The organism is Caballeronia hypogeia, from assembly GCF_001544875.2.
GTDB lineage: Bacteria > Pseudomonadota > Gammaproteobacteria > Burkholderiales > Burkholderiaceae > Caballeronia > Caballeronia hypogeia.
The window spans coordinates 57,393-113,701 of the sequence record NZ_FCOA02000025.1; the positions used below are offsets into that span (position 1 = coordinate 57,393).

Annotated in this window: 56 protein-coding genes (2 of these 56 cut by a window edge); 37 read left to right on the forward strand and 19 right to left on the reverse strand. The window is 64.1% G+C overall.

The window, feature by feature from the left end; all coding sequences use genetic code 11:
- From AWB79_RS28195 to AWB79_RS28205, 3 genes are all read left to right on the forward strand, one after another.
- On the forward strand, positions 1-216 hold the 3' portion of the coding sequence (locus tag AWB79_RS28195; RefSeq protein ID WP_061170745.1) for a PP0621 family protein. It extends 138 nt beyond the left edge of the window; the window shows 216 of its 354 coding nt (coding positions 139-354); its start codon lies off the left edge, out of view; its stop codon occupies positions 214-216.
- Positions 213-818: a 1,6-anhydro-N-acetylmuramyl-L-alanine amidase AmpD gene (gene ampD, locus AWB79_RS28200; RefSeq protein ID WP_061170746.1), complete on the forward strand. Its 606-nt coding sequence runs from the start codon at positions 213-215 to the stop codon at positions 816-818. Before AWB79_RS28195 ends, ampD begins: the two co-directional genes overlap by 4 nt.
- 578 nt (positions 819-1,396) lie before the next feature.
- A complete protein-coding gene (locus tag AWB79_RS28205) occupies positions 1,397-4,411 on the forward strand; it encodes a ribonucleoside-diphosphate reductase subunit alpha (RefSeq protein WP_061170747.1) in 3,015 nt (1,004 codons plus the stop codon).
- 123 nt (positions 4,412-4,534) lie between these two features.
- Here AWB79_RS28205 and AWB79_RS28210 read toward each other — a convergent pair whose 3' ends face one another.
- Positions 4,535-5,932: an MFS transporter gene (locus AWB79_RS28210; RefSeq protein ID WP_061170748.1), complete on the reverse strand. Its 1,398-nt coding sequence runs from the start codon at positions 5,930-5,932 to the stop codon at positions 4,535-4,537.
- Between AWB79_RS28210 and AWB79_RS40860 the strand changes: the two genes are divergently transcribed.
- The 5 genes from AWB79_RS40860 to AWB79_RS38540 all read left to right on the forward strand — a co-directional run bounded on the left by AWB79_RS40860 (position 5,874) and on the right by AWB79_RS38540 (position 9,362).
- Entirely contained in the window at positions 5,874-6,008 is a 135-nt protein-coding gene (locus AWB79_RS40860) for a hypothetical protein (RefSeq protein WP_269768010.1), read from the forward strand. The genes AWB79_RS28210 and AWB79_RS40860 overlap by 59 nt on opposite strands.
- 47 nt (positions 6,009-6,055) lie before the next feature.
- Positions 6,056-6,268 (forward strand): DUF3820 family protein, encoded by a 213-nt coding sequence (locus AWB79_RS28215; RefSeq protein WP_061170749.1) that lies wholly within the window; start codon positions 6,056-6,058, stop codon positions 6,266-6,268.
- A gap of 707 nt (positions 6,269-6,975) precedes the next feature.
- The gene (locus tag AWB79_RS28225) at positions 6,976-8,229 is read left to right on the forward strand and encodes a ribonucleotide-diphosphate reductase subunit beta (RefSeq protein ID WP_061170751.1); all 1,254 of its coding nucleotides are present in this window, start codon (positions 6,976-6,978) and stop codon (positions 8,227-8,229) included.
- Positions 8,230-8,332: 103 nt separating this feature from the next.
- Positions 8,333-8,662, forward strand: coding sequence for a hypothetical protein (locus AWB79_RS40635; protein ID WP_074169443.1), 330 nt, complete (start codon positions 8,333-8,335; stop codon positions 8,660-8,662).
- A 31-nt stretch (positions 8,663-8,693) separates the two neighbouring features.
- Positions 8,694-9,362 (forward strand): histone H1-like DNA-binding protein, encoded by a 669-nt coding sequence (locus AWB79_RS38540; RefSeq protein WP_074169444.1) that lies wholly within the window; start codon positions 8,694-8,696, stop codon positions 9,360-9,362.
- Between the two features lie 257 nt (positions 9,363-9,619).
- Here AWB79_RS38540 and AWB79_RS28235 read toward each other — a convergent pair whose 3' ends face one another.
- The 10 genes from AWB79_RS28235 to AWB79_RS28280 all read right to left on the reverse strand — a co-directional run bounded on the left by AWB79_RS28235 (position 9,620) and on the right by AWB79_RS28280 (position 17,942).
- Positions 9,620-10,099, reverse strand: a complete 480-nt coding sequence (locus AWB79_RS28235) for an outer membrane lipoprotein (RefSeq protein WP_008342914.1) — start codon at positions 10,097-10,099, stop codon at positions 9,620-9,622.
- Positions 10,100-10,112: 13 nt separating this feature from the next.
- The gene (locus tag AWB79_RS28240) at positions 10,113-11,054 is read right to left on the reverse strand and encodes a carbohydrate kinase family protein (RefSeq protein WP_061170753.1); all 942 of its coding nucleotides are present in this window, start codon (positions 11,052-11,054) and stop codon (positions 10,113-10,115) included.
- 131 nt (positions 11,055-11,185) lie between these two features.
- Positions 11,186-11,686, reverse strand: coding sequence for a thiol peroxidase (gene tpx, locus AWB79_RS28245; RefSeq protein WP_061170754.1), 501 nt, complete (start codon positions 11,684-11,686; stop codon positions 11,186-11,188).
- 128 nt (positions 11,687-11,814) lie between these two features.
- A complete protein-coding gene (locus AWB79_RS28250) occupies positions 11,815-13,212 on the reverse strand; it encodes a zinc-ribbon and DUF3426 domain-containing protein (RefSeq protein ID WP_061170755.1) in 1,398 nt (465 codons plus the stop codon).
- 49 nt (positions 13,213-13,261) lie between these two features.
- Positions 13,262-14,164, reverse strand: a complete 903-nt coding sequence (gene prmA, locus AWB79_RS28255) for a 50S ribosomal protein L11 methyltransferase (protein WP_061170756.1) — start codon at positions 14,162-14,164, stop codon at positions 13,262-13,264.
- 22 nt (positions 14,165-14,186) lie between these two features.
- Complete coding sequence (gene accC / locus AWB79_RS28260) at positions 14,187-15,554, reverse strand: acetyl-CoA carboxylase biotin carboxylase subunit (RefSeq protein ID WP_061170757.1); 1,368 nt, start codon at positions 15,552-15,554, stop codon at positions 14,187-14,189.
- A gap of 154 nt (positions 15,555-15,708) precedes the next feature.
- Positions 15,709-16,179, reverse strand: coding sequence for an acetyl-CoA carboxylase biotin carboxyl carrier protein (gene accB / locus AWB79_RS28265; protein WP_061170758.1), 471 nt, complete (start codon positions 16,177-16,179; stop codon positions 15,709-15,711).
- Between the two features lie 73 nt (positions 16,180-16,252).
- Positions 16,253-16,429, reverse strand: coding sequence for a hypothetical protein (locus AWB79_RS28270; protein ID WP_157695872.1), 177 nt, complete (start codon positions 16,427-16,429; stop codon positions 16,253-16,255).
- A gap of 298 nt (positions 16,430-16,727) precedes the next feature.
- Positions 16,728-17,276, reverse strand: a complete 549-nt coding sequence (locus AWB79_RS28275) for a TlpA family protein disulfide reductase (RefSeq protein ID WP_061170760.1) — start codon at positions 17,274-17,276, stop codon at positions 16,728-16,730.
- A gap of 18 nt (positions 17,277-17,294) precedes the next feature.
- A complete protein-coding gene (locus AWB79_RS28280; protein WP_061170761.1) occupies positions 17,295-17,942 on the reverse strand; it encodes a hypothetical protein in 648 nt (215 codons plus the stop codon).
- 194 nt (positions 17,943-18,136) lie between these two features.
- On the opposite strand from AWB79_RS28280, the gene mpl reads away from it, so the two are divergent.
- The 16 genes from mpl (at position 18,137) to pyrF (ending at position 35,175) form a co-directional block, all read left to right on the forward strand.
- Positions 18,137-19,531, forward strand: a complete 1,395-nt coding sequence (gene mpl, locus AWB79_RS28285; protein ID WP_061170762.1) for a UDP-N-acetylmuramate:L-alanyl-gamma-D-glutamyl-meso-diaminopimelate ligase — start codon at positions 18,137-18,139, stop codon at positions 19,529-19,531.
- A complete protein-coding gene (locus tag AWB79_RS28290) occupies positions 19,528-20,127 on the forward strand; it encodes a YqiA/YcfP family alpha/beta fold hydrolase (protein WP_061170763.1) in 600 nt (199 codons plus the stop codon). The genes mpl and AWB79_RS28290 overlap by 4 nt, the downstream gene beginning before the upstream one ends.
- Before the next feature lie 80 nt (positions 20,128-20,207).
- Positions 20,208-22,277, forward strand: coding sequence for a ribonuclease catalytic domain-containing protein (locus tag AWB79_RS28295; RefSeq protein ID WP_061170764.1), 2,070 nt, complete (start codon positions 20,208-20,210; stop codon positions 22,275-22,277).
- On the forward strand, positions 22,274-23,116 hold the full coding sequence (aroE, locus tag AWB79_RS28300; protein WP_061170765.1) for a shikimate dehydrogenase: 843 nt from the start codon (positions 22,274-22,276) through the stop codon (positions 23,114-23,116). Before AWB79_RS28295 ends, aroE begins: the two co-directional genes overlap by 4 nt.
- On the forward strand, positions 23,116-23,877 hold the full coding sequence (gene mtgA / locus AWB79_RS28305; protein ID WP_232471052.1) for a monofunctional biosynthetic peptidoglycan transglycosylase: 762 nt from the start codon (positions 23,116-23,118) through the stop codon (positions 23,875-23,877). Before aroE ends, mtgA begins: the two co-directional genes overlap by 1 nt.
- 353 nt (positions 23,878-24,230) lie before the next feature.
- Positions 24,231-25,175, forward strand: a complete 945-nt coding sequence (locus tag AWB79_RS28310; RefSeq protein ID WP_061170766.1) for an IclR family transcriptional regulator — start codon at positions 24,231-24,233, stop codon at positions 25,173-25,175.
- Entirely contained in the window at positions 25,172-26,158 is a 987-nt protein-coding gene (locus AWB79_RS28315; RefSeq protein ID WP_061170767.1) for a 2-dehydro-3-deoxygalactonokinase, read from the forward strand. Before AWB79_RS28310 ends, AWB79_RS28315 begins: the two co-directional genes overlap by 4 nt.
- A 16-nt stretch (positions 26,159-26,174) precedes the next feature.
- Positions 26,175-26,852: a 2-dehydro-3-deoxy-6-phosphogalactonate aldolase gene (locus AWB79_RS28320; protein ID WP_061170768.1), complete on the forward strand. Its 678-nt coding sequence runs from the start codon at positions 26,175-26,177 to the stop codon at positions 26,850-26,852.
- On the forward strand, positions 26,849-27,625 hold the full coding sequence (locus AWB79_RS28325) for an SDR family oxidoreductase (protein ID WP_061170769.1): 777 nt from the start codon (positions 26,849-26,851) through the stop codon (positions 27,623-27,625). Before AWB79_RS28320 ends, AWB79_RS28325 begins: the two co-directional genes overlap by 4 nt.
- Before the next feature lie 132 nt (positions 27,626-27,757).
- Positions 27,758-28,765 (forward strand): arabinose ABC transporter substrate-binding protein, encoded by a 1,008-nt coding sequence (locus tag AWB79_RS28330; RefSeq protein WP_061170770.1) that lies wholly within the window; start codon positions 27,758-27,760, stop codon positions 28,763-28,765.
- Positions 28,766-28,829: 64 nt separating this feature from the next.
- Positions 28,830-30,344 (forward strand): L-arabinose ABC transporter ATP-binding protein AraG, encoded by a 1,515-nt coding sequence (gene araG / locus AWB79_RS28335; RefSeq protein ID WP_061170771.1) that lies wholly within the window; start codon positions 28,830-28,832, stop codon positions 30,342-30,344.
- A gap of 18 nt (positions 30,345-30,362) precedes the next feature.
- Positions 30,363-31,379, forward strand: coding sequence for an L-arabinose ABC transporter permease AraH (gene araH / locus AWB79_RS28340; RefSeq protein ID WP_061170772.1), 1,017 nt, complete (start codon positions 30,363-30,365; stop codon positions 31,377-31,379).
- A 67-nt stretch (positions 31,380-31,446) separates the two neighbouring features.
- The gene (locus tag AWB79_RS28345; protein WP_061170773.1) at positions 31,447-32,232 is read left to right on the forward strand and encodes an SDR family NAD(P)-dependent oxidoreductase; all 786 of its coding nucleotides are present in this window, start codon (positions 31,447-31,449) and stop codon (positions 32,230-32,232) included.
- Positions 32,229-33,098 carry an SMP-30/gluconolactonase/LRE family protein gene (locus AWB79_RS28350; RefSeq protein WP_374728570.1) on the forward strand — a complete coding sequence of 290 codons (870 nt, stop codon included), beginning with the start codon at positions 32,229-32,231 and terminating at the stop codon, positions 33,096-33,098. The genes AWB79_RS28345 and AWB79_RS28350 overlap by 4 nt, the downstream gene beginning before the upstream one ends.
- Before the next feature lie 90 nt (positions 33,099-33,188).
- Positions 33,189-34,292: an aldose 1-epimerase gene (locus tag AWB79_RS28355; protein WP_061170775.1), complete on the forward strand. Its 1,104-nt coding sequence runs from the start codon at positions 33,189-33,191 to the stop codon at positions 34,290-34,292.
- Between the two features lie 70 nt (positions 34,293-34,362).
- Positions 34,363-35,175, forward strand: coding sequence for an orotidine-5'-phosphate decarboxylase (gene pyrF / locus AWB79_RS28360; RefSeq protein ID WP_061170776.1), 813 nt, complete (start codon positions 34,363-34,365; stop codon positions 35,173-35,175).
- Between the two features lie 16 nt (positions 35,176-35,191).
- On the opposite strand, the gene pncC is transcribed toward pyrF, so the two are convergent.
- From pncC to thiL, 3 genes are read right to left on the reverse strand one after another with little or no spacing between them, the layout of a single operon-like run.
- Entirely contained in the window at positions 35,192-35,692 is a 501-nt protein-coding gene (gene pncC, locus AWB79_RS28365; RefSeq protein ID WP_061170777.1) for a nicotinamide-nucleotide amidase, read from the reverse strand.
- A 43-nt stretch (positions 35,693-35,735) separates the two neighbouring features.
- Positions 35,736-36,290 (reverse strand): phosphatidylglycerophosphatase A family protein, encoded by a 555-nt coding sequence (locus tag AWB79_RS28370; protein ID WP_198399114.1) that lies wholly within the window; start codon positions 36,288-36,290, stop codon positions 35,736-35,738.
- Positions 36,280-37,269: a thiamine-phosphate kinase gene (gene thiL, locus AWB79_RS28375; protein ID WP_061170778.1), complete on the reverse strand. Its 990-nt coding sequence runs from the start codon at positions 37,267-37,269 to the stop codon at positions 36,280-36,282. Before thiL ends, AWB79_RS28370 begins: the two co-directional genes overlap by 11 nt.
- 254 nt (positions 37,270-37,523) lie before the next feature.
- Between thiL and AWB79_RS28380 the strand changes: the two genes are divergently transcribed.
- The 3 genes from AWB79_RS28380 (at position 37,524) to AWB79_RS28390 (ending at position 41,308) form a co-directional block, all read left to right on the forward strand.
- Positions 37,524-39,821: an NADP-dependent malic enzyme gene (locus AWB79_RS28380; RefSeq protein ID WP_061170779.1), complete on the forward strand. Its 2,298-nt coding sequence runs from the start codon at positions 37,524-37,526 to the stop codon at positions 39,819-39,821.
- A gap of 424 nt (positions 39,822-40,245) precedes the next feature.
- On the forward strand, positions 40,246-40,728 hold the full coding sequence (locus tag AWB79_RS28385) for a ribonuclease (RefSeq protein WP_061170808.1): 483 nt from the start codon (positions 40,246-40,248) through the stop codon (positions 40,726-40,728).
- Positions 40,729-40,744: 16 nt separating this feature from the next.
- The gene (locus AWB79_RS28390; RefSeq protein WP_061170780.1) at positions 40,745-41,308 is read left to right on the forward strand and encodes a barstar family protein; all 564 of its coding nucleotides are present in this window, start codon (positions 40,745-40,747) and stop codon (positions 41,306-41,308) included.
- 98 nt (positions 41,309-41,406) lie between these two features.
- Here the strand turns inward: AWB79_RS28390 and AWB79_RS28395 are convergent, their stop codons facing one another.
- On the reverse strand, positions 41,407-42,144 hold the full coding sequence (locus AWB79_RS28395; protein WP_061170781.1) for a 16S rRNA (uracil(1498)-N(3))-methyltransferase: 738 nt from the start codon (positions 42,142-42,144) through the stop codon (positions 41,407-41,409).
- Between the two features lie 63 nt (positions 42,145-42,207).
- Positions 42,208-42,621, reverse strand: coding sequence for a VOC family protein (locus AWB79_RS28400; RefSeq protein WP_061170809.1), 414 nt, complete (start codon positions 42,619-42,621; stop codon positions 42,208-42,210).
- Positions 42,622-43,119: 498 nt separating this feature from the next.
- Between AWB79_RS28400 and tkt the strand changes: the two genes are divergently transcribed.
- Both tkt and gap read left to right on the forward strand, forming a co-directional pair.
- Positions 43,120-45,171: a transketolase gene (gene tkt, locus AWB79_RS28405; RefSeq protein ID WP_061170782.1), complete on the forward strand. Its 2,052-nt coding sequence runs from the start codon at positions 43,120-43,122 to the stop codon at positions 45,169-45,171.
- Positions 45,172-45,220: 49 nt separating this feature from the next.
- Positions 45,221-46,231: a type I glyceraldehyde-3-phosphate dehydrogenase gene (gap, locus tag AWB79_RS28410; protein ID WP_061170783.1), complete on the forward strand. Its 1,011-nt coding sequence runs from the start codon at positions 45,221-45,223 to the stop codon at positions 46,229-46,231.
- A gap of 74 nt (positions 46,232-46,305) precedes the next feature.
- Here gap and AWB79_RS28415 read toward each other — a convergent pair whose 3' ends face one another.
- Both AWB79_RS28415 and AWB79_RS28420 read right to left on the reverse strand, forming a co-directional pair.
- Positions 46,306-46,695, reverse strand: coding sequence for a hypothetical protein (locus AWB79_RS28415; RefSeq protein WP_061170784.1), 390 nt, complete (start codon positions 46,693-46,695; stop codon positions 46,306-46,308).
- 111 nt (positions 46,696-46,806) lie between these two features.
- The gene (locus tag AWB79_RS28420) at positions 46,807-47,499 is read right to left on the reverse strand and encodes a FadR/GntR family transcriptional regulator (protein WP_061170785.1); all 693 of its coding nucleotides are present in this window, start codon (positions 47,497-47,499) and stop codon (positions 46,807-46,809) included.
- A gap of 240 nt (positions 47,500-47,739) precedes the next feature.
- On the opposite strand from AWB79_RS28420, the gene AWB79_RS28425 reads away from it, so the two are divergent.
- The 3 genes from AWB79_RS28425 to AWB79_RS28435 are packed head-to-tail and all read left to right on the forward strand — an operon-like array spanning position 47,740 to position 50,617.
- Positions 47,740-49,059, forward strand: a complete 1,320-nt coding sequence (locus tag AWB79_RS28425; protein ID WP_061170786.1) for a C4-dicarboxylate transporter DctA — start codon at positions 47,740-47,742, stop codon at positions 49,057-49,059.
- Between the two features lie 41 nt (positions 49,060-49,100).
- A complete protein-coding gene (gene alc, locus AWB79_RS28430; RefSeq protein WP_061170787.1) occupies positions 49,101-50,111 on the forward strand; it encodes an allantoicase in 1,011 nt (336 codons plus the stop codon).
- Complete coding sequence (locus AWB79_RS28435) at positions 50,108-50,617, forward strand: ureidoglycolate lyase (RefSeq protein ID WP_061170788.1); 510 nt, start codon at positions 50,108-50,110, stop codon at positions 50,615-50,617. Before alc ends, AWB79_RS28435 begins: the two co-directional genes overlap by 4 nt.
- A gap of 136 nt (positions 50,618-50,753) precedes the next feature.
- Here the strand turns inward: AWB79_RS28435 and fur are convergent, their stop codons facing one another.
- Entirely contained in the window at positions 50,754-51,182 is a 429-nt protein-coding gene (gene fur, locus AWB79_RS28440) for a ferric iron uptake transcriptional regulator (RefSeq protein WP_014192256.1), read from the reverse strand.
- A 176-nt stretch (positions 51,183-51,358) separates the two neighbouring features.
- Here fur and AWB79_RS28445 point away from each other — a divergent pair, with 176 nt between their 5' ends.
- The 5 genes from AWB79_RS28445 to leuS all read left to right on the forward strand — a co-directional run.
- Positions 51,359-52,159 (forward strand): outer membrane protein assembly factor BamE, encoded by an 801-nt coding sequence (locus AWB79_RS28445; RefSeq protein ID WP_061170789.1) that lies wholly within the window; start codon positions 51,359-51,361, stop codon positions 52,157-52,159.
- A gap of 144 nt (positions 52,160-52,303) precedes the next feature.
- A complete protein-coding gene (gene dapB, locus AWB79_RS28450; protein WP_061170790.1) occupies positions 52,304-53,101 on the forward strand; it encodes a 4-hydroxy-tetrahydrodipicolinate reductase in 798 nt (265 codons plus the stop codon).
- Between the two features lie 5 nt (positions 53,102-53,106).
- Positions 53,107-53,772 carry a MotA/TolQ/ExbB proton channel family protein gene (locus AWB79_RS28455; RefSeq protein WP_061170791.1) on the forward strand — a complete coding sequence of 222 codons (666 nt, stop codon included), beginning with the start codon at positions 53,107-53,109 and terminating at the stop codon, positions 53,770-53,772.
- Between the two features lie 12 nt (positions 53,773-53,784).
- The gene (locus AWB79_RS28460; protein WP_061170792.1) at positions 53,785-54,219 is read left to right on the forward strand and encodes an ExbD/TolR family protein; all 435 of its coding nucleotides are present in this window, start codon (positions 53,785-53,787) and stop codon (positions 54,217-54,219) included.
- Positions 54,220-54,512: 293 nt separating this feature from the next.
- Positions 54,513-56,309, forward strand: partial view of a leucine--tRNA ligase gene (gene leuS, locus AWB79_RS28465; protein WP_061170793.1) — the 5' portion only. 798 nt of this gene lie beyond the right edge of the window; 1,797 of the gene's 2,595 nt are visible here — the first part of the coding sequence; it begins with the start codon at positions 54,513-54,515; its stop codon lies off the right edge, out of view.

Here is a 56,309-nt window from a genome sequence, read left to right on the forward strand (position 1 = left end):
GGCACGTTCGGCGCACGCCGCGCGCGTACCAACGGCAACGGCAACGGCGCGGCGACGGGCAACCCGCCGCAACTCGCCGATCCGCTCATCCGCTGCGCGCAATGCGGCGTGCACACGCCGCGCAGCGAGTCGATCATCGTGGCGGGCGAACGCTTCTGCTGCGCCGATCACGCGCGCCATTACGCGAGCCGCCCGGCTGGCCGCGACGCGCGATGAACAACGTGCACATCCCGTCGAAGCGCGAGCCGCATATTGACACAGAAGGCTGGCTCACGAACGCCACGCGCCTGCCGTCGCCGAACTTCGAGGCGCGCCCCGGCGACGCAGTGCCGACGCTCATCGTCGTGCACAACATCAGCCTGCCGCCCGACGACTTCACCACGAACGCGATCGCCGACTTCTTCCTCAACCGGCTCGATCACGACGCGCATCCGTACTTCGATCATCTGCGCGGCATGCGCGTCTCGGCGCACTTCGTGATTCGCCGCGACGGCTGTGTCGAGCAATTCGTTTCCTGCGATGAACGCGCGTGGCACGCGGGCGTCTCGTCGTTCTGCGGACGCGAGCGCTGCAACGATTTCTCCATCGGCATCGAGCTCGAAGGCAGCGACCGCATGCCTTTCGAAGACGCGCAATACCAAGCGCTCGTAACGCTCGCGCGCATCATCGTGCAGCGTTATCCGATCGATGCGATCGCCGGTCACTCGGACATCGCGCCCGGCCGCAAGACCGATCCCGGTCCTCACTTCGACTGGCCGCGCCTGCGTCATGACAGCGCGTTGCCTCCGTCGTTCTTCCCCTTTCAGTCCAACATCTGAGCGTCGCGTAAGGTCTTTCTCGCTGCGGCGCAACAGCGTCGCGCGCGAGGCCTTGCCGCGCTTCGGAGTAGCAAAAGTCAACCCCGTAATCGCAGACTCAGGGCAAATAAAACTTTTTGAGACTACGGGGATGTCCACTATACTTGGTGCCGAAAGACGTACTTTGCACTAGATCTTGTGTTGTCAAGGCGGCGCCCGCTCCGTTTGAGCCGGCGCCGTCGGCTTTCCGGCGTAACAGAAGTCTGGCTGGCCCGGGGCGATGCGCGAGACGGTTTCTCTTTGCGAGGAGAGAGCCGCCGGGCGCATCGAGCGCCAGCGAGCAGCACCGTGAAGAACGCATGCAAGTGAACGTGAGTTGCGTCGACCGATACCGCGCGCCAACGCGGGCACCGCGTGAGACGCCAGAAACAATGCGGGCCGAAAGCGCCGCGATTCGCGATTCCCGAGCCTGCTGTATTCACAGCCTGGCTTTACCGCCAAAACACCGCGCGAGCTTCATGACGAGTGTCCTGACGCGCGCGGCATAAGTGATAAATCCGCGGACCATCCGCACCATTCGAACACCAGGAGTTTTGCAAATGCAAACCACCGAAAACGCCACGACTTCCTTCGAGGGCGCATCCGCACAGCCGATGGGCGGTGCGCAAGCCGCCGGCGCCGCTCAGGCGCTCGCGCCGAACACGACGTTTGCCGACTACAAAGTCATCCGTCGCAACGGAAGCGTGGTGTCGTTCGAGCCGACGAAGATCGCGATCGCCGTGACGAAGGCGTTCATCGCCGTGAACGGCGGCCAAGGCGCCGCCTCCGCGCGCGTGCGCGAGCTCGTCGACCAGCTGACGCAAGCGGTCGTGCGCGCGCTCGTGCGCAGCCGTCCGCATGGCGGCACGTTCCATATCGAAGACATTCAGGATCAGGTCGAACTCGCGCTGATGCGCGGCGGCGAGCACAACGTCGCGCGTGCTTACGTGCTGTATCGCGAGAAGCGTACGCAGCAGCGTTCGGCGGAGCGCGCGGATGCACAGAACGCGCAGCCGCACGAAGGCGCGATCAACGTGACGGACAACGGCGTCACGCGTCCGCTGGACATGGAAGCGCTCAAGGCGCTGATCGTCTCCGCATGCGCCAATCTGGGCGACGCGGTGTCCGCCGAGCCGATCGTCGCGGAAACGGTGAAGAATCTGTACGACGGCGTGCCGATGTCGCAGGTCTATGATTCGGCCATTCTCGCCGCGCGCACGATGATCGAGAAAGATCCGGCGTACAGCCAGGTCACCTCGCGCATCCTCCTGCACACGATCCGCCGCGAAATTCTCGAAGAGGAAGTGACGCAAGCCGAAATGGGCGACCGTTACGTCGAATACTTCCCGCAGTTCATCAAGCGCGGCGTCGAAGCCGGCCTGCTCGACGACAAGCTGCAGCAATTCGATCTGAAGCGCCTGGGCGCCGCGCTCGACGCGAACCGCGATCTGCAATTCGGCTATCTCGGCCTGCAGACGCTGTACGACCGCTACTTCCTGCACGTCGAGGGTACGCGCATCGAGTTGCCGCAGGCATTCTTCATGCGTGTGGCGATGGGTCTGTCGCTCAACGAGATCGACCGCGAAGCCCGCGCCATCGAGTTCTATAACGTGCTGTCGTCGTTCGACTTCATGTCGTCCACGCCGACGCTGTTCAACTCGGGCACGCATCGCTCGCAGTTGTCGTCGTGCTATCTGACGACCGTTTCCGACGACCTCGACGGCATCTACGAAGCGCTCAAGGAAAACGCGCTGCTCTCGAAGTTCGCGGGCGGCCTCGGCAACGACTGGACGCGCGTGCGCGCGCTCGGCTCGCACATCAAGGGCACGAACGGCAAGTCGCAAGGCGTGGTGCCGTTCCTGAAGGTCGTGAACGACACGGCAGTCGCGGTGAATCAGGGCGGCAAGCGCAAGGGCGCGGTGTGCGCGTATCTCGAATCGTGGCACCTCGACATCGAGGAATTCCTCGAACTGCGCAAGAACACGGGCGATGACCGTCGCCGCACGCACGACATGAACACGGCGAACTGGATTCCCGACCTGTTCATGAAGCGTGTCGTCGAAGGCGGCGACTGGACGCTGTTCTCGCCGTCGACCTGCCCGGACCTGCACGATCTGTTCGGCGCGGACTTCGAAAAGGCGTATGTCGCTTACGAAGAGAAAGCTGCGCGCGGCGAAATCAAGCTGTTCAAGAAGCTGCCGGCCGCGCAACTGTGGCGCAAGATGCTGGGCATGCTGTTCGAGACGGGCCATCCGTGGATCACGTTCAAGGATCCGTGCAATGTGCGCTCGCCGCAGCAGCACGTCGGCGTCGTGCACTCGTCGAACCTGTGCACGGAAATCACGCTGAACACGAGCGAGACGGAAATCGCCGTGTGCAACCTGGGCTCGGTGAACCTCGTCGCGCACATGATCAAGCAGGCAGACGGTTCGTTCGCGCTGGATCACGCGAAGCTCAAGCGCACGATCAGCGTCGCGATGCGCATGCTCGACAACGTCATCGACATCAATTACTACGCGGTGCCGAAGGCGCGTAACTCGAACCTGAAGCATCGTCCGGTCGGCATGGGCATCATGGGCTTCCAGGACTGCCTGCATCTGCTGCGCACGCCGTACGCGTCGGGCGAGGCGGTGGAGTTCGCGGACCGCTCGATGGAAGCCGTCTGCTACTACGCTTACTACGCGTCGACGGAACTCGCGGAAGAGCGCGGCCGTTACGCGACGTATCGCGGCTCGCTGTGGGATCGCGGCATTCTTCCGCAGGATTCGCTGAAGCTGCTGGCCGAAGCGCGTGGCGGTTATGTTGAAGTGGATTCGTCGGAATCGATGGACTGGCCGGAACTGCGCTCGCGTATCGCGACGCACGGCATGCGCAACTCGAACTGCGTGGCGATCGCGCCGACGGCGACGATCTCCAACATCATCGGCGTCTCCGCGTGCATCGAGCCGACCTTCCAGAACCTGTACGTGAAGTCGAATCTGTCGGGCGAATTCACGGTCGTCAACGACTACCTCGTGCGCGATCTGAAGGCACGCGGCCTGTGGGACGAAGTGATGGTGTCGGATCTGAAGTACTTCGACGGCACGCTCTCGCGCATCGATCGCATTCCGGCGGATCTCCGCGCGATCTACGCGACCGCGTTCGAAGTCGATCCGAAGTGGCTGGTCGAAGCGGCGTCGCGCCGTCAGAAGTGGATCGATCAGGCGCAGTCGCTGAACATCTACATGGCGGGCGCGTCGGGCAAGAAGCTCGATGAGGTCTACAAGCTCGCGTGGATCCGCGGTCTCAAGACCACGTACTACCTCCGCACGATGGCGGCGACGCACGTCGAGAAGTCGACGGTCGCGCACGGCGCGCTGAACGCAGTGCCGTCGGGCGATGGCGGCAACGGTGCATCGGGTGCGCAGGGCGGCTTCGGTGGCGTGTCGGGCGGTGCTTCGTCGGCGGGCAATGGCGGCTTCAACGCGGCAGCGGCGAGCGCGCCGGCAGTCGAAGCCGCTCCGGAGGCCGACGGCCCTGTCTGCATGATGCGTCCGGGCGACCCGGGCTTCGACGAGTGCGAGGCTTGCCAGTAACGGTGGGTTGAGCCGGTTCCGCGGGCCGGCATCGGAGCAGCGTGACGCTCCGGTGCCGGCCCGTTTGTTTTGCGGTGCGTTCGAGCGGATGGAACGTCGAGGGTGTCGAAAGAGGGAAGTGCTTCAGCCGCGCGTGCCGCGCGAGATTTCATGGCCGGCATCGTGCGCGAGGCGCGCGGTGATCGGCATCGAAACGAAAGAGAACAGGCCGACGACGAGGAACGCGGGCCAGAAGTCGGACCATTGCACGCTCGCATGACCGTTCAGATACTGCGAGAGTTCGAGCGTGATGCCCGCCACCGTGACGCCCAGACCGAGCGACACCTGCTGCACGAAGCTCGCGAGACTGGTCGCGCGGCCCACGTCGCGCGTTTCGATCTCCGCATACGCGAGCGAGTTGAGGCTCGTGAACTGCAACGCAGGGAAGAAGCCGCCGAGCAGCACGACGACCCAGATTACCCAGGTCGGTGTGCCGGGGAAGAACGTGCCGCACGCCGCAATGGCGATGCCCGACAGCGCCGCGTTGTAGAAGAGCGTCTGACGGAAGCCGAAGCGATGCAGCAGGCGCGAGGCGAGCGAGCGCATGAACATGCCGCCGAACGCGGACGCGCAGGTGATCGCGCCTGACTTGAACGCGGTCATGCCGAGACCTTCCTGCAGCGCGAGGGGCAGAAGGAAAGGCACTGCGCCGAGTCCGATCCGGAACATCGAACCGCCGAGCACGCTCGCCTGAAAAGTCGGTACGCGGAAGAAGCGCAGGTCGAGCAGCGGTTTGTCGGCGCGACGCGCGTGGATGCAGTACAGCACGGCCATCAGCGCGCCGGCGGCGCACATCGCATAGGCGATGCCCGACGGAATCAGCTCGCCGCCAACCAGCGAGAGCCCGAGCAACAGCAGCACGCCCGCGCCGGCCGAGAGGAAGAAGCCGAACCAGTCGAGCCGGCCCGGATGTTCCTCGCGCGAGTTGGTGATGTGCCGGTTCGTCAGCCAGATGCCAAGGATGCCGATCGGAATGTTGATGAAGAAGATCAGGCGCCAGTGCAGATAGGTGGTGATGAAGCCGCCCAGCAGAGGACCGGCCGCGGGTCCGAGCATGGCGGGCACCGAGAGATAGTTCATCGCGCGAATGAACTCCGAGCGGCGCACCGAGCGGAAGATGATGATGCGCCCGACCGGCACCATCATCGCGCCACCGACGCCCTGGATGAAGCGCGCGACGGTGAACGGTCCGAGCGAAGTCGACGCGGCGCACAACAGCGAGCCGACCACGAAGATGCCGATCGCCGTGCGGAACACGACGCGAGCGCCGAAGCGGTCGGCGACCCAGCCGCAGATCGGAATGAAGACGCCGAGTCCGAGCACGTAGCTCGTGACGGCAACTTTCAGTGTGACGGGATCGCGGCCAAAGGCGCGCGCCATTTCGGGAATCGCGGTGACGATGACGTTGGCGTCGACGCTTTCCATGAACATCGCACACGCGACGATGAGAGGGGCAATGAAAGCTTTGGCGACAAGCGGCATGGTGAAGACGCGATCAACTCTTGGCGGCAAGAGCGGCGATTATGGCATCGATATGGAGCAGTCGCTGAAGGATTGAGGCGCGCTGCGTGCTGCGAAGAACATTGAACGAAAGGTGATGGAGCGATGGACCCGCAAGACCTGCAACGACTCGTCACGATGACGATGCCCTACGGCAAGTACAAGGACCGAATCATCGCCGATCTGCCTGGTCACTATCTCGCGTGGTTCGCGCGTGAGGGTTTTCCAGAGGGCAAGCTCGGCAAGCTGCTCGCGTTGATGCATGAGATCGACCACAACAACTTGCGCTCGCTGCTCGATCCATTGCGCGGTCGCTGAGGCTTGCGTAGCGGGTTTTGCAGGTGAGTCGGAAGGTCGCGTAAACACGCTATAGGTTGTATCGACGAGATTTGCAAGCACAAGATATTGTGGAAATAAGAGGCGCCGAATGCTAGACTTCCGCAACGAATTCGAAGCACGCAGCAGCGGCGAAAGGCAGGATCGAAGGGCTGCGGCGAGTGTGTTTCGAGTGAAGCGAAGTGCGTTCGATGACACGCATCGCAGGTCATCGAAGAGAGCGAGTCGAGGTAGCAAGTTCATCGCGCATCGAGCAACTCGCGACACATGTTTTGCATCGCATCGCGATGACATCAGCAGATGCCATCGACACGACGAAGCACGTCATGCTTCGAAGCGTGCGCGATCGAACGCAGAGCAATGAGTCATCGTTCGCAACGAAGCGCGGCCTGCTTCGCATCGTGCCACGTGCGTCGGTCGCAAAGCCTTGTGTGGCAAGGCTCTCAAGGCATCGATGAAGTCATGCCGAAGCACGCTTCGACGTCTTCGCAGTCACTCGCTGAGGACCGCTTCACACACGATTCAAGCGACATCGCATCACGCTTCACACACATGGCCACGCGCTGAGTGTTGTATGCAGGTAGCAACGCCGAATCTAAATCGCAAGAAAACGAGAATTTTCATGAGCAAACTCTTTTAACGCTCATGAAAAGATGGTACAAACCGATCTAAATTGATGGTGAGAATTTATGCTCAACTGGGATGACGAGACCACTGCCGTAGCTCCCTCGAGCGCTTCGCAACAGAACGCGTTGCGTCATGCTCAAGGCACGACTTTCGGTACGCAAGGCGCAGCGCAAGTTGCCCATGCTCATCAAGCTGCCCATCAGACTGCACAGGCGAACTCGACGAACATCTTCTCCGATGGCTTCGTTCCGCCCGCAGCCGCAACTCCTTCGGCCGGCGCGATCGCCGCGCAGAGCGAAGCGCGCGTCAATGTCGCCGACAAGCGCATCATCAACGGCAAGACCGACGTCAATCAGCTGGTTCCGTTCAAGTACAAGTGGGCGTGGGAGAAGTACCTCGCCGGCTGCGCGAACCACTGGATGCCGCAGGAAGTGAACATGTCGCGCGACATCGCCCTGTGGAAAGACCCGAACGGTCTCTCGGACGACGAGCGCCGCATCGTCAAACGCAATCTCGGCTTCTTCGTCACGGCGGACTCGCTCGCCGCGAACAACATCGTGCTCGGCACGTACCGTCACATCACCGCTCCGGAGTGCCGCCAGTTCCTGCTGCGCCAGGCGTTCGAAGAGGCGATCCACACGCACGCGTACCAGTACATCGTCGAATCGCTGGGCCTCGACGAGAGCGAGATTTTCAATGCGTATCACGAAGTCAAATCGATCCGCGACAAGGACGAGTTCCTGATTCCGTTCATCAATACGCTGACGGACCCGGCCTTCACCACCGGCACGCTGGAAGCGGACCAGAAATTGCTGAAGTCGTTGATCGTGTTCGCCTGCATCATGGAAGGGCTGTTCTTCTATGTGGGCTTTACGCAGATTCTGGCGCTGGGTCGTCAGAACAAGATGACGGGCGCGGCGGAGCAGTATCAGTACATCCTCCGTGACGAATCGATGCACTGCAATTTCGGCATCGACCTCATCAACCAGATCAAGCTGGAAGAGCCGCAACTGTGGACCGCCGAATTCAAGGCAGAGATCCGCGAGCTCTTCAAGCAGGCTGTCGATCTTGAATATCGCTACGCTGAAGACACCATGCCGCGCGGGGTTCTCGGCCTGAACGCGTCGATGTTCAAGAGCTATCTGCGGTTTATCTGCAATCGGCGTTGCCAGCAGATCGGACTGGACGCGCTCTACCCGAACGAGGAAAACCCGTTCCCGTGGATGAGCGAAATGATCGACTTGAAGAAGGAACGCAACTTCTTCGAGACACGCGTGATTGAGTATCAAACCGGCGGCGCGCTGACCTGGGAATAATAAAAATCCAGGACGTGTTGCAGACGAAATCGATGGGAAGGCCAGGCAGCAGCGTGTCGCTCACGCGCGCCTGACCGACAAGGTTTAGGAGAACGGTCGCCTGATGCAAAGTGCGCCTACTGACTTGGCGGGCCGAGTGGCCCGAATAGAAGACAGGCGTTTTGCGATCCCTGAAAAGGGATGGGCAAACTTCCCCCCGGAAAATGCCAGCGGCATGCTCGCTGGCTCGATCAAGCGATGGCCGGCGCTGCTTACGAGCGGTGCTGACTCAATTTGGCGCGCGGTGCCTCGGGGCACGGCGCGCCTTGCCGTATTCATTAGCGTAAGCAGGTGGGATCAGCGTACGCCGATGAATAATCCGCTTCGTAGCGTGCGTTATCGAGAAGGCGACACGTGGGAAGCGGGTTTTGACGAAGGGTGTTGTTTGAACTGACTCTCATCTGAAAACCTGAAGGAGAAAAATCATGGCAGTTGCCAAGAAAAAACCCGCCGCCAAGAAGGCTGCAGCAAAGAAAGTCACCGCCAAGAAGGCCGCTCCGGCGAAGAAGGTTGCCGCCAAGAAGGTCGCTGTGAAGAAGGTTGCAGCGAAGAAAGTAGCGGCGAAGAAGGTCGCGGCGAAGAAGGTTGCAGCGAAGAAGGTCGCAGCGAAGAAAGTGGCAACCAGGAAGGTCGCAGCAAAGAAAGTAGCGGCGAAGAAGGTTGCAGCGAAGAAGGTCGCGGCCAAGAAGGCGCCCGCGAAGAAAGCCGCAGCGAAGAAAGTCGCGGCCAAGAAAGTAGCCGCGAAGAAGGTCGCAGCCAAGAAGGCGCCTGCGAAGAAGGCCGCTGCGAAGAAGGCGCCCGCGAAGAAGGCTGCGGCGAAGAAGGCCGCCGCGAAAAAGGCTCCCGCGAAAAAGGCTGCGGCGAAAACCGCCGCCGCTGCGCCTGCTCCTGCCGCGAAAAAGGCCCCCGCGAAAAAGGCTCCGGCCAAGAAGGCTCCGGCCAAGAAGGCCGCTGCTGCGAAGAAGACCACGGCTGCCGCTCCTGCAACGACGGCAACGACCGTATCGGCGCCTGCTCCGGCTCCGGCCGCTGCGGTCAAGACGGCGTTGAATCCGGCAGCTGCATGGCCGTTCCCGACCGGCAGCCGTCCGTAAGCACTCGCGGTACGCATCACCCAGGCACAGCGTGCTGTGTCATGAGTCCGGGTAGGCCTACCCGGCCTGAACCCGTCGCCGGCGCAACCCGGCGGCGGGTTTTTCGTTTCGGCGAACGAACTTCGAATCCGGTCACGCCGTGAATGCGCGTGCCAAAGCAAAAGCGCATGTATCTTTCGATGCATGCGCTTTTGCCGGAACCGGACGCTCACTTTGAAACGCTGCGTCTAATCCTCGGTTGAATGGACCAGTGCAGATCAGTGCGTGACGCGCGTGACGCCACCGCTCGACAGCAGACGCACCCGCTCGCCCGCCTGGAACACTTCACCGTTCGCGGTCTGGGTGATCGCGCGCAGATCGCCGTTGTCGAGGCGCACCGTGATTTCCAGACCGTTCTTCATCGCGACGCTGTTCTCCACGGCGTTGCCCGCCACCGCACCCGCCAGGCCGCCAATGATGCCCGCGATGATCGAGCCGTTGCCACCGCCGATCGCGCTTGCCGCCGCGACGCCGCCCAGCGCGCCACCGCCGATGGTGCCGAGACCCGTTGGCTGGCCGTTGTTCGAGCTGATCTTCACGCCGCGCACGCTCTCGACGGTCGCCATGCGCACCGTTTCTTCGCGCTGCGCCTGCGACGCCGTGTAGACGTCCGAAGAGCTGCTGTTGTAGGCGCATCCAGTCAGCGCCACCGAGCCGACGAGCGCCATTGCCAGCGCGATACGACTAACCGTTTTCATTCCTTTACTCCACTCATTCGAACAGGCTGCTTCCAAATGTCTGCCTGAAACGTTCTTCGATTTCGGCGCGCGTCGGCGCGTAGGTTTGCGGCCCCTGATGCTCGATTTTCAGCGACCCCATCAGACTCGCGAGACGACCCGTTTTCTCCCAGCCAAGCTTGTTTTCGATGCCGTACAGCAGGCCGCCGCGGAATGCGTCGCCGCAACCGGTAGGATCGATTACCTGACGCGCCTGCACGACGGGAATTTCCAGCATGCCACCTTCGTGATAGATCTGCGCGCCGTGTTCGCCGCGGGTGATCACGAGGGCATCGACGCGGCTCTTGATCTCTTCGATCGACCAGCCGGTCTTGTTGCTCAACAACTTGGCTTCGTAATCGTTGACCGCCACGTAGGTGGCGAGTTCAATCATGCGACGAAGTTCCACACCTTCGAGAATCGGCAGACCCTGGCCCGGATCGAACACGAACGGCACGCCCGCGCGCGCGAATCCTTCGGCGTGCTCGCGCATGCCCTGAGCACCATCCGGCGCGACGATGCCGAGCGAAATACCGCGCGCTTCCTCGGTGCGGTTCTGGTGCGAATCCATCATCGCGCCGGGGTGGAACGCGGTGATCTGGTTGTTCGCGAGATCGGTCGTGATGAAGCATTGCGCCGAGTGCTGGTCGGGCAGCACGCGCACGTATTCCTTCGACAAGCCGAGCGCGTCGAGCCGGTCGATGTACAACTGCGCGTCCGCCTCGCCGAGCGTCGCCATGATCTTCGCCTCGCCGCCGAGCAGCTTCAGCGCATAAGCGATGTTGCCCGCGCAGCCGCCGAAGTTGCGTCGCATCGTCGGCACCAGGAAGCTGATGTTCAGCATGTGCACCTGGTCCGGCAGGATATGGTCGCCGAAGCGGCCCTGGAAGGTCATGATGTTGTCGTAGGCGAGCGAGCCGCAGATGAGCGTAGCCAAGGCGAACGTCCTTTACGTGGGAATTCGGTGGGAATCCGGAATGAGAGAAGTCGCATACGGCGCGCGGCGAGCGTCTCACGGCGCCTCGTATGCGCGGACCGTTCTCGCGAAAGAGCGGTCCGCCAGGGAGGTTACTTCAGTGCGGCGAGGGCTGCGTCGTAGTTCGGTTCCTGCTTGATTTCGGACACCAGTTCCGAATGCAGAACCTTGTTGTTCTCGTCCAGCACGACAACGGCGCGCGCCGTCAGGCCGCGCAGCGGGCCGCTCGTGATGTCGACGCCATACGCTTGCGCGAATTCATGGCCGCGGAACGTGGAGGCCGAGGTCACGTTCTCGATGCCTTCGGTCGAGCAGAAACGCTTCATCGCGAAAGGCAGGTCGCCCGAGACGACGACGACCACGGTGTTGTCCAGCTTGCCGGCGGCTTCGTTGAACTTGCGCGTGGAAGTGGCGCAGGTCGGCGTGTCGAGGCTCGGGACGATGTTCAGCACCTTGCGCTTGCCGGCGAAGCTCGCCAGCTTGACGTCGCCGAGATCCGTGCCGACGAGCGTGAATTCCGGTGCCTGTTGTCCGGCGGCCGGGAACGTGCCGCTGACGTCGATGGGATTGCCGCCGAGGGTAACTTGACTCATGTTGCGCTCCAGAGAATTGTCAGATGCTGACGGGAAAATCGCGCGAGCCCGAACCGGGAGGCCGGGACGCGCGTCGTGTGGAACCGGGTCGAAGCGTTTCTACCTTGAAGCACGACGCGCGAGTCGCGTCACGGATAGAACACCTGAACCCGGTAATTCGCGGCGACCGCATCGCCCGTATCCAGCCGGACGACGACCGGTTGCGCGCTTTGCGGCGGAAGGCCGATGGCGAATATCGTACCCGGTCGCGCGTAATCCTGCGGCCAAAGCACGCGGCGAATCGCGACATTGTTCTTGTCGTCGAGCAGCGTGAGTTCCAGCGCCGGATAAGCCAGCGCGACATCCATCCGGTTGCGCAGCGACAGCTTCAGTTCGAGCTTGTGCGGGCCGTCCACCTGACGCAGGCCGGAACTCTCGATCTGCAATCCGTCGATGTCGCGCGGCGGCGAGACGGTGCAGCCGAGCGCGTCGCACACCTGCGAATAAAGCGCGTGCGAGCCCGGAACATTGACCATCACGGTTTCGCGCTGCCACCACGCGAGTTGAGCGACCAGCAGCAAAACCAGCAGCACCGCGATGACGCCGCCCGCGATCCGCCAGCCCGTTTTCGGACGCGCGGGGGCGTGCGCTTCCCGTGATTCGCGCGCTTCGTGTGGTTCACGCGGCTCGCGTATCGCCGGAAACGCTTCGTTCGCGCTCCTCGGATGCGCCGCGCCGCCGTGCGCCCTGGCGCCGAATCCGGGCTCGTCGTCTTCGCGCCACGTGGAGGCGGCGGCCGGCGGAGGCGCGGGGCGCACGGGCGGCGGTGCGTCGGCGGGCGCGTGCACAGGGCCGATGAACGGCTCGGCGCGATCGTCCAACGGCGCGACGAACGGCGGTGTCGTGGGCATGACGGGTGCATTCGTTTGCGCCCGGGCGTGTGTCGGGCTCGCGCCGTCGGCCGAGGGCGCGCCCACGCGGATGAACTGCTTCATGCGAGGCGGTTCGGGTGGCAGCGCGGAAGACTCGTTCGCGGCGCCGCCCTGATCGGCAGGCGCCGGCCCCTGACGCGCGCTCGTTGCGTGCGTCGGCGCGGGTGGTTTCGCGAATGCCGCCGGGTCGGCGTAGACGGTCGGATCGTTGGCTTCTTCGGGCTGCGCGGTGATGAGCGGAGGCGGCGGGGGCGCGGGCGTTTCCGCGCGCCGCGCCGGGGCCGTTCTCGCGTCGGGCGCGCCGAGATCGAGCGTGCGAGGTGCGAAGGGCTTCGGCTTTAGCGGCGGCTCGGGCAGCGCCGTCGCGCGCGCGGGCACATCGGCGGCGGCCGGGGCACGATTGGACGGACCGACGGCGGCATCGTCGTCGATGAGCGCCGCGTGCTGGGCGACATCTGACGCGGCGTTGTCATCGGGAAGCTCGAAGCGATGATGCTCGGCGTCGAACACTTCCTGACAATGCCCGCAGCGCACGCGGCCGTCATGCGGCGCGATCAGATGCGGGTCGAGTTTGAATACGGTTTCGCAGTGAGGGCAGCGGGTTGCCAGCGCCATATAAGAATTGCCGTGGCCTGACGGCCGGGTCGTGGACGATCAGACTATTTTAGTTGTTTTCGCGCCGCGTTCCGGCGAGGCACACCCAACCTTCGTGCTCGCGCCAGACGCCGATGTCGATCCACTTCGCATAAGCCGCCGCGACTTCATCGGCCTGTCGCGCCAGCACGCCCGACAGAGCGATCTTGCCGCCGGGCTTCACCTTCGATGCGAGCATCGACGCCATCAGCTTGAGCGGATTCGAGAGAATGTTCGCGACGACGATATCGAACTCGCCGGCGGGACACTCGTCGGGCAGGCCGTAGGTGACCTGCGCGTGATTGCGTTCGCTGTTCTGACGCGCCGATTCGACCGCCTGCGGGTCGATGTCGATGCCGGTTACCGGATTCGCGCCGCACTTGGCGGCGAGGATCGCGAGAATGCCGGAGCCGCAGCCGTAGTCCAGCAGCGACTCTCCCGGCTTCACCGACTGCTCCAGCCACTCCATGCACAGTCGCGTCGTCGGATGGCTGCCGGTGCCGAACGCGAGACCCGGATCGAGTTCGAGCACGAGTGCGTCGGGATCGGGCGCGTCGTGCCACGAGGGCACGACCCAGATGCGCTCGCCGATGGCAATCGGATCGAACTGAGCCTGAGTCAGGCGCACCCAATCCTGCTCCTCGACTTCGCGCACGCTGAAATCGGGTGCGTGCTGCAGGCCGATTTCGTTGGCGGCCGCCGTCAGCAGCACGGCCGGATCGGCGTCTTCGGCCAGCAACGCGACCACGCGCGAACGGTTCCACGCGCTTTTCTCGGGCACGAGACCCGGCTCGCCGAAGAGCGGCTGCTCGTCGGGCGTGTCGGCGTCCGCGTCCTCGACGGACACCGACAGTGCGCCGACATCGAGCAGCGCGTCCGACAGCGCTTCAGCGTGCTCGCGATCCAGTTCGGCGATCAGTTCCCGGTAACTCATGCTCGTGTCTCTCTTGCGATGCTCAGGACTCTTCGGCGACCGCCGCCTTACGCGCGGCCAGCTTGTTCTCGAGATAGTGGATGCTCGTGCCGCCTTCGACGAACGCCGCGTCGATCATCATCTCGCGATGCAGCGGGATGTTCGTCTGGATGCCTTCCACGACCATTTCCGACAGCGCGATGCGCATGCGGTTGATGGCCTGCTCGCGCGTCGCGCCGTAGGCGATCAGCTTGCCGATCATCGAGTCGTAGTTCGGCGGGACGAAGTAGTTGGCGTACGCGTGCGAATCGACGCGAATGCCCGGGCCGCCCGCCGTGTGCCACGACGTGATGCGTCCCGGCGAAGGCGTGAACTTGAACGGGTCTTCCGCGTTGATGCGGCATTCGATCGCGTGGCCCTTGAACTCGATGTCCTTCTGGCGGATCGAGAGCTTCTCGCCAGCGGCGATGCGAATCTGTTCCTGCACGATGTCGACGCCCGTGATGAGTTCCGTCACCGGGTGCTCGACCTGCACGCGCGTGTTCATCTCGATGAAGTAGAACTCGTTGTTCTCGTACAGGAATTCGAACGTGCCCGCGCCGAGGTAACCCATCTTCTTGCAGGCGTCGGCGCAGCGGTCGCCGATGCGCTCGATCAGACGGCGCGCGATGCCCGGCGCCGGCGCTTCCTCGATCACCTTCTGGTGGCGGCGCTGCATCGAGCAATCGCGCTCGCCGAGCCAGATGGCGTTACGGAACGAATCCGACAGCACCTGAATCTCGATGTGACGCGGATTCTCGAGGAACTTCTCCATGTACACCTGCGGATTGCCGAACGCGCGGCCCGCTTCTTCACGCGTCATGTTGACCGCGTTGACCAGCGCAGCTTCCGTATGCACCACCCGCATGCCACGTCCGCCGCCGCCGCCCGCCGCCTTGATGATGACGGGGTAGCCGATCGTGCGCGCAATCTTCACGATCTCGCGCGGATCGTCGGGCAACGCGCCTTCCGAACCCGGCACGCAGGGCACACCGGTCTTGATCATCGTCTGCTTGGCGGTGACCTTGTCGCCCATCAGACGGATGGTCTCGGGACGCGGGCCGATGAAAGTGAAGCCCGATTGCTCGACGCGCTCGGCGAAGTCGGCGTTCTCCGAAAGGAAGCCGTAGCCGGGGTGGATCGCTTCGGCGTCCGTGACCTCGGCGGCGCTGATGAGCGCCGGCATGTTCAGATAGGACAGATTCGAAGGCGCCGGTCCGATACACACGGCCTCATCGGCGAGCTTGACGTACTTCGCTTCCTTGTCGGCTTCGGAATAGACGACAACGGTTTTGACGCCCAGCTCGCGGCACGCGCGCTGGATGCGAAGCGCGATTTCGCCGCGGTTCGCAATGAGAATTTTTTCAAACATAGTGGGTCGGCTCATCAACGGGCTCGCGCGAGCGGCCCTCGGGGATCCAAACGGCGACGTGCTTCTCGGCGGATCGGATGCCGCACGAAGCGCGCCGGCGCGGTGTAGCCGGCGGCGGTTGCGAGGCGCATCCGCGGCACGGCCCGATGCGCCTTTAGTCGCCGATCACGAAGAGCGGCTGGCCGTACTCGACCGCCTGGCCGTTCTCGACGAGGATTTCCTTCACGACGCCGGCCTTGTCCGATTCGATCTCGTTCAGGAGCTTCATCGCCTCGATGATGCACAGCGTCTGGCCTTCCTTCACGGTATCGCCGACTTGCACGAACGGGTCAGCACCGGGCGACGGCGCGCGGTAGAACGAGCCGACCATCGGCGAGGTCACGACATGACCTTGCTGCGCGGCGGCAGCAGGCGCTGCGGTGGCCGGCGCGCCGATTTCGCCGGCTCCGGAGAACTGCGGCGCGGCCGGAACCTGCTGCTGCGGCGCGTATTGCGGAGCCGGCATGAAGACCGGCGCGGCGTTCTTGACGATGCGAACCTTGCCTTCGCCTTCCGTCACTTCCAGCTCCGAGATGCCGGATTCCGAGACGAGGTCGATCAGCGTTTTCAGTTTACGAAGGTCCATCGAAAAATCCCCTTTCAATACTTGGAGACCGGGCTGCCCGGTGCTTGACTTGATTTGTGGGTGTTCTGACTGCTCAGCCGCGAGCCGGCGCGGCCAGCCGTCCGACGCGCGCACACACGGTACGCGCGTCAGCGCCCGTGCATGCGCCGACGGCAACAACGGCGGCAGAATCGGTCGGCACGCAGATGGCGTTCACATGGAACGCACCGGCGTGGTCGCTTTGAAGCGCGCGCCCGAATGGCATGCGCATGACAGTTTCGGACGCCACACCGCGGCCGGCGCCGCTTTCACGGGTGCCGGACTCGACGGCGAGGTAGCCTCGTGGCGTCTGCGGAATTGTCATAGTCGCTTCGGGTTGTGCGGAATTCGGCGCACTTTAGCGCCGTTTAGAGAATTTTGTCTAGTTTTACCGTGACGTCCAGCTTGCGACGGCGGGACAAATTACCGCTCGCATCCAACCGAAATTACGATTTTGCCGTAAATTCGGCGTAATGACGTTCAATTAGCAGCTTAAATGCTGTAAATCGCGGATAGCCTACAGCGAATTCTTACAGACTGTCGAGCGTATGTTTCAGTTCTTTGGCGTCGACTTCGCCTAATTTTGTCGAGCGAATCTGGCCTTTTGCGTCGATCACGACGGTAAATGGCAGGCCGCCCGCATTATTCCCGAAGCTGCGCGCAAGATCCGCGCCGCCGAAACCGGTGATGTAGACGGGATAGTCGACCTTCACTTTCTGTAGAAAATCGTTGACGTTCTTTTCGCTGTCCACGCCCAGCCCGATGAACGTGATGCCCTTGCTCGCATATTCGCGATGGATGGCTGAGAGTTCCGGCATTTCCTTCACGCACGGTCCGCACCACGACGCCCAGAAGTTCACCACGACCGGTTTCCCCTTGAACGCGGCGAGCGGCTGGGACGTGCCCGCGGCGCCGGGCGGCGTGGCTTTCCAGAGCTGATCGACGGCATTGCCGGAACTGGCGCCCGCCTGGGTGGCCGCCGCGGTGTCGCCGCCGGTGAAGACATGGCCTGCGTAGAAGCCGCCGGCCGTCGCGGCGAGCGCGACCGCGAGAGCCGCGAAAATGCGTGTGGTGTTCATGAGTGTCTAAAAGATGGATCAGCCGCCGATTTCCAGCGGCGGGGCGTCGGGATGATCGAGCAGCGAGCGCACCGCCGCGGCGTTCGCGCGCGCGAGCCGGCCGCGGCCGTCGGCACGCACGGCGCCGCGCAGATCATCGACGCCGTACAGCGCGATGTGCACGCCGATCGGCTCATCGCCACGCGTTCGATGGAGAAAGCTCAGCGTCTCGACGTAGCCGCGCCCCGCGAAATGCCGCGTTTCGGATACGTCGTATTGCACGTTCGCGTTCAGCAGGTAAATCGCGACTTCCTTCGGATTGTCGCAGAAGCATTGCAAGTGAATGTCGGAGTGCTCGCCCGCCGTGCCGTTGAGCACCGCGCCCGTCAGATACGGGTCGAAGGCCTTCAGCTTGTCCATCCATTCGAGCGCGACCTCGCGCATGCGCCGCAGCACTGCGGGCTGGCTGTCGCTCTGGAAAATCGCCTGATACTCGCGGATTTCCTCTTCGATCTGGTCGTTATCGGGCAGGAACTCGCCGCCGATCTTGGTCTCGCCGACCACCTGCTTCGCGGCCTTGCGCTTCGCGGTGGAATAGTCGAGGCCGTCCTCGGCGATCATTCTCGCGGCGGCAATCGCGATTTCCTCGCGCACGCGCTGCGGATCGAAATGTGATTTGCGAACCATGCCGGAATGATACTAGATAACGTCAGGCGGCCTTTTCGGCTCACGCGCGCCGCCGCCGGGGACGCAGGGAGGCTTATCCTGCTCGGTTACAATATGCCCCTTCAGGCGCTTTCCTGCACGGGTTTGTCCCGAGGCGCCGCTTCCTTCGTTTCCGCATCTCAAAATCGCCCGCGCGGCGCGACACGACACGTTTTATGCACATCCACATCCTCGGCATTTGCGGCACCTTCATGGGCGGACTGGCGGTTCTGGCGCGCGAAGCGGGTCACAAGGTCACCGGCTGCGACGCGGGCGTCTATCCGCCGATGAGCACCCAGCTCGAAGCGCAGGGCATCGAACTGATAGAAGGATACGGCGTCGAGCAGTTGTCGCTGGAGCCGGACTTGTTCGTCATCGGCAATGTGGTGACGCGCGGCAATCCGCTGATGGAAGCCATTCTCGATCGCGGCCTGCCGTACACGTCCGGTCCGCAATGGCTCGGCGAGCACGTGCTGAACGGCAAATGGGTTCTCGCGGTGGCGGGCACGCACGGGAAGACCACGACGAGCTCCATGCTCGCGTGGCTGCTGGAAGACGCCGGCATGAATCCGGGCTTCCTGATCGGCGGTGTGCCGCTCAACTTCGGTATCTCGGCGCGTCTGACCGATTCGAGCTTCTTCGTCATCGAAGCGGACGAATACGACACCGCGTTCTTCGACAAGCGTTCGAAGTTCGTCCACTACCGGCCGCGCACGGCGGTGCTGAACAACCTCGAATTCGATCACGCCGACATCTTTCCCGATCTCGCCGCGATCGAAACGCAATTCCATCATCTCGTGCGTACCGTGCCCGGTGTCGGGCGCATCGTCACGAACGGGCGCGAGGATGCGCTCGAACGCGTGCTGACGCGCGGCTGCTGGTCGGGCGTCGAGCGCTTCGGGGTTGATGGCGGGTGGCAGGCCTTGCCCGCCGAGGAAGGCGCGCCCGTCGATGAAACCTTCGCCGTGTACTGGGAAGGCGAGCGTCTCGGTGTCGTCGACTGGCAGGTGCAAGGCGAGCACAACCGCATGAACGCGCTCGCGGCGATCGCGGCGGCGCGCTCGGTCGGCGTGCCGGCGGCGCAGTCGGTAAAGTCGCTTGCGAGCTTCCGCAACGTCAAGCGGCGCATGGAAGTGAAGGGCAGCGTCGAGGGCGTCACGGTCTACGACGACTTCGCGCATCATCCGACCGCCATCGATACGACCATTGCGGGATTGCGCACGCGCATCGGCAAGTCGCGCATTCTCGCCGTGCTCGAGCCGCGCTCCAACACGATGAAGCTCGGCACGATGAAGGCGCAACTGCCCGCGAGCCTCGAGAACGCGGACCTCGTGTTCGGCTACGGCGCGCGCGAAGGCCGCGACAAGCTCGGCTGGGATCTCGCGCAGGCGCTCGCTCCGCTCGGCGACAAGGCGCAGGCGTTCAACGAAATCGAACCTCTGGTGAAGGCGGTGACGGCCGCCGCGCGCCCCGGCGACCACGTGCTCGTGATGAGCAACGGCGGCTTCGGCGGCGTCCATCAGAAACTGCTCGACGCGCTTTCCGCGCGCGGCGCGGGAGGACATTCGTGATTCTCTATCTGCACGGCTTTCGCTCGTCTCCCCAGTCGTTCAAGGCGCGCGTGATGCACGCGCGTCTCGAAGAGCTCGGGCGGCTCGGCGAATGGCAGTGCCCCACGCTGCCGGTGTCGCCGTTCGACGCCATCGTGCTGGCGGAATCCGTCGCGGCGGGTGCGAAGCAGAGCGATGTGACGGTCGTCGGCAGTTCGCTCGGCGGTTATTACGCGACCCATCTCGCGGAAAAACACGGCTGGCGCGCCGTGCTGCTGAATCCGGCGGTGGTGCCGCAGCGCGATCTGAGCCATTTTCTCGGCGAGCAGCCGTTGTGGCACGGCGGTGGCACCATCACCGTGTTGCCGCGTCATCTCGATGAACTGCGCGCGCTCGCGGTCGAGCGGATCACGCGGCCCGAGCGCTACTATCTGATCGCGGCGACCGGCGACGAAGTGCTCGATTACCGCACGATGCTCGACCACTATCCCGACGTGCGGACCACGCTGATCCAGGGCGGCGATCACGCGATCAGCGACTTTCCGGCCTATCTCGCCGATGTCATCGCGTTCTGCGATCAGGCGCCGCCGCCGCTGGTCACGCCTGCAGCCGCGTGAGCCGGGCGTCGGTCCCAATCCATCCACCGGCGCGAATCGCAATGAGCGCGTCCCGGTCCACCGTTTTACGAGAGTATTGAGTGAACGTTTTCTTCGAGGAATCGGGTAGTTTCAAGGCCGGATCGGTGCTGTCCAAACAGGGCGACGCCTTCCAGGTCGAGTTGCCGGGCGGCCGGCGCGCGAAGGTGCGCGCGAAAGACGTGCTGATCGAGTTCGAGAAGCCCGCGGCCGGCGACCTGATGCAGGAGGCCGACGCGATCGCGCAGGAGATCGATCTCGATTTCCTGTGGGAGTGCGCGCCTGACGAGGAATTTCCGTTCGCCGCGCTCGGCGCCGACTATTTCGGCGACAAGTTCGGACCCGCCGAACGCGCCGCGCTGGTTCTGCGCATGCACGGCTCGCCGGTCTATTTCCGGCGCAAGGGACGCGGCCAGTATCAGCGCGCGCCGCAGGAACAGTTGCAGATGGCGCTCGCCTCGCTCGAGCGCAAGCGTCAGCAGGCGCTCGTGCAGCAAGGCTGGGAAGAAGAGCTGAAGGCCGGCAAGCTGCCCGATGCGCTCAAAGGCAAGGCTATCGGCCTGCTCACGAAGCCCGACAAGAACTCCATCGAATACAAGGCGCTCGAAGCAGCGGCGGCGGCGCGCGGCATCTCGCAGGCGCGGCTGATGCTCGAGTGCGGCGGCATCGCTTCGCCGCGTCAGTTGCATGAAGCGAAGTTCCTGTCGGAGCACTTTCCGCATGGCGTCGGCTTTCCGTCGGTGCAGCCGGGCGCGTTGCCCGACGATCTGCCCGAAGCCGATGTCGAAGCCTTCTCCATCGACGACGTCACCACGACCGAAATCGACGACGCCTTCTCCGTGCAGCATCTTTCCGACGGCCGCGTGCGCATCGGCATTCACATCGCCGCGCCGGCGCTGGGCATCGAGCGGGGCGACGCCATCGACGCGATCGCGCGCGGCCGTCTGTCCACGGTCTACATGCCCGGCGACAAGATCACGATGCTGCCCGACAACGTCGTCGACGTGTTCACGCTCGGCGAAGGCGGATTGCGTCCAGCGCTGTCGCTGTACATCATCATCAATCGCGAGACGCAGGAGATCGTCGCGACCGAGACGCGCGCCGAGCGCGTGTTCGTGAAGAGCAATCTGCGTCACAACCACCTCGACGAGCACGTCACCGAGGAAACGCTCGCGGCGGGCACGGGCGAATATCCGCACAAGGAAGACATCGCCATTTTGTGGCCGCTCGCGCAGGCGCTGTTCGAGAAGCGCCAGCAGGCCCGCGCCACCTACGGCCTCAAGCGCGAGGTGCAGCGCAACAACGACTTCAACTTTTATGTCGATGGCGAGCACATCACGATCACGCCGCGCCGTCGCGGCTCGCCGCTCGATCTGATCGTCGCGGAACTGGCGATTCTCGCGAACTCGTCGTGGGGCGCGTTCCTCAACGATCACGGCGTGCCGGGCATCTATCGCTCGCAGCGCGGTTTCGGCGGTCCGGGTCCGAAACGCACGCGCATGCAGACCACGCCCGCGCCGCACGAAGGCCTGGGCGTCGCGCAATATGCGTGGAGCACGTCGCCGCTGCGCCGTTACGTCGATCTCGTGAATCAGTGGCAGTTGCTCGCGTGCGTGCAGCACGGCGTCATGGCAAAGCTCGCCGCGCCCTTCAAGCCGAAGGACGCGGATCTGTTCGCGGTCGTGCAGGGTTTCGACGACACCTACAGCGCGTACGCCGATCACCAGCGTCGCATGGAATATTTCTGGTGTCTGCGCTGGCTGAAGCAGGAAAACAGGCGGCAGGTTCCGGCGTCCGTCATCAAGGACGATCTGGTCCGGCTGGACGAGATTCCGCTAATCCTGCACGTGCCCGGACTCGGCGTGCATGCGCGCGGCACACGCCTGATGCTCGAAGTGATGTCGATCGACGAGCTGACGGTCGAAGCGTCGTGCCGTCTGCTGCACGTGATCGACGCGCCGTCCGCGACGCCGGTCGAGGAAGAGACGGAAGAGGAAATCATCGAGACCGACGATCTCTCCGCCGAGAGCGAGGCGGAAGCGCAGGCCGAGGCGTCGGCGGAAGCGCCTCCGGAAGCACCTGAGCAGTCGTCGGGCGACACGCAGGAATCGACGGAGCCGAGCCGGTCATGAAAGAAAAGTACGCGGTGATCGGCAATCCGATCGAGCACAGCAAGTCGCCCTGGATTCACGCCAGGTTCGCCGAACAGACTGGCGAGCCGATCGAATACGGGCGCATTCTCGGGCCGCTCGACGGCTTCACGCGCGAAGTGAAAAGCTTCATCGCGTCGGGCGGGCGCGGCATGAACGTCACCGTGCCGTTCAAGCTCGAAGCGCACGCGCTCGCGGATTCGCTGTCGCCGCGCGCGGCAGCGGCGGGAGCGGTGAACACGCTCGCATTCGGCGACGACGGCGTGCGCGGCGACAACACCGACGGCGTCGGGCTCGTGCGCGACATCGAGGTGAATCTCGGCGTGAGCCTGAAGGGCGCGCGCATTCTGCTGCTGGGCGCGGGCGGCGCCGCGCGCGGCGTCGTGCTGCCGATCTTCGATCGCGCGCCGGCCTTGCTCACCATCGTCAATCGCACCGCGGCGAAGGCGCATCAGCTCGTCGACCAGTTCGCGCGCAATGCCTCGGAGGCGGGCGTCCGCTTCTCGGGCGGTGGCGCCGACAGCGCGGAAGCGGGCCAGTACGACGTGATCGTCAATGCGACCGCCGGCAGCCTCGACGCCGCCTTGCCCGATTGCGAAGACAGCGCGTTCGGCGCGGGCACGCTTGCCTACGACATGATGTACGGCGCGCAGCCGACCGTCTTCATGCAGCACGCGACGAAGCTCGGCGCGCGCGCATCCGATGGTCTCGGCATGCTGGTCGAACAGGCCGCCGAATCGTTCTTCATCTGGCGCGGCGTGCGCCCGGACGGCGGCGCGGTGTTGCTCGAACTGCGCCGGACGCTGGCCGCGAAAGCCTGATGACTACCGCGCCGCCGGGCAGTCACATGCCATCGGGCGCCGCGCGCACGCGCCGCGCGGTGCGGCTCGGTCCGGCGCGCTGGATTGCGTATGGCGTGTCGGTGCTCGGCATCGCCTTCATCGCGACGCAACTCTATTTCTTCACGCAGATCGGCCTCTGGACGGTGATCAATCCCGGTCCGACGGCCTTCATGCGCTCCGACGCGTGGACGCTCGCGAAGACGCATCCCGGCATCGTGCTGCAACGCACCTGGGTGCCGTATGACCAGATTTCGCGCAATCTGAAGCGCGCGATCATCGCCTCGGAAGACGCGAACTTCGTCAACAACAACGGCTACGAAACCGACGCGATCCTGCAGGCGTGGGAGAAGAACAAGGCGCGCGGGAAGATCGTCGCGGGCGGCTCGACCATCTCGCAGCAGCTCGCGCGCAATCTCTTTCTCTCGCGCGAGAAGAGCTACGTGCGCAAGGCGCAGGAGCTCGCTATCACGTGGATGCTCGAATTCTGGCTGACCAAGGAACGCATTTTCGAGATCTATCTGAACTCGGTCGAATGGGGTAACGGCGTGTACGGCGCGGAAGCGGCGGCGCGCTACTACTACAAGATTCCGGCGGCGAAACTCACGGCCTGGCAGAGCGCGCGGCTCGCCGTCATGCTGCCGCGACCCAAGTATTTCGACGACCATCGCAACGCGCCGTATCTGTCGCAGCGGGCGGGTGTCATCGCGCGCCGAATGGGAGCCGCCGAGCTGCCGCAATGAAATTTAGCTGATCTCGCTAAACATATTAAGGCCCTGATTTATCAGGGCTTTTTTGTTTTCAGAATGCTGTCTATCGTCAGGTTTCCTCCCATTATCTGAGCAGTGCGATCACATATTGAATAATTCAAAGAGCCAGAACTACAATCCGACCAAAGCCTGAAAGGCGCCCGAGCGCAACAGACCGGCGACACGCCGGTGCGCACGCAAAGAACAATGGAGACACGTCATGCATCCGATCGCTCGCCCGCGCTCGCGGGCCTCACTGCACGATTCGTACGCCCGTTCGCTCCGGAACGCCTTCGCATTCGGGCGCGCCGTCCGAAGCGCATCGTGATCGACGAGGACGCCGCGTCATGACCAAATTCCACAGCCCCGAATCCGAAGTCGCCGAAGCGCAGTCCATGCACACGGACGGTCCGCGCGCGAAGCCGAACGGCGCGAGCGCGTCGAAACATGTGCCCGATCCCGACGCCATCGCACTGCCGAGCGCGCTCGTCGACGTGACGCCGCAGCAGGCCGGCACGCAGACGCTCCTGCGCGGCCTCGCGATTCTCGAAGCCGCAGCGAATGGCGCGCGCGATCTGCGCTCGTTCGGCGCCGCGCTCGGCACCACGCGCAGCACGACGCATCGCCTGGTCAGTTCGCTGGTGCAGGCGCGCTATCTTCGGCAAGTGCAGGGCGGCTATCTGCTCGGGCCGAAGCTCATCGAACTGGGCACGATCGCGCTGGAGCAGATGCCGCTCACGACGGTCGCGCGCCCGCATCTGCAGGCGCTCGCCGATCACACGCACGACACCATTCACCTGGGCGTGCGCGACGGCGACGACGTGCTCTACATCGACAAGATTCCCGGCACGCGCGGGCTGGAAATGCGCTCGCGCGTCGGGCACCGCATGCCGCTCGCATCCACCGGGATCGGCAAGGCGATGATGCTCGACCTCGAATCGAACGCGTGGAAGAAACTGCTCGACGCCTCGCATCGCGTGCTCGCCAGGACGAGCTTCAAGCCGGACAACCGTCCCGACTTCGACACCTTTCTGCAACGCATGACGCGCTACTCGCAAGGCGGCTTCACCTTCGATCTCGAAGAGAACGAGGCGTCGATCCGCTGCGTCGCCGCGCCCGTGCGCGATGCGTCGGGCGCGATCGTGGCGGCGTTGTCGGTGGCGAGCACGATTCCTTATATGCCCCACGAACGCATGGAAGAACTTATTCCGGTCGTGCAGCGCGAGGCGCGCGCGATCTCCGAGGAACTCGGCTGGCGCGCGCCGCAGGCCGCCCGCAGGATCAAGCGATGAACGCATCTGCCGTCAAGCCCGCACTGATCGCGCTCGACTGGGGCACGACCTCGCTGCGCGCGTATCTGCTCGGCGCGGACGGACTCGCGCTCGACTCGCGCGCGTCGTCGGCGGGGCTCATGAATCTGCCTGCCGGCGGATTCGATCAGACCTTCGAGGAAGTCTGCGGCGCATGGCTCGACGCGCACCCGCAGCTTCCGGTGATCGCGGCGGGCATGGTCGGCAGCGCGCAGGGCTGGGTGGAGGCGCCGTATGTCGACACGCCCGCGGGCGTCGATGCGCTCGTCGCCGGCATCGTCACGGTGAAAGCGGCGCGCGGTACGACGGTGCGCGTCGTGCCGGGCGTGCTCGAACGCGGCGTGCTGCCCAACGTGATGCGCGGCGAGGAAACGCAGATTTTCGGCGCGCTGGCGAGCGAGCCGGCGCTCGCTGGTAAAGAGGGCGCACTGATCGGCTTGCCGGGCACGCATGCGAAATGGGCGTTCGTCGCCAATGAGCGGATCGAGCGCTTCTACACCTTCATGACCGGCGAGACTTTCGGCGCGCTGCGCGATCACACGATCCTCGGCCGCACGATGCATCCGAGCGCGACGCACGACGAAGCGGCGTTTCTGCGCGGCGTCGATACGGCGCGCGATGCCGGTCATCCCGGCGTGCTCGCGACGATCTTCAGCACGCGCACGCTCGGGCTGACCGGACAACTTACGGCCGAGCAGCAGGCGGATTACCTGTCGGGTTTGCTGATCGGCCACGAACTGCGCGGCCTGAATGAAGTGCTCGGACGCGACCAGTCCTCGCTCGCGGGCAGAACGCTGCGCCTGATCGGCAGCGACGCGCTGTGCGAGCGTTATCGCGCCGCGCTCGCGCGCTTCGGCTGCCAGGACGCACGCACCGTCGCGCACGCCACCGAGCGCGGCCTTTACCGAATCGCCGCGCAGGCCGGGCTGGTCCCCGCGCCGCATGCGCCCGCGCGCGCCACCTGAGATGGAGTGACAAACGATGCAGCCTCCCATCAATCTGCCAGCGCCCTACGGCATGCACGCCGGTCTCGCGAAGGCATTCGCCGCGTGTCCGCTGATCGCGATCCTGCGCGGCGTGACGCCGTCCGATGCCGCTGATCACGGCCGCGCGCTCTATGAAGCGGGCTTTCGCATCATAGAGGTGCCGCTCAATTCGCCGCAGCCGTTCGACAGCATCGCGGCAATCCGCCAGGCGCTGCCCGCCGAGGCGATTGTCGGGGCGGGAACGGTGCTGCATCCGAGTTACGTCGACAGCGTGAAGGCCGCGGGCGGCGAACTGATCGTGATGCCGCACAGCGACGCCGATGTCGTGCGCGCCGCGAAGGCGCAAGGTCTCGCGTGCGCGCCGGGTGTGGCGACGCCGAATGAGGCGTTCCTCGCGCTCAAGAACGGCGCGGACGTGCTGAAGATGTTCCCAGCCGAGCAGCTCGGCCCGTTGGTGACGAAAGCGTGGCGCGCGGTGATCGCGAAGGAAGTGCCGCTCGTCCCGGTCGGCGGGATCGCGCCGGACAACATGGGCCCCTTCCTCGCGGCGGGCGCGAACGGCTTCGGGCTCGGTTCCGCGCTGTACAAGCCGGGCCAGGGCGTGGAGGCGACCGCGCGCAACGCGAAGGCGTTCATCGACGGGCTCGCCATGGCGCGAGGCGAAACGAAATGAACCGGCTCGCCGGCAAGGTCGCGATGGTCACGGGCGCGGGACGCGGCATCGGCGCCGCGATCGCGCTGGCGTTCGCGCGCGAAGGCGCGCGCGTCGCACTGGCGGAACTGGACATGGCGACCGCTTCGGAGACGGCGCGGCGCATCGGCCAGGAAACCGGCGCGGACGTGATCGCGGTGGAAACCGACGTGACGCGGAGCGCATCGGTGAAGCAGGCCGTCGAGGCGACCGAAACGAAGCTCGGCCCGCTCGACGTGCTCGTGAACAACGCGGGCATCAACGTGTTCTGCGACCCGCTCACGATGACCGACGACGACTGGCGCCGCTGCTTCGCCGTCGATCTCGACGGCGTGTGGAACGGCTGCCGCGCGGTGCTACCCGGCATGGTGGAACGCGGGCGCGGGAGCATCGTCAATATTGCGTCCACGCACAGCTTCAAGATCATTCCCGGCTGCTTTCCGTATCCGGTGGCCAAGCACGGCGTGATCGGACTGACGCGTGCGCTCGGCATCGAATACGCGCCGAACAACGTGCGCGTGAATGCGATCGCGCCGGGTTACATCGAAACGCAACTGACGCTGGACTGGTGGGACTCGCAAGCCGACCCGCAGGCCGCGCGCCAGGCGACGCTCGATCTTCAGCCGATGAAGCGCATCGGCCAGCCGCGCGAAGTCGCGATGACGGCGGTGTTCCTCGCATCGGATGAGGCGCCGTTCATCAACGCGAGCTGCATCACGGTGGATGGCGGTCGTTCCGCGCTCTACCACGATTAGACGAATCAGAAGAATGACGCACTGGCCGCGGTGCGACATGTCATCACAAAGAAAAAACACACGGCCAACCCAACCTTCGTAGCGCCCGCGCGCGGGCATTGTTCGACATCGGAAAAAGTCGGGAGACAAAAAATGAAACGCAGACTGTTCCTCACGCTGATCGCCGCCGCCACGGCAACGAGCGCGTCCATGATCGCGGCGCCCGTGGCGCAGGCCGCCGACGAGGTCAAGATCGGCTTCCTCGTGAAGCAGCCGGAAGAGCCGTGGTTCCAGGACGAATGGAAATTCGCGGAAATGGCCGCGAAGGAGAAGGGCTTCACGCTCGTGAAGATCGGCGCGCCGTCGGGCGAAAAGGTCATGAGCGCGATCGACAACCTCGCCGCGCAGAAGGCGCAGGGCTTCATCATCTGCACGCCGGACGTGAAGCTCGGGCCGGGAATCGTCGCGAAGGCGAAGGCCGACAAGCTCAAGATGATGACCGTGGATGACCGTCTGGTCGACGGTTCCGGCAAGCCGATCGAGTCGGTGCCGCACATGGGCATCTCGGCGTACAACATCGGCAAGCAGGTGGGCGACGGCATCGCCGCTGAGATCAAGAAGCGCGGCTGGGACATGAAGGATGTCGGTGCGATCGACGTGACTTACGAGCAGTTGCCGACCGCGCACGACCGCACGGCCGGCGCCACCGACGCGCTCGTCGCTGCGGGCTTCCCGAAGGCGAACATCGTCGCTGCGCCGCAGGCCAAGACCGACACCGAGAACGCGTTCAACGCCGCGAATATCGCGCTCACGAAGAACCCGAAGTACAAGCACTGGGTCGCCTACGGCCTGAACGACGAAGCCGTGCTCGGCGCGGTGCGCGCGGCCGAAGGCCGTGGCTTCAAGGCCGACAACATGATCGGCATCGGTATCGGCGGATCGGACTCGGCGCTGAACGAGTTCAAGAAGCCGAACCCGACGGGCTTCTTCGGCACCGTGATCATCAGCCCGAAGCGTCACGGCGAGGAGACATCCGAGCTGATGTACGCGTGGATCAAGGACGGCAAGGCGCCGCCGCCGCTCACGCTGACGACCGGCATGCTGGCCACGCGCGACAACGTCTCGCAGGTGCGCGAGCAGATGGGTCTCGCGTCGAAGTAAGTTCGTGCGAGGTAAAGCGGGCCGCTGTACATGCGGCCCGCGCTTCGGTAACAAAGGAGGCGATGTGTCAGCGACGCTGCGTTTTGACAATATCGGCAAGGTGTTTCCAGGCGTGCGCGCGCTCGACGGCGTGTCGTTCGACGTCAACGCCGGCGAAGTTCACGGTTTGATGGGCGAGAACGGCGCGGGCAAATCGACCTTGCTCAAGATTCTCGGCGGCGAGTATCAGCCCGATTCGGGGCGCGTGCTCATCGACGATCAGGAAGTGCATTTCGCGAGCGCGGCCGCTTCGATCGGCGCGGGCATCGCGGTGATTCACCAGGAATTGCAGTACGTGCCGGATCTGACCGTGTCCGAGAACCTGCTGCTCGGCGCGCTGCCGAACCGGCTCGGCTGGGTGAACAAGCGCGCGGCGAAAAAGCACGTCGCAGAACGGCTTACGGCGATGGGCGTCGATCTCGATCCGAACGCGAAGCTGCGCAAGCTTTCCATCGCGCAGCGGCAGATGGTCGAGATCTGCAAGGCGCTGTTGCGCAATGCGCGCGTGATCGCGCTCGACGAGCCGACTTCATCGCTGTCGCATCGCGAAACGGAAGTGCTGTTCAAGCTCGTGCGCGATCTGAAGGCCGACAAGCGCGCGCTGATCTACATCTCGCATCGCATGGACGAGATCTACGAGTTGTGCGACGCGTGCACGATCTTCCGCGATGGCCGCAAGATCGCGTCGCATCTCGCGCTCGCGGACGTGCCGCGCGAGACGCTCGTGCAGGAGATGGTCGGCCGCGAGATCAGCGACATCTATAACTATCGCGAGCGTCCGCTGGGCGACGTGCGTTTCTCCGTGAAGAACGTGCTGGGCGATGCGCTTTCCGCTCCCGTGAGCTTCGAGGTGAAGCGCGGCGAGATCGTCGGATTCTTCGGTCTGGTGGGCGCGGGCCGCAGCGAGCTGATGCATCTCGTCTACGGCGCGGACAAGAAGAAAGACGGCGAGATTCAGCTCGACGGCAAGCCGATCAAGGTGCGCAGCACGGGCGAGGCGATTCGCCACGGCATCGTGCTGTGCCCGGAGGATCGCAAGGAAGAGGGCATCGTCGCGATGGCGACGGTCGCGGAGAACATCAACATCTCGTGCCGGCGTCATTACCTGCGCGGCGGTCTGTTTCTCGATCGCAAGAAGGAAGCGCAGACGGCTGACCGCTTTATTCAGTTGCTGAAGATCAAGACGCCGAGCCGCAAGCAGCGCATCCGTTTTCTGTCGGGCGGCAATCAGCAGAAAGCGATTCTGTCGCGCTGGCTCGCGGAGCCGGACCTTAAGGTCGTGATTCTCGACGAACCGACGCGCGGCATCGACGTGGGCGCGAAGCACGAGATCTACAACGTGATCTATCAGCTGGCGGAACGCGGCTGCGCGATCGTGATGATCTCGTCGGAATTGCCGGAAGTGCTGGGCGTGTCGGACCGGATCGTCGTGATGCGGCAGGGGCGGATCGCCGGCGAATTGCCGCGCGGGAAGGCGAGCGAACAATCGGTGTTGAGCCTTGCGCTGCCGCAGGCTGAAACCGTTGCGCAGGCAGCATAAGGACAAGAGGAGCGAATCATGGAAGCAAGAGAAAACATCGTGGGGCAGGCGACGGAAACCGTCGCGAACGCGCTGATCCCGCAGAAGAGCGATAAACAGAAGTGGTGGCAGCAGATCACGGAGTACAGCCTGATCGTGATCTTCATCGTGATGTTCCTGACGATGTCGCTGACGGTCGATCACTTCTTTTCGATCGAAAACATGCTGGGTCTCGCGCTGTCGATTTCGCAGATCGGCATGGTCGCCTGCACGATGATGTTCTGCCTGGCGTCGCGCGATTTCGACTTGTCGGTGGGGTCGACGATCGCCTTCGCCGGCGTGCTGTGCGCGATGGTGCTGAACGCGACGGACAACACGTTCATCGCGATCATTGCGGCGGTTGCGGCGGGCGCGGTGATTGGCTTCGTGAATGGCGCGGTGATCGCGTATCTGCGGATCAACGCGCTGATCACGACTTTGGCCACGATGGAAATCGTGCGTGGGCTTGGGTTCATCGTGTCGCATGGACAGGCGGTGGGCGTGTCGTCGGATACGTTCATTGCCTTGGGCGGTTTGTCGATGCTCGGGATTTCCCTGCCGATCTGGGTCACGCTTGCGTGCTTCATCGTTTTCGGCGTATTGCTCAACCAGACTGTTTATGGGCGGAACACGCTGGCTATCGGTGGGAATCCTGAAGCTTCGAGACTTGCGGGTATCAATGTGGAGCGCACGCGCGTCTGGATCTTCTTGATTCAGGGCGCGGTCACCGCGCTGGCGGGCGTCATTCTCGCTTCGCGGATTACGTCGGGGCAGCCGAATGCGGCTCAGGGCTTCGAGCTGAACGTGATCTCGGCTTGCGTGCTCGGCGGGGTTTCGTTGCTGGGCGGAAGGGCTACGATCTCGGGCGTCGTGATCGGGGTGCTGATCATGGGCACCGTCGAGAACGTCATGAATCTTTTGAATATCGATGCGTTCTATCAGTACCTTGTTCGTGGGGCGATTCTGCTGGCTGCTGTGCTGCTCGATCAGTTGAAGAATCGCGGATCGCGGGATTGATGGGTTTGGGGCGCGCGTGGGCTTCTCGTGGAAGCCCACGCGCAAATCAAAAGCAAAGAGACAACCAATGGCAATAGCACCGAAACTAGCCCGCTACCCCAGCCTGGAAGGCAAAACCGTGCTGATCACCGGCGGCGCCACCGGCATCGGCGAGGGCTTCGTCGAACACTTCTTCGATCAAGGCTCGAAGGTCGCGTTCTTCGACATCGACACGAACGCGGGCGAAGCGCTGGCAGACCGGCTCGGCGCAGCCTTGCAGCCAAACCAGACGCGCCCGATGTTTCTCAACGTCGACCTGACCGACATCGACGCCCTGCGAAACGGCATTGAAGACGTGCGAGCGGCATTCGGCCCGATCGGCGTGCTCGTCAACAACGCCGCCAACGACAAACGCCACGCGATCGAAGACGTCACGCCCGAGTCCTACGATGCGGGCATCGCGGTCAACATCCGTCACCAGTTCTTCGCGGCTCAGGCCGTGATCGCCGACATGAAGCGGGCGGGCGGCGGCTCGATCATCAATCTCGGCTCGATCAGCTGGATGCTCAAGCAAGGCAACTTCCCCGTCTACACGACGTCGAAATCCGCCGTGCAAGGTATGACGCGCGGCCTCGCGCGCGACCTCGGCAAGTTTGGCATTCGTGTGAACACGCTCGTGCCCGGCTGGGTCATGACGGAAAAGCAAAAGCGCCTGTGGCTCGACGACGCCGGCAAGGAAGCCATCAAGCAAGGCCAGTGCATCGACGGGGAGCTGCTGCCCGTGCATCTCGCGCGCGCGGCGCTGTTCCTCGCCTCGGACGACAGCAGCATGATCACCGCGCAGGACATGATCGTCGACGGAGGATGGGCATGAACGCCACGCTGCTGATCGATTCCCAGTGCTCGCTCGGCGAAGGCGCGACGTGGTGTGCCGCGAGCGGCGCATTCTGGTGGACCGACATCGAAGGCAAAAAGCTCTGGCGCCACGATCCGCGCGACGGCAAAAGCGCATCCTTCGACATGCCCGAGCGCCTTGCCTGCTTCACGCCCTGCGCCGATGCGCGCTTTCTGCTGCTCGGTCTCGCATCGCGGCTCGCGTTCTACGAGATCGCCACGGGCAACATCGAAACCATCATGGAAGTCGAAGCCGATCTGCCCACGCGGCTCAACGATGGCCGCTGCGATCGGCAGGGCCGCTTCGTGTTCGGCACGAAGCACGATGTGGACGATGCCGAAGCGATCGGCGGCTTCTATCGGCTGAACGCCGATCTTTCGCTCGAACGGCTGCCGCTCGGCGATTGCGCGATCTCGAACAGCATCGGCTTTTCGCCCGACGGCGCGACGATGTATTACTGCGATTCGCCTACACGCCAGATCCGCGCGTGCGACTATGCGAGCTTCGCCAATGACCGCGTATTCGTCGAACTGAGCGATGCGACCGGCGTGCCGGACGGTTCCATAGTCGATGCCGAAGGCGGCCTGTGGAACGCGCAGTGGGGCGGCGCGCGCGTCGTGCGCTACGCTCCCGATGGACGCGAGACGGCGCGCATCGACGTGCCGACCGCGCAGCCGAGTTGCGCCGCATTCGGCGGCGCGGACTTCGGCACGCTGTATGTGACGAGCGCGCGCATCGGTCTGGACGATGCCGCGCTCAAAAGCGATGTGCACGCGGGCGGCGTGTTCGTCGCGACGCCCGGCGCGCGCGGCCTCGCCGAAGCCGTATTCGCGGGCAAGGCGTAAGGAAAAAACAACGAGGCGGCGCGCGCTCGACGCGCCACCCGACACGTCCCGGCCGCGCCGGGTTTTTCGCCTCTCGATGGAGCACGAGTCATGGCTGTTGCGCGCACAGAGCAAAGACCGAATCCTGCATCGACCACCACGGCTCAGGCGAACGCTCGCCGCTCGAGGCTGGCCGCCGCGGCCGAACCGCCGATACGCCCCGGTCCGAGCACCGCGGTCGTCGCCATTGGCGGGGCCAGCGCCAATGGCTGCGTGACGCTCGCCAACGCGCATCTGCGGCTGGAACTCGCGCCCGCGCTCGGCGGCGGCATCACGCGTTTCGACTGGCGTCACGAAGGCGCGCTCGTGCCGATCTTCCGGCCCTGCGCCGATCCCGGTCCGAATACCGATCCGAACCAGCTCGCGTGTTATCCGCTGCTGCCGTATTCGAACCGCATCGGCAATGGCCGATTCGAATTTTCCGGACGCGCGATCGACGTGCCATGCAATCGCGCTGGCGAACCGCTGCCGCTGCATGGCGACGGCTGGCTCGATGCATGGACCGTGGCCGAGGAAGAGGCGGGGCGCGTGCGCATGACGCTCGAACGCAACGCCGGCAAGCCGTATTCGTTCCGCGCAGCGCAGACCTGCACGCTCGACGAAGCGACGCTCGTCGTCACGCTCGACGTGCAGAACACCGGCGACGAAGCGCTGCCCTTCGGCCTTGGGCTGCATCCGTTCCTGATGCGCGAGCCGGACACGGAGCTTTCGGCGGCGGCGGGCGGCGTGTGGCTCTGCGGCGATGACTGGCTGCCGGTGCGCCACGTGCCGACGCCGCCCGCATGGCAATTCGGCGTTGCGTATCCGATGCCGTCGGAAATGGTGAACAACGCGTTCACCGGATGGAGCGGCCGCACGAGCGTGCTGTGGCCGGCCCGGCGGCTGTCGCTGACGATCGCGGCGGACACGGATTACTACGTGCTTTACGCGCCGCCCGGCGAGGATTTCTTCTGCTTCGAACCGGTCGATCACCCGATCAACGCGGTGAATCTGCCGGGCGGCGGCGAAGCGCACGGCATGACTGTGCTCGCGCCGGGCGAGCGTTTGTCGCGCGAATTCCGCTTCACGGTCGAGCGCACCGGCGAAGCGGCGCGGCGTGGACGGCCGCGCACGCGGGCAGGCGCGAAGGCGCGCGCGAGAAACGCGTCGCGCTGACGCCGACCCGGGAACCGATGCCACGCACGTTAAAATGCGTGGCATCGACGTTCTCACAGACTTCCCCGCCATGTCCTTCATCGAATCTCTCAACGCCGCGTGGACGCGCACGCAATCGCTGCTGTGCGTCGGCCTCGATCCCGAGCCGGCGAAGTTTCCCGGCGCATTGAAAGGCCGCGCCGACGCGATCTTCGAATTCTGCAAAACCATCGTCGATGCGACCGCGCCGTACGCGTCGTCGTTCAAGCCGCAGATCGCGTACTTCGCGGCGCATCGCGCGGAAGATCAGCTTGAAGCGCTGATTGCGCACATTCATGAGCAACATCCCGGCATTCCGGTGATTCTCGACGCCAAGCGCGGCGATATCGGCAGCACGGCCGAGCAGTACGCCAAGGAAGCTTTCGAGCGCTACCGGGCCGACGCGGTGACGGTCAATCCGTACATGGGCTTCGATTCGATCGAGCCGTATCTCGCGCACGAAGGAAAGGGCGTGATCGTGCTGTGCCGCACGTCGAACCCGGGCGGCTCCGATCTGCAGTTCCTGACGACCGACGGCAAGCCGCTGTATCAGGTGGTCGCGTCGCTCGCGGCGCAGAAGTGGAACGCGAGCGGCCAGCTCGGTCTGGTCGTCGGCGCGACGTTCCCGAAGGAAATCGAAACGGTGCGGGGAATCGTCGGCGACATGCCGCTGCTGATTCCGGGCATCGGCGCGCAAGGCGGCGATGTCGAGGCGACGGTGCGCGCGGGCCGCACTGCCAACGGCGCGGGCATGCTGATCAACTCGTCGCGCGCGATCATCTACGCGGGCAAGGGCGACGATTACGCGCAAGCCGCCGCCGACGCGGCCAAGAAGACGCGCGATTCGATCAATCAATATCGGTGAAAGAGAAGGCGCGGGCTCACCGCTCGCGCTGATCCAGAAACTCCAGTAGCTTGCGCAGCGCATGGGTCGCGGCCTGCGTGCGCACCTGCTCGCGGTCGCCCTTGAAATGCTGCGTCTCGACGCCGGTATGCAGACGGTTGCTCCATCCGAAGCACACCGTTCCGACCGGCTTCGCCTCGCTGCCGCCCGCCGGGCCTGCAACTCCTGTGATCGACACCGACACCTGCGCGCGGCTGTTGCGCAGCGCGCCCTCGGCCATCGCGCGCGCGACGAGTTCGCTCACCGCGCCATGCTGCTCGATCGTCGCGGCGGGCACGCCGATCATTTCCGTCTTGGCCAGATTCGAATAGGTGACAAAGCCGCGCTCGAACCACGCGCTGCTGCCGGCAATATCCGTGATCGCGGCGGCGACCATGCCGCCCGTGCACGATTCGGCGGTTGCGAGCATCAGCCGTTCGTCGCGCAGCTTGTTGCCGACTCGAATCGCAAGCTGGTGAACCACGGTGTCGGTTGGCATGACGGTTTCTCTGCGAGTAGGGTCGAAAATCGAGGGACGAAAGTCAGACGGTCGTGCGCCACAGGGCGATCACGAGCAGCGAGAAGAACGCCGCGACGAGATCATCGAACATGATGCCGAAACCGCCTTTCAAACGGCGGTCGAAATAGCGGATGGGCGGCGGTTTCACCATGTCGAAGAAGCGGAACACGATGAACGCCCACAACTGCCCGGTGAACGTGGCTGGCGTAACGAGCAGCAGCACCAGCCAGAACGCGACGATCTCGTCCCACACCACCGGCGACGGATCGTCGATGCCCATCTTCTTGGCGGTGAAGCCGGTGAACCAGCATCCGGCGATGAAGCCGACGACGATCAGCGCGCCCCATTCCGCGACCGTCAGATGCGGATTGAGCGCGACGAACGACGCCCATGCGAACAGCGTGCCGGCCGTTCCGGGCGCAACCGGCGACAGCCCGCTGCCGAAGCCGAGCGAAAGAATGTGGAGCGGATGGGTGAGCATGAAGCGCGCGCTGGCGCGGCGCGGCTTGGCGCGCGGCGCGTCCGGCTTGGCGCGCGGCGCGTCCGGGTTGGCCGCAAGCGTGGGGTCAGTCTGCATGGAAATGGTCGAAGCCTTGCAACATCAGGGAGAGCGGTGCGCCCGAGGCATCGCGCCAGGCGATTCCCGGCGCACCGGATGATTCGATTGTACCGATGCGCGTGAGCGGCACTTGCACGCGTATCGCGATATCCGCGAGCGTGTCTCGCGCCGACGGCGGCGCGGTGAAACAGAGCTCGTAGTCGTCGCCGCCCGCGAGCGTGCACTGGCGGCGCGCGGACTCGGGCAGCGCGCGCACGGCCTCCGAGCACGGCACCGCGTCGGCATCGACGATGGCGCGCGCGCCGGAGCGCTTGAGGATGTGCATCAGATCACCGGCGAGGCCGTCGGAGATATCGAGCGCCGCGCGCGCGACGCCGCGCAACGCGAGACCCAGCGCGACGCGCGGTTCGGGGAATTCCAGCGCGCGCCGCCATTCGGCGCCTTCGGCCGCATGCCATTCGCCGCGAATCGCGCCAAGACCTGCACGCGCGTCGCCCAGGGTGCCGGACACGTAGATGTCGTCGCCGGGCATTGCGGCATCTCGTCGCAGAGCCGCGCCGTACGGCACGTCCCCGAATACCGTGATGCAGATGTTGAGCGGCCCGCTCGTCGTGTCGCCGCCCACGAGCGCGCAATCGAAGCGCTGCGCGAGGTCGAAGAGGCCATTGCTGAACGCTTCGAGCCACGCCTCGTCCGCACGCGGCAACGCGAGCGCAAGCGTGAACGCGTGCGGCGCGGCGCCCATCGCGGCGAGATCGGACAGGTTCACCGCCAGCGATTTATGGCCGAGCGCATAAGGATCGACATCGGGGAAGAAGTGGCGGCCTTCGACCAGCATGTCCGTCGAAATGGCGAGCTGGTGCCCGGCGGGCGGCGCGATCAGCGCGCAGTCGTCGCCAATGCCGAGCGGTCTTGCTGCGGCATCGTCATGACGAGGCGCGGGCGCCGTCGCGCGGCGGGCGAAGAAGCGGTCGATCAAGGAAAACTCGGAGAGCATCGTCGGCGAAAAATCGTTTTCTTGTGCGCTGCAAGATGAAAGCGGAACGCTTCGAAAGAAGCTCGAAGACGCCCGCGTCGTGTCTCGAAAAAATCGATCGATGCCCCGTGAGCCTTGTCCGGCAGGGGGATCAGCCGTTTTCCAGTCATGGCACTTGTAGCCTAAATGCACGGACCGCGGTCCGAAACGGTCCCCGATTGGCGCTACAATGCGTTCGAATCTCCATTCTAAATCCCGCACTGCTAGCCCGCCTTATGACGACCTCCGACGCCAATACCAAGCTGCGCGAAGCCGCGCTCGACTATCACGAATTCCCGGTTCCCGGGAAGATCCAGATCGCGCCCACGAAGCAGATGATCAACCAGCGCGACCTCGCGCTCGCTTACTCGCCGGGCGTCGCGTTCGCGTGCGAGGCGATCGTCGAAGATCCGCTGAACGCCGCGCGCTTCACCGCGCGCAGCAATCTCGTCGGCGTCGTGTCGAATGGCACGGCCGTGCTGGGCCTCGGCAATATCGGCCCGCTCGCGTCCAAGCCGGTGATGGAAGGCAAGGCCGTGCTGTTCAAGAAGTTCGCCGGCATCGACGTGTTCGATATCGAGCTGAACGAAACCGATCCGCACAAGCTCGTCGACGTGATCGCCGCGCTCGAACCGACCTTCGGCGGCATCAATCTGGAAGACATCAAGGCGCCGGATTGCTTCATCGTCGAACGTGAGGCGCGCAAGCGAATGAAGATTCCGGTCTTCCACGATGACCAGCACGGCACGGCCATCGTCGTCGCGGCGGCGATCACCAATGGTCTGAAGGTGGTCGGCAAGGACATCGGCGAAGTGAAGCTGGTCGCGTCCGGCGCGGGCGCGGCGGCGCTCGCCTGCCTGAACCTGCTCGTCGATCTCGGCATGAAGCGCGAGAACATTTTCGTGACGGATCTGGCCGGCGTGGTCTACAAGGGCCGCACGGAACTGATGGACCCGGACAAGGAACTGTTCGCCCGCGAAACCAGCGCGCGCACGCTCGCCGAGGTGATCGAAGGCGCGGACGTGTTCCTCGGCCTGTCCGCCGGCGGCGTGCTCAAGCAGGACATGGTCAAGCAGATGGCCGCCAAGCCGCTGATCCTCGCCCTCGCCAACCCGACGCCTGAAATCCTGCCGGAACTCGCGCTCGAAGTGCGTCCGGACGCGGTGCTCGCCACGGGCCGCACGGATTATCCGAATCAGGTCAACAACGTTCTGTGCTTCCCGTTCATCTTCCGCGGCGCGCTGGATGTCGGCGCGACCGTCATCACGAAGGAAATGGAGATCGCGGCCGTGAACGCGATCGCGGAACTCGCGCGTCAGGAGCAGAGCGATATCGTCGCGACGGCCTATGGCATTCAGGATCTGTCCTTCGGTCCTGAGTATCTGATTCCGAAGCCGTTCGATCCGCGCCTGATCGTGAAGATCGCGCCGGCTGTCGCGAAGGCCGCGATGGACTGCGGCGTGGCGACGCGTCCGATCGAGGACATGGAAGCGTACGAACAGCATCTGCAACAGTTCGTCTATCACAGCGGCACGACCATGAAGCCGGTGTTCCAGCTCGCGCGCAGCGTGGAGCCGGAGAAGAAGCGCATCGTGTTCGCCGAGGGCGAGGAAGAGCGCGTGCTGCGTGCGGTGCAGATCGCCGTCGATGAAAAAATCGCCAAGCCGATTCTCATCGGCCGTCCGGCGGTCATCGAGCAGCGCATTCAGAAATTCGGTCTGCGTCTCAATCCGGGCACGGATTTCACCGTCGTCGATACCGATCACGACGAGCGTTACCGCGATTTCTGGCAGGCCTACGCGAAGATGATGGCGCGCAAGGGCATCAGCCAGCAGATGGCGAAGCTCGAAATGCGCCGCCGCACGACGCTGATCGGCGCGATGCTGGTGCAGAAGGGCGAAGCCGACGGCATGATCTGCGGCACGGTGAGCACGACGCATCGTCATCTCCACTTCATCGATCAGGTGATCGGCAAGAAGGAAGGCGCGAAGGTCTACGCGGCGATGAACGCGCTGGTGTTGCCGGGCCGCCAGATTTTCCTGGTCGATACGCACGTGAACGTCGACCCGACGCCCGAGCAGCTCGCCGAGATCACGATCATGGCGGCGGAAGAAGTGAAGCGCTTCGGCATCGTGCCGAAGATCGCGCTCTTGTCGCATTCGAACTTCGGCACGAGCAACGCGCCGACCGCGCAGAAGATGCGCGACGTGCTGGCGATCCTCAGGGAACGCGCGCCGGATCTCGACGTGGACGGCGAAATGCACGGCGACGTGGCGCTGGATTCGCGTCTGCGCAAGGAAGTGCTGCCCGAGTCCACGCTCGAAGGCGACGCGAACCTGCTGATCCTGCCGAACATCGATGCGGCCAACATCTCGTACAACCTGCTGAAGACGGCGGCGGGCAGCGGCATCGCGATCGGGCCGATCCTGCTCGGCGCGGCCAAGCCGGTTCACGTGCTGACCTCGTCGGCGACGGTGCGGCGGATCGTCAACATGACGGCGTTGCTGGTGGCGGACGCGTCGGCGGCGCGCTGATCCAGGCCGCAGGCGAGATGAAGCGCGGCGGGTTGATCCCGCCGCGTTTTCTTTTTGTACGGGCAAAAAAAAGCGTGCCGCGTTTGCACGGCACGCCCGAGAAAAGCAACGCAGATCATTGCCTTACCCGCAAAATGCAAGACCATTCGGCATAAGCGCGCTGCCGTGAAGCTGGCGACGAGCGAGGCGTCTCATCCAGAGGCTTCGAGATCTTACGGATCCAATTATTATCCTGTGAGAGATAAAAATCTCTCAGATTTAGGCTAATTGGAAGGTGGGAAGCGTCTTCAGGAAATTCCTGCTTCGCCTACATTGCGAAAAAATTTCCGATTTTCCGTGGAACGTTGCTTCGCTCTGTCATTAGCGATACCCTTACATCTTTCATGGTCGTCGAATTCTGGTGTAGCGCGAGGACAACCGCTTGGTGAAATGTGCGAGGACTTTTTCCTGCATCGTCGCCTTGAGCGTCATTCTGGGCGCGTGCGGCAAGGACGAGCCTCGCAGCGGCGTTCCGGAACCGGTTGCCTCGGCGAGCCCGGCCGCGGCCCCGCCTGCGCAAACCGTCCAGCAAGCCCAAGTGCGGCAACCGGACGAAACCGCCAGGCAGGAACGGGACGGACTGGCCCTTGTCCACATCGCGCAGTTGCCCAAGCAGGCGGCCGCGACCTTGCGGCTGATCGAAGCGGGCGGCCCTTTCCCATACGAAAAGGACGGCGTCGTGTTCGGCAATCGCGAGCGTTTGCTTCCGCGTCATCCACGCGGCTACTACCACGAATACACCGTTCCCACGCCGCGCGCGCGGGATCGCGGCGCGCGCCGGATCGTTTGCGGTGGACCGCGCAGGCAGATCGGCGATTGCTACTACTCGGACGACCACTACTCCAGTTTCAAACGTATTGCGGATTAACCACGGGATTAACGGAATGAGCGACAACATCTACGCGCACGACCACAGCGTCGCGAGTGATCTTTTCGCCACCGGCGATGGCAACCTGTTCCAGCGAGTATTGCGGCTACGCATGACAGAACACGACAACAGACCCGACGACGAGACCAGATCCGACGAGTCCCATCCGCAAGACGATCCGGAAGCGATGTTCGCCACCGTGCGGCCGAACATCGTCCAGTCGATCCGCGCGTTTCGCGTGCAGGATCTGGCGGACGAGGCCAACCGGCTCGGCCAGCATTTCCTCTACGCCTACCTCGGTCAGGCGCAGAGCAAGCAGGAAGTGCTGGAGACGATCGCTACATCGTTCCTTTTTCCCAAGCATTTCGGCAAGAACTACGACGCGCTCTACGATTCGCTCACCGATCTCGTCCACAAGTCGGGCTCGCAGCCGGGTTTCGTGATCGTGCTGGAACAACTGCCCATCGCGCAGAAATTCGACAAGGAAGGCCGCGAAGTGCTGCTCGACGTGTTCCGCGACGCGGCGGAATTCTGGGCGGAGCGGCGCGTGGCGTTCCGCGTGTTCTATTCTTTCGCCTGACCCGCGCGCTTCGGCCACGAGCTTGCAGCAGCCCGATGGATGTAGCCGAAAGGCGCGGCCATCGGGCTGTTTTCATTTGCGTCGCGCAGATCGACCGATTACCAGCCGCCCCAGCGCGCCGCCAGCGCCGCGAGCACCGCGACGCCTGCCGTCTCGGTGCGCAGCACGCGCGGGCCGAGACCGAGCGCGGCGAATCCGTTAGCGATGATCGCCTGTTCCTCGGCGGGGGAGAAGCCGGCTTCCGGGCCGATCAACAGGGTGACCGGGCCGCACGGCGGATCGGCGGGCAGGGACGCGAAGCTCACTTCGGCGCGCGGGGAGAGCAGCAGGCGCAGTTCGCCATCGGCTGCGGCCGGAAGATCGGTGAGCCACGCGTTTAGGTCGCGCGGCGGCGCGACATCGGGCACGCGATTACGCCCGCACTGCTCGCAGGCCGCGCGCGTGAGCGCCTGCCAGTGCGCCTGACGGCGCACCGCGCGCTCGCCGGCCAGCCGCACGACGCCTCGTTCGGCCGTGATCGGTGCGATGCCCGCCACGCCCAGCTCCACCGCTTTCTCGATGAGCCAGTCCATCTTGTCGCCGCCCGCGATGCCCTGCGCAAGCGTCACGCGGTAGGGCGGCTCCGCTTCGCGATCGCTGTGTTCGTCGAGGCGCGCGCTCGCCGAGCGTTTCGCGATATCGACGAGCACGCCGCGATATTCACCGCCGCGGCCGTCGAAGAGCGTGACCGGATCGCCCGTCTGCAGGCGCAGGACGTGCACGTGGCGCACGACGTCGTCGGGAAGCGTGAGGGTTTGACCCACGAAAAGCGGGCAATCGACATGAAAACGTGGCATGGGTAATCGATCGCGGATACTCGATCCGCGGATAGTGATGTTGCGAGACGGCGGCGCGACGCTTCAGCGCAGATGCCGCGCGATCGCCCAGCGATAGCCGTCCGGGTCTTCGATCTGCGCGAAACGGTCGCCCCAGAACTGGTCCTGTGGCTCGATGAGCGCCTTCGCGCCGACCGCGAGCGCCTGCTGGAACGTGGTGTCGACGTCGTCCACGTAAAGATAGAACGATTGCGGCGCCATCTGTCCTGCGCTCTTCGGCGTGCGCGCCTGCGAGCCGTACGCGCCTTCTGGCGCGAACATCACGATCAGTTGCCCCCGATACGTCATCTCTACGTGGATGATCGTGCCATCGTCGTTCACGCTGTCGCGCACCACGAAGCCTAGCGCCTTTTCGTAGAACGAGATGCTCACACGTGCATCGCGCACCGTGAGGTAGGGAGTCAGCCAGGGCACGTCGGCGGGACGAGGGTCGGTCATCGAAAGCACTCCTTCAAGCCTTTGCTGCAAGTTGAGAAACATTTTGCCACGAAGCCGTACGATCAATGGCTCGGCAGGAAACTTGCGAAACTTCGCGGCGCCTCGGAGCATCGGACGGATTTCGCCGGATGAACGTCCGCTGACGGCGTGCAATACCGTGTACTGTCACGGGTTGTCACGGCGGGTTGTCACCGTATCGGGACACGGTTGTACCGGTTGCGAGACAGGTTCCGCAGGGTCGCGCGAAAGCTTTGCGCGAACGCGCCGCAGCGGGTTTTGCACGGAACATGCCCGCGCCCCGGGACCGCCGGCTCCAAGCGATCCGCTGGCTTTCGGCCGCGTTTCAATCGGACCGGTCTGTTAGAATGACGGCCTTCCGATCCTCGTCGTTTCTCGTCGTTCCGGTCCTGAGAGCGTGATTCCCAGCGGGTCCGGCGCGAGTGAGAAGTACTGCATGAGAAGCACCGCGGATCATTTCAGCACCTGCCCAGACTCGACATGACGATCCCGACCTCCAGCCAGACCGCCCTCATGGCCAACGCAATCCGCGCGCTTGCCATGGACGCCGTTCAACAAGCCAACTCCGGCCATCCCGGCATGCCGATGGGCATGGCGGAAATCGGCGTCGCGCTGTGGTCGCGCCATCTGAAGCACAACCCGGTGAACCCGCACTGGTTCGACCGCGACCGTTTCGTTCTGTCGAACGGTCACGGTTCCATGTTGCTGTACTCGCTGCTGCACCTCACCGGCTACGACCTGCCGATGAGCGAACTGAAGAATTTCCGCCAGTTGCATTCGAAGACGCCGGGCCATCCGGAATACGGCATGACGGCGGGCGTCGAGACGACGACCGGCCCGCTCGGCCAGGGCATCGGCAATGCGGTCGGCATGGCGCTCGCCGAAGCGCTGCTCGCCGCCGAATTCAACAAGGCCGACGCGAAGATCGTCGATCACTACACGTACGCGTTTCTCGGCGACGGCTGCCTGATGGAAGGCATCTCGCACGAAGTCTGCTCCCTCGCCGGCACGCTCAAGCTGAACAAGCTGATCGCGCTGTGGGACGACAACGGCATTTCGATTGACGGTCACGTCGAGCACTGGTTCCACGACGACACGCCGAAGCGCTTCGAAGCGTACGGCTGGAACGTGATCCGCGCGGTGGACGGTCACAACGTCGATGCGGTCGACGCAGCCATCGCGCAGGCGAAGAAGTCGGACAAGCCCACGCTGATCTGCTGCCGCACGGTCATTGGCAAGGGCGCGCCGACCAAGGCGGGCGGTCACGACGCGCACGGCGCGCCGCTCGGCGACAAGGAAATCGCCGCGACGCGCGCGGCCATCGGCTGGAATTTCGGTCCGTTCGAGATTCCGCAGGAAGTGTATGCGGCGTGGAGCGCGAAGGAACAGGGCACGCACGCCGAGGGCGAATGGAACAAGGCGTTCGATGCATATAAGGCGAAGTACGCTGCGGAAGCGGCCGAATTCACGCGCCGCATGAGCGGCGAGCTGCCCGCGAACTGGGCGGAAGCTGCCGCCAAGATCATCGAGGACGCGAATCAGAAGGCCGAAACCGTCGCGACGCGCAAGGCATCGCAGAACACCATCGAAGGTCTCGCTGCGGCGCTGCCGGAACTGCTCGGCGGTTCGGCTGACCTGACGGGTTCCAACCTCACCAACTGGAAGGCATCGAAGCCGGTGCGCGCGGCGGGCGACGCGGAAAACGCGAACCCGGACCACGCCGGCATCCAGTGGGGCAATCACATCAACTACGGCGTGCGCGAGTTCGGCATGTCGGCGGCCATCAACGGCATCGCGCTGCATGGCGGCTATCGTCCGTTCGGCGGCACGTTCCTGACGTTCTCGGACTACAGCCGCAACGCGATTCGCGTCGCCGCGCTGATGAAGTCGCGCTCAATCTTCGTGTTCACGCACGACTCCATCGGCCTCGGTGAAGACGGCCCGACGCACCAGTCGATCGAACACGTGTCCAGCCTGCGCCTGATCCCGAACCTGCAGACGTGGCGTCCGGCCGATACGGTCGAAACGGCCGTCGCGTGGACGCATTCGATCGCGCACAACGGTCCGTCGACGCTGATCTTCAGCCGCCAGAACCTGCAATTCTCCGCGCGCAACGATCTCCAGATCGCGAACGTCGCGAAGGGCGGCTACGTGCTGCGCGACTGGAACGACGACATTCCCGCGCGCAAGATCATCCTCATCGCGACCGGCTCGGAAGTGCAGCTCGCGATGGAAGCGGTCGAGGCGCTGGCGAAAGAAGGCATCGGCGCGCGCGTCGTGTCGATGCCCTGCACGAACGTGTTCGACAAGCAGGACGCCGAATACCGCGAGCGCGTGCTGCCGAAGGGCGTGGCGCGCGTGGCGATCGAGGCGGGCGTGACGGATTTCTGGCGCAAGTACGTGGGCCTGGAAGGCGGCGTGGTCGGTATCGACACGTTCGGCGAATCGGCTCCGGCGGGCGCGCTGTTCAAGCACTTCGGCTTCACGGTGGAGAACGTCGTCAATACCGCGAAGTCCGTTCTCGCCGCGTAAGTACTGACGTCAGCAAGCCCCAGTTTTTTTAGCCATCAGGAGATAGACCATGACGATTCGCGTTGCAATCAACGGCTACGGCCGGATCGGCCGCAACACGTTGCGCGCTTTCTACGAAAACGGCAAGAAGCACGATATCGAGATCGTCGCCATCAACGATCTCGGCGACGCCAAGACCAACGCGCACCTGACGCAATACGACACGGCGCACGGCAAGTTTCCGGGCCAAGTGTCGGTGGACGGCGATTACCTCGTCGTCAACGGCGACAAGATCCGCGTGCTGGCCAACCGCAACCCGGCTGAACTGCCGTGGGGCGAGCTGAAGGTCGACGTGGTGCTGGAGTGCACGGGCTTCTTCACGACGAAGGAAAAGGCCAGCGCGCACATCAAGGGCGGTGCGAAGAAGGTCATCATCTCGGCGCCGGGCGGCAAGGACGTGGACGCGACCGTTGTGTACGGCGTGAACCACAACGTGCTGAAGGCTTCCGACACGGTCATCTCGAACGCATCGTGCACGACGAACTGCCTCGCGCCGCTCGTCAAGCCGCTGAACGACAAGATCGGTCTGGTGAACGGTCTGATGACCACGATCCACGCGTACACGAACGACCAGGTTCTGACCGACGTGTATCACGAAGACCTGCGCCGCGCGCGCTCGGCCACGCACAGCCAGATCCCGACGAAGACGGGCGCGGCTTCCGCGGTCGGTCTCGTGCTGCCGGAACTGAACGGCAAGCTGGATGGTTACGCTATCCGCGTCCCGACGATCAACGTGTCGGTCGTCGATCTGTCGTTCATCGCCGCGCGCGACACGACAGTCGAGGAAATCAACAAGATCATGAAGGATGCGTCGGAAGGCGAACTGAAGGGCGTGCTCGGCTACAACGACGCGCCGCTGGTGTCGATCGACTACAACCACAACCCGGCTTCGTCGACGTTCGATTCGACGCTGACCAAGGTGTCGGGCCGTCTCGTGAAGGTGTCGAGCTGGTACGACAACGAGTGGGGCTTCTCGAACCGCATGCTGGATACGGCTGTGGCGCTGGCGAACGCGAAGTAAGTTTCACCAGCCTCTCGAAATGAACAAAGCCGCTCCTTGGAGCGGCTTTGTTTTTTTCTACGCGCACAGTGGCGTTACGCCAGCTTCTCGCGCAGGAACGCGACGACGTAAGGCGTCGCTGCCGCCGCGACCGTCGATGCCGTGCCGGGGTCGATGCCCATGCGCGCGGCAATCGACTCGGCGATGCGTCCCGTCAGAATGCCTTCTCCGCCTTCCTCCATCGATTTCAGGAAGCCGTCGCCGCGCACGAGCCCGGCGGCGAACGCAGCAAAAAAACTCTTCCCGGGATGATTCCCCATGAGACCTGCGTTCTGCTCCTCGGCATGCGCGTGCGCGGTTTCCGCTGCGGTGCCGAGCATCTGCTGGCTGTCTTCGGTGCTGAAGCCCTGATCGGTCAGCGCTTGCGTGGCCTGCGCGCCGTGCTCCGACGCCAGAAATTCCGATACGAGTTGTTGCATGTCCATCGACGCGGCTCCTCTTGATGTTCGCCAATTGCAGGGCGACGCAAGCGGATAGAAAACTCCATCACGCACGGCCCTTGCTGAGACTGCGAACGCGCCGGGAAGTGCCGCGCTTTACTTGTGCGGAATCGGAAAATGCACACCCGCGCGCTGCGCCGCGTTGACGATGTGCCCCTCGATCGCGCGCCCAGCCTTTTCGCCGTCGCGCGCCTTTAGCGCTTCGATGATCACGGCGTGCTCGTGATACGTCGACAACACCAGCTCACGCCGATAAAACGGCAGGCGCTGGCTCTCCTTCATGATGTCGGCGCTGCCGCGCAGAATGGATTCGATGGCCGCGTTACCCGCGAGACTCACGATGCGCATGTGGAACGCGAAGTCGAGTTGCGCGGCTTCTTCCAGCGCGGATTCCATCAATGCGCCGTGCAGTGAACCGAGGTTGTCGTCGAGCCAGTCGATGTCCGCATCGCCGATGGAATGCGCCGCGAGCCGCGCGACGAATCCTTCCAGCGCGAAGCGCATCTGATACGTGTCAGGTAGCGACGCCTGATCCGCGAAACGCCAGGGATGCGCGGTGCTCGCCTGAGCGCTGCTGACATACACGCCCTTGCCGGGCCGGATATGCAGCATGCCGAGCGCTTCCAGCGTCGACAGCGCCTCGCGCAGCGAAGCCCGGCTGATCGCCAGTTCCTCCGATAACTGCCGCTGCGCGGGCAACAGGCTTCCCACGGGATAGACGCTCGATTCGATGCGTTCGCGAATGGTCGCGATCGCGGCATCGGTCACGGTGTGCGGAACGTTTTTCATAGGAAGAAAGCTGTATTGGCCGGTCTGACCGCCATTGTATGCGCGTGCCGGGCAGACGTGTGCACGACCGTTTTCGCATCTTCTTTGCATCCATTTTCGTGCCTGCCCGGAGCAGGGTAAACCGGTACGAACGGTTCCTTGACGGCGGTATATCGACTTTCTAATATTCCCAATCACAGCACTGGTCCGACCAGTCGGAACAGTTGCTCTGGTCCTGAGACATTACACGAGGAGACGGTCGTGTCGAGATTCCTGAATTCGCTGTTCGGCAGGGTGATGATCGCGTTGGTCATAGGCGTCGTGGTGGGGGCGCTGTTTCCGCATTTCGGCCAGTCGTTGCGGCCATTGGGCGATGGCTTTCTGAAGCTCATCAAGATGGTGATCGCGCCGATCGTGTTCTGCGTCGTCGTGAGCGGCATGGCGAACGCGGGCGATCTGAAGAAAGTCGGGCGCGTCGGGCTGAAGGCGGTGGTCTACTTCGAAATTATGACCACGCTGGCGCTGACCATCGGCGCGATCCTCGCGTGGATCACGCGCCCGGGCGTCGGCATGAACATCGACCTGCACACGCTCGATGCGGCATCGCTTGCGACGTACACGGAGCACGCGAAGAGCCTGAAGGACACCGCGGGCTTCCTGCTGAAGATCATCCCTGACACCGCCATCGACGCGTTCGCGAAGGGTGACATCCTGCAGGTCCTCGTGTTCGCCGTACTGTTCGGCTCGGCGCTCTCGCTGCTCGGCGACAAGGCGCAGCGCGTGACGGTTTTCATCGACGAACTGTCGGGCGTGTTCTTCCGCATCATGGCCTTCATCATCAAGCTCGCGCCGCTCGGCGTGCTCGGCGCGATCGCCTTCACGACCGGCCAGTACGGCGTCGCGTCGCTGAAGCAGCTCGGCATGCTCGTGATCGTGTTCTACGCGAGCTGCTTCCTGTTCGTGTTCGTCGTGCTGGGCGTCGTGATGCGGCTCTCGGGCTTCTCCATCTTCAAGCTCGTGCGTTATCTGCGTGAAGAACTGTCGATCGTGCTCGGCACCGCGTCGTCGGACGCCGTGCTGCCGCAGATCATGCGCAAGCTCGAATGGATGGGCGTCAAGGATTCGACCGTCGGCCTCGTGATCCCGACCGGCTACTCGTTCAATCTCGACGGCTTCTCCATCTATCTGACGCTCGCCGTGATCTTCATCGCGCAGGCGACCAACACGCCGCTTTCGCTGCATGACCTGATCGTCGTCGTGCTGGTTTCGCTGGTGACCTCGAAGGGCGCGCACGGCATTCCCGGCTCCGCGATCGTGATTCTCGCCGCGACGCTTTCCGCCATTCCCGCGATTCCCGTGCTCGGCCTCGTGCTGATCCTGCCGGTGGACTGGTTCGTGGGTATTGCGCGCGCCGTGACGAATCTGATCGGCAATTGCGTGGCGACGGTGGTCGTGGCCGTTTGGGAGAACGACATCGACCGGGCGCGCGCCAAGCGGGTGCTCGACCAGGACGACGAATACCGCTTCGTGCCGGCTACCTCGGAACCCGTGCACGGCGCCGAGCACGCTCATGCGATCTGAAACACGCTGTCTGAAACTTTTCGCGACTGAAGGAAATTGAAATGGCCAACCCGATTCTCGACGCGGACGCTCCCGCCTTCGCCCGCCGCTACATGAATCTCGCAGACCCGCGCCTCGGCGCGCAGGCGCTCTTCGCCACCGACGAATTCTTCGCGCCGAAAGAGCGCATGCTGGAACCGCAACCGGCCGTGTTCATCCCCGGCAAGTACGACGAGCACGGCAAGTGGATGGACGGCTGGGAGACGCGCCGCAAGCGCACGACGGGCTACGACTACTGCATCGTGAAGCTGGCGCGGGCGGGCGTGATTCACGGCATCGACATCGACACGAGTCATTTCACCGGCAACTTCCCGCCGGCGGCTTCCATCGAGGCGTGCTTCAGCGAAAGCGCCGATCCTCAGCAAGACGGCGACTGGCGCGAGATCGTGCCTTCGACGACGCTGCAGGGCAATCATCATCACTATCTGGAGATCAGCGACACCCGCGCGTACACGCACTTGCGCGTGAACATCTATCCCGATGGCGGCATCGCGCGGCTGCGTGTGTATGGCCAGCCGAAGACGGATTTCGCGCGCGTCGAACGCGGCACGCTGCTCGATCTCGCCGCGATCGAAAACGGCGCGTATCTCGTCGCGGCGAACAATCAGCACTTCGGACCGGCTTCACAGATGCTGATGCCGGGGCGCGGCGTGAACATGGGCGACGGCTGGGAAACGCGACGCCGGCGCGAGCCGGGCAACGACTGGGCGATCGTCGCGCTGGCCAATCCCGGCGTGATTCGCGCGATCGAGGTCGACACCGCGCACTTCAAGGGCAACTATCCGGACCGATGCTCGCTGCAGGCGGCGCGCGTGGAAGGCGGCACCGACGAGTCGCTCGTCACGCAGGCGATGTTCTGGCCCGTGCTGCTCGACGAACAGAAGCTCTCGATGGACAACGTGCATCGCTTCGAGAGCCAGATCGCGGCGCTCGGGCCGGTGACGCACGTGCGCTTCAACATCTATCCGGACGGCGGCGTGTCGCGGCTGCGGATCTTCGGAGAGGTGGAATGAAGACGCTGACACTGGAACCGCTGACGCGCGATGCCTTCGCACCGTTCGGCGATGTCATCGAACTGGAAGGCGCGCGCCATTTTCCGATCAACGCGGGCACGACCGAGCGCTTCCACGATCTCGCGAACGTGGAAGTGGGGTTCGAAACCGGCGGGCGGCCGCTCATCAACGTGTTTCGCGGGCAGCCGCGTCCGCAGCCGATCGTCATTTCGATGATGGAGCGTCATCCGCTCGGCAGTCAGGCCTTCGTGCCGCTCGCGGACGTGCGTTATCTGGTGGTGGTCGCGCCCGCGGGCGAGTTCGATCCGGCCGGCCTGCGCGCCTTCTACGCGCGCGGCTGGCAGGGCGTGAACTATGCGCGCGGTGTGTGGCACCACCCGCTGATCGTGCTCGACAAGCCGGGTGATTTCATCGTCGTGGATCGCGGCGGCGATTTGCCGAACTGCGACGAGATCGATTTGCCCGAGCGATACACGCTGATCGAGAAAACGGCGCACGCGGCGTGAATTGCGTGAGCGTCGCGCGAATCGAAATGCAATTGCGAATCGCTCGCAGAAGCAAGTAACGAAACGTAGAGGCGAAACGAAACCGCCGTCCATCAAAGCCGATGGACGGCGGTTTTTTTTAACGGCGCGCCGACGCTCAGTGCTTGCGGTGCGGGCAGTTTTCCTTCGTGCATGTGCCGTACAGCGCAAGCGCATGCTCGTGGAGTTTGAAGCCGCGCTCCTTGGCGATCGATTGCTGGCGGCGTTCGATCTCCGCATCGAAGAACTCCTCGACGCGGCCGCAGTCGATGCACACGAGGTGATCGTGGTGCGAGCCTTCGTTTAGCTCGAAGACGGCCTTGCCCGATTCGAAATTGCTACGCGACAGCAGGCCGGCCTGCTCGAACTGCGTGAGCACGCGATATACCGTCGCTAGACCGATATCCAGCTCTTCGTTGAGCAGGCTTCGGTACACGTCTTCGGCGGTCAGATGGCGCACCGGACTATGCTGAAAAATTTCGAGAATCTTGAGGCGGGGCAGGGTCGCCTTGAGACCGATATTTTTGAGATCGGCGGGATTGGTCATGGCTAGGCATCCCTAGAGTACAATTCAAGGTTCTCATAGTAATGCGTTTTTCCGATTACCGACATCCCGTATGGTTTCGGGGCGGATCGGACGAAAAGAGCGCGGCCTTTGGTGCGCATCGCGTGAAAGGTGACATGTTTCCAAAATCTTTATCGAATTGCAGGGAGAGCCGTCGCATGCGGGGAATCGTGATCGCAGCAACCTTGGCCGCATTGCTTGCCGGCTGCTCGGCGTACGACAGCGCCACGCAGAAGATCGCTCAAAGCATCACGCCGTATCGGATCACGGTCGTGCAGGGCAACTTTGTTTCGCAGGAAGCAGCGAGCCAGATGCAGGTCGGCATGTCGCGCGATCAGGTGAAGCAGCTTCTCGGCACGCCGTTGCTTACCGACATGTTCCACGCGGACCGCTGGGACTACGTGTTCTATTTCAAACGCGGATCGACTTCCGTCGTGCAGCAGCGTGACTTCGTCGTGAACTTCGCGAGCGATCGCGTCGTGAGCTGGTCGGGCGGCGAGAATCTGCCGTCGAATCTGGAACTGCTCGCGGAAATCGACGGCGACAAGGGCGTCAAGGTCGCGAAGCCTGCCGCGCCTGCGGCGGCGTCCGCGGCAGTGGCGTCGACCGCTGCGGTGACCGCGCCGGTCGGCGAACCGTCCACGCAGCCGAATGCGGCCGCCGCCTTCGCGGGCGACGCCAACCAGGAAGCCGCTCAGGCCGCGAACCGCGCGACCGCGCAGGTCGAAATGCCGACCGGGCGTCAGCGTTCGTCCACGTACAGCAGCGCGCCGACGAGCTCGGGCGGCGCGCCGGGCTCCACGAACAATTCCGGCGGCAATTCGCAGATTCAACTGCAGCGCCGCGCGCAGACCATCAACATTCCGGACAGCAGCGCGGTGGGCCCGGCGGGTTCGCAGCCGGCGCCGGCCAACGCGAGCGGTCAGGCGCAGTTCCATCTGCCGCAGCAAAGTCAGTAAGCAGGTCAGCCGTTCGTGACTTGAGCGGCGCCGGACGTTTCGATCCGGCGCCGCTTCAGCAGCCTGGCCGGGGTTAAGCAAACCCGCGAAGCAATCCCGCATCATTCATCGCGCGTTCCGCGCGCGGTTCAACACGAGACTGCCATGAAGATCGCCATTGCCGGCGCATCGGGCCGCATGGGCCGGATGCTGATCGAAACCGTTCTCAACGATCCCGACGCGCAACTCGTCGGCGCGCTTGATCGGCCCGGCGTGCCGCAGCTCGGGCAGGACGCGGGCGCGTTCCTCGGCAAGACCACGGGCGTGCTGCTGACCGACGACATCGAGCGAGTGTTCGCCGACGCTGATTACCTGATCGACTTCACGCGCCCCGAAGGCACGATCGCGCATCTCGAAGCGGCGCTGCGCCATGACGTGAAGATGATCGTCGGCACGACCGGTTTCTCCGACGAGCAGAAGGCGCAGTTGAAGCGGGCCGGCGAGAAGATCGGCATTGTGTTCGCGCCGAACATGAGCGTCGGCGTGAATGTCACGCTCAAGCTGCTGGAATTCGCGGCGAAGCATTTCGCGACCGGTTACGACATCGAGATCATCGAGGCGCATCACCGTCACAAGGTGGATGCGCCCTCGGGCACCGCGCTTGGCATGGGCGAAGTCATCGCGAAGGCGCTCGGGCGCAATCTGAAGGACTGCGCCGTGTACGCGCGCGAAGGCGTGACGGGCGAACGCGATCCGTCGACCATCGGGTTTTCGGCGATCCGTGGCGGCGATATCGTCGGCGATCACACGGTGCTGTTCGCGGGCATCGGCGAGCGTATCGAAATCACGCACAAGTCGGCGAGCCGTTTGTCGTATGCACAAGGCGCGCTGCGCGCGGTGCGTTTCCTCGAAGGGCACGACAAGGGCTATTTCGACATGCAGGACGTACTCGGTCTGCGCTGATTTTCATGGCGGCAACCGGCGTCATCCACTATCTGCAATCCGGCGATGCGGTCACGCACGCGGTCGCCGGCCTCCTGCTCGCGATGTCGCTCGCGAGCTGGTGCTTCCTGCTCGTGAAGGCGTGGATTCTCGCGCGCGCCAAGTGGCAGGGGCCGCGCGCGCTGCAGCGGTTCTGGCAGGCGCCGGATCTGAAGGAAGGCATCGGCGCGTTGCGGCGCACGGATCGCGAGCGCGTCTTTCTGCCGCTGGCGGAAGCCGCCTGGCACGCCTCCGAAGCCGAGATGCCGGGCGCGCTGCTCGCGCGCGTCGAGCGCAGCGAACGCGTGCTGCGCGCGCTGCGTCAGGCGTTGCTGCGTTCGCAACGAAGGCTCGAATTCGGGCAGGTTCTGCTCGCGTCGGTAGGTAGCACGGCGCCGTTCGTCGGCTTGCTCGGCACCGTCTGGGGCATCTATCACGCACTCGGCAGCATAGCTTCGAGCGGGCAGGCGATGATCGAAAACGTCGCGGGGCCGGTGGGCGAGGCGCTCATCATGACGGCCTTCGGGCTCGTCGTCGCGATTCCGGCGGTGCTCGCGTACAACATTCTCGGCCGCTACGTGCGGCAGATTTCCGAGGAACTCGACGGCTTCGCGCACGATCTGCACGCGTTCGTGTGCGGCGAGGCCGAGTAGGAGCGCACGGCGATGGCCTTCGGCGGACTCGACAAGAAAACGAACGGCGCGCCCATGGCGGAAATCAACATGACGCCGCTCATCGACGTCATGCTCGTGCTGCTCGTCATCTTCATCATCACAGCGCCGCTCTTCACGCACGCGATCCGGCTGGATCTGCCGAAAGTCACGTCGCAGCCCGCGCGCGAGACGCCGCAAACCATCACGCTTTCCATCGACGACGCCGGCAAGCTGTTCTGGAACGATGCCCCGGTCAGTTTCGAGCAGATGCGCACGCGTTTCGCCGACGCCGCAAAGGGGGAGCAGAAGCCGGAACTGCATCTGCGCGCATCGAGCGCGACGCGCTATGACGTCATCGCGCAGGTGATGGGCGTGGCGCAGCAGGCGGGGCTCGAGCGCATCGGCTTCGTGACTCAACCGGTCGCCGCCGCTCAGCCAACGCGCTGATGCCCGGCGTGCCTCAGATTCGGCCTATGTCGAACGGCCGAATTGCGGCGCCGGCGCTGCATGCGCAAACTTGCCTCCGAGAGCCGGCATCGCGCGCCAGCGCCGGTAAACGGGACGGTATAATCGCGATTTCCCCGTTTTACGGGCCGTGCAGCAGCCAGCAGGCCCGAAAACCGACGCCGCGCCGTGTCAGCAATGCCGCGGCGCCTGGACTCGCCGCCTGACACACATTGAATCGAAAGCGGCCGGTCCCGAGGTCCGTTCCCAGCATTTGCGTAAAGCCAAACCAAACCATGCACGATAAATACGTACCCGCCGACGTCGAATCCGCCGCGCAGAGCAACTGGCGCGCGAACGACGTCTACCGGACGACCGAGACGTCGGCCAAGCCCAAGTTTTATTGCGTCTCGATGCTGCCGTATCCGTCCGGCAAGCTGCACATGGGTCACGTGCGCAACTACACCATCAACGACGTGATGTACCGTTATCTGCGCATGAACGGCTACAACACGCTCATGCCGATGGGCTGGGACGCGTTCGGCATGCCCGCCGAGAACGCGGCAATGGCGAACAACGTGCCGCCGGCGAAGTGGACGTACGAAAACATCGCGTACATGAAGAAGCAGATGCAGTCGATGGGTCTCGCAATCGACTGGTCGCGCGAAGTCGCCACCTGCTCGCCGGACTACTACAAGTGGAACCAGTGGCTGTTCCTCAAGATGCTGGAAAAGGGCATCGCGTACAAGAAGACGGGCACGGTGAACTGGGACCCGGTCGACCAGACCGTGCTGGCGAACGAGCAGGTCATCGACGGGCGCGGCTGGCGCTCGGGCGCGCTGGTGGAAAAGCGCGAAATCCCGATGTACTACCTGCGGATCACCGACTACGCGGATCAACTGCTCGACGATCTCGAAGGCCTCGGCTGGCCCGAGCGCGTCAAGATCATGCAGCAGAACTGGATCGGCAAGAGCTTCGGCGTGAATTTCGGCTTCCCGTATGAAATCGACGGCGAAGCGAAGCTCCTGCGCGTGTTCACCACGCGCGCCGACACCATCATGGGCGTGACTTTCGCGGCGGTCGCGGCGGAGCATCCGCTCGCCACGCGCCTCGCGCGCGACAACGCGGACCTTCAGACGTTCATCGACGAATGCAAGCGCGGCGGCGTCGCGGAAGCGGACGTCGCGACCATGGAAAAGAAGGGCGTGCCCACCGGGTTCTTCGTCACGCATCCGCTGACGGGCGCGCAGGTCGAGGTGTGGATCGGCAATTACGTGCTGATGTCCTACGGCGAAGGCGCGGTCATGGGCGTGCCGTCGCACGACGAGCGCGACTTCGCGTTCGCGAAGAAATACAGCTTGCCGATCAATCAGGTGATCGATGTCGAAGGAAAGACGTATTCGACCGACGCCTGGGAAGAGTGGTACGGCGACAAGACCGCTGGCCGCCTGATCAACAGCGGCAAGTACGACGGCATGACCACGGAAGAAGCGATCAACGCGATCGCCGCCGACCTGAAGGCGAAAGATCTCGGCGACAAGCAGGTCACGTGGCGTCTGCGCGACTGGGGCATTTCGCGTCAGCGCTACTGGGGCACGCCGATTCCGATCATCCATTGCCCGAGCTGCGGCGACGTGCCGGTGCCGGAAAAGGATCTGCCTGTCGTGCTGCCGGAAGACCTCGTGCCGGACGGCTCGGGCAATCCGCTCGCGAAGTCCGAAGCGTTCCTGAACTGCGCGTGTCCGAAGTGCGGCGCGGCCGCGAAGCGCGAAACCGACACGATGGACACTTTCGTCGATTCGTCCTGGTACTTCTCGCGCTACAGCGCGCCGGACGCCACGACCATGGTCGACGAGCGCACCGATTACTGGATGCCGATGGACCAGTACATCGGCGGCATCGAGCACGCGATTCTTCACCTGTTGTACTCGCGCTTCTGGACCAAGGTCATGCGCGACATGGGCCTGATCAAGTTCGGCGAGCCCGCGAAGAACCTGCTCACGCAGGGCATGGTGCTCAACGAGACCTTCTATCGCGAGGACGCGGCCGGCAAGAAGACCTGGTACAACCCGCTCGAAGTTACGGTCACGCAC

Bases quoted from the DNA above. Each gene is read 5' to 3' on its own strand.
- ampD (WP_061170746.1), top strand. From the start codon at position 213: ATGAACAACGTGCACATCCCGTCGAAGCGCGAGCCGCATATTGACACA.
- AWB79_RS28205 (WP_061170747.1), top strand. From the start codon at position 1,397: ATGCAAACCACCGAAAACGCCACGACTTCCTTCGAGGGCGCATCCGCA.
- AWB79_RS40860 (WP_269768010.1), top strand. From the start codon at position 5,874: ATGAACATCGCACACGCGACGATGAGAGGGGCAATGAAAGCTTTGGCG.
- AWB79_RS28210 (WP_061170748.1), bottom strand. From the start codon at position 5,932: ATGCCGCTTGTCGCCAAAGCTTTCATTGCCCCTCTCATCGTCGCGTGT.
- AWB79_RS28215 (WP_061170749.1), top strand. From the start codon at position 6,056: ATGGACCCGCAAGACCTGCAACGACTCGTCACGATGACGATGCCCTAC.
- AWB79_RS28225 (WP_061170751.1), top strand. From the start codon at position 6,976: ATGCTCAACTGGGATGACGAGACCACTGCCGTAGCTCCCTCGAGCGCT.
- AWB79_RS40635 (WP_074169443.1), top strand. From the start codon at position 8,333: ATGCAAAGTGCGCCTACTGACTTGGCGGGCCGAGTGGCCCGAATAGAA.
- AWB79_RS38540 (WP_074169444.1), top strand. From the start codon at position 8,694: ATGGCAGTTGCCAAGAAAAAACCCGCCGCCAAGAAGGCTGCAGCAAAG.
- AWB79_RS28235 (WP_008342914.1), bottom strand. From the start codon at position 10,099: ATGAAAACGGTTAGTCGTATCGCGCTGGCAATGGCGCTCGTCGGCTCG.
- tpx (WP_061170754.1), bottom strand. From the start codon at position 11,686: ATGAGTCAAGTTACCCTCGGCGGCAATCCCATCGACGTCAGCGGCACG.
- AWB79_RS28250 (WP_061170755.1), bottom strand. From the start codon at position 13,212: ATGGCGCTGGCAACCCGCTGCCCTCACTGCGAAACCGTATTCAAACTC.
- prmA (WP_061170756.1), bottom strand. From the start codon at position 14,164: ATGAGTTACCGGGAACTGATCGCCGAACTGGATCGCGAGCACGCTGAA.
- accC (WP_061170757.1), bottom strand. From the start codon at position 15,554: ATGTTTGAAAAAATTCTCATTGCGAACCGCGGCGAAATCGCGCTTCGC.
- accB (WP_061170758.1), bottom strand. From the start codon at position 16,179: ATGGACCTTCGTAAACTGAAAACGCTGATCGACCTCGTCTCGGAATCC.
- AWB79_RS28270 (WP_157695872.1), bottom strand. From the start codon at position 16,429: ATGCGCATGCCATTCGGGCGCGCGCTTCAAAGCGACCACGCCGGTGCG.
- AWB79_RS28275 (WP_061170760.1), bottom strand. From the start codon at position 17,276: ATGAACACCACACGCATTTTCGCGGCTCTCGCGGTCGCGCTCGCCGCG.
- AWB79_RS28280 (WP_061170761.1), bottom strand. From the start codon at position 17,942: ATGGTTCGCAAATCACATTTCGATCCGCAGCGCGTGCGCGAGGAAATC.
- mpl (WP_061170762.1), top strand. From the start codon at position 18,137: ATGCACATCCACATCCTCGGCATTTGCGGCACCTTCATGGGCGGACTG.
- aroE (WP_061170765.1), top strand. From the start codon at position 22,274: ATGAAAGAAAAGTACGCGGTGATCGGCAATCCGATCGAGCACAGCAAG.
- mtgA (WP_232471052.1), top strand. From the start codon at position 23,116: ATGACTACCGCGCCGCCGGGCAGTCACATGCCATCGGGCGCCGCGCGC.
- AWB79_RS28310 (WP_061170766.1), top strand. From the start codon at position 24,231: ATGACCAAATTCCACAGCCCCGAATCCGAAGTCGCCGAAGCGCAGTCC.
- AWB79_RS28315 (WP_061170767.1), top strand. From the start codon at position 25,172: ATGAACGCATCTGCCGTCAAGCCCGCACTGATCGCGCTCGACTGGGGC.
- AWB79_RS28320 (WP_061170768.1), top strand. From the start codon at position 26,175: ATGCAGCCTCCCATCAATCTGCCAGCGCCCTACGGCATGCACGCCGGT.
- AWB79_RS28325 (WP_061170769.1), top strand. From the start codon at position 26,849: ATGAACCGGCTCGCCGGCAAGGTCGCGATGGTCACGGGCGCGGGACGC.
- AWB79_RS28330 (WP_061170770.1), top strand. From the start codon at position 27,758: ATGAAACGCAGACTGTTCCTCACGCTGATCGCCGCCGCCACGGCAACG.
- araH (WP_061170772.1), top strand. From the start codon at position 30,363: ATGGAAGCAAGAGAAAACATCGTGGGGCAGGCGACGGAAACCGTCGCG.
- AWB79_RS28345 (WP_061170773.1), top strand. From the start codon at position 31,447: ATGGCAATAGCACCGAAACTAGCCCGCTACCCCAGCCTGGAAGGCAAA.
- AWB79_RS28350 (WP_374728570.1), top strand. From the start codon at position 32,229: ATGAACGCCACGCTGCTGATCGATTCCCAGTGCTCGCTCGGCGAAGGC.
- AWB79_RS28355 (WP_061170775.1), top strand. From the start codon at position 33,189: ATGGCTGTTGCGCGCACAGAGCAAAGACCGAATCCTGCATCGACCACC.
- pyrF (WP_061170776.1), top strand. From the start codon at position 34,363: ATGTCCTTCATCGAATCTCTCAACGCCGCGTGGACGCGCACGCAATCG.
- pncC (WP_061170777.1), bottom strand. From the start codon at position 35,692: ATGCCAACCGACACCGTGGTTCACCAGCTTGCGATTCGAGTCGGCAAC.
- AWB79_RS28370 (WP_198399114.1), bottom strand. From the start codon at position 36,290: ATGCAGACTGACCCCACGCTTGCGGCCAACCCGGACGCGCCGCGCGCC.
- thiL (WP_061170778.1), bottom strand. From the start codon at position 37,269: ATGCTCTCCGAGTTTTCCTTGATCGACCGCTTCTTCGCCCGCCGCGCG.
- AWB79_RS28380 (WP_061170779.1), top strand. From the start codon at position 37,524: ATGACGACCTCCGACGCCAATACCAAGCTGCGCGAAGCCGCGCTCGAC.
- AWB79_RS28390 (WP_061170780.1), top strand. From the start codon at position 40,745: ATGAGCGACAACATCTACGCGCACGACCACAGCGTCGCGAGTGATCTT.
- AWB79_RS28395 (WP_061170781.1), bottom strand. From the start codon at position 42,144: ATGCCACGTTTTCATGTCGATTGCCCGCTTTTCGTGGGTCAAACCCTC.
- AWB79_RS28400 (WP_061170809.1), bottom strand. From the start codon at position 42,621: ATGACCGACCCTCGTCCCGCCGACGTGCCCTGGCTGACTCCCTACCTC.
- tkt (WP_061170782.1), top strand. From the start codon at position 43,120: ATGACGATCCCGACCTCCAGCCAGACCGCCCTCATGGCCAACGCAATC.
- gap (WP_061170783.1), top strand. From the start codon at position 45,221: ATGACGATTCGCGTTGCAATCAACGGCTACGGCCGGATCGGCCGCAAC.
- AWB79_RS28415 (WP_061170784.1), bottom strand. From the start codon at position 46,695: ATGGACATGCAACAACTCGTATCGGAATTTCTGGCGTCGGAGCACGGC.
- AWB79_RS28420 (WP_061170785.1), bottom strand. From the start codon at position 47,499: ATGAAAAACGTTCCGCACACCGTGACCGATGCCGCGATCGCGACCATT.
- alc (WP_061170787.1), top strand. From the start codon at position 49,101: ATGGCCAACCCGATTCTCGACGCGGACGCTCCCGCCTTCGCCCGCCGC.
- AWB79_RS28435 (WP_061170788.1), top strand. From the start codon at position 50,108: ATGAAGACGCTGACACTGGAACCGCTGACGCGCGATGCCTTCGCACCG.
- fur (WP_014192256.1), bottom strand. From the start codon at position 51,182: ATGACCAATCCCGCCGATCTCAAAAATATCGGTCTCAAGGCGACCCTG.
- AWB79_RS28445 (WP_061170789.1), top strand. From the start codon at position 51,359: ATGCGGGGAATCGTGATCGCAGCAACCTTGGCCGCATTGCTTGCCGGC.
- dapB (WP_061170790.1), top strand. From the start codon at position 52,304: ATGAAGATCGCCATTGCCGGCGCATCGGGCCGCATGGGCCGGATGCTG.
- AWB79_RS28455 (WP_061170791.1), top strand. From the start codon at position 53,107: ATGGCGGCAACCGGCGTCATCCACTATCTGCAATCCGGCGATGCGGTC.
- AWB79_RS28460 (WP_061170792.1), top strand. From the start codon at position 53,785: ATGGCCTTCGGCGGACTCGACAAGAAAACGAACGGCGCGCCCATGGCG.